Genomic DNA, 55,662 nt, shown 5'->3' with positions numbered 1-55,662 from the left:
GTCCACCATGGGAACCGAGATCTGCGGTTCCTCTTCGCGCGGGAGCGAGGTGAGGGCGACAAGGCCCGCGGCCAGCGCGGCCAGAATGAACAGCGGTGTCAGCGCCGAGGCGATGAAGCTGCGGGTCAGGCCGCCGGCGATGCCCAGCGGGTGCGAGGGGCGGTCAGTCATGGCCGGCCCCTTCGGCGGCGGTGATCTCGGCGGCGGCGGTGGCGCCATCGGTGCGGATGCGGTCGCCGGGCTGCAGGCCGCTAAGAACCTCGACACTTTCGACACCGCCGATCACCTGCGGTTCCCCGGGCAGGACGGTGCGCAGGGCAAGGCCGGCAGCGGTTTCGACGGCGACGAAATCAACCCCGGCGCGGGTGATCAGCGCGTCGCGCGGCACCGCCAGCGCGGGGCGGGCGGCCATGGGCAGGCGCACCAGCACCCGGGCATCGACAAAGCGGCCCGACAGGCCCTGCACGGCGACATCGGCCAGGACGCGGCCGTTCTCGATCAGCGGGTAGATGCGTTCCAGGGTGCCCTGCACCTCGCCCTCGGGGGTTTCGATGGGCAGGGTGGCGCCTTCACGCAGCGCGGCGGCGTGGCGTTCGGGGATGGCCAGCCGCAGGAAGATGCCGCCGCCGCCCAGAAGCACGACCTCTTCGCCTGCCATGACCACGGCGCCCTTGGCCACCGGCACATCCAGAACGCGGCCATCGGCGGGGGCCAGAACGTCGCCTTCGGCGGCCTGCTGTTCGACAACCTGACGCTGGGCGGCGACCGCCTCGATCTGGCCTTTCAGCACATCGACCTGCGTGCGCAGCGCATCCAGCCGCTGGGCGGTGGTCACGCCGCGGGCCAGCAGGTCTTCGCCGCGCTTCAGCTCGGCCTCGGCATTGGCAAGCTGCGCGTCCAGCGAGGTGCGTTGCGCATCAAAGGCGGAAATCTGGAAGGCCAGCTTTTCATCCACGATGCGGCCCAGCAGGGCCCCCGCCTTGACCTCATCGCCTTCCTTGACGGTCAGCTCGACCAGCGTGCCGCCCAGCCGGGCGCGGGCGGGCAGACGGTCGCGCGCTTCGACCTGACCGAAGACGGACTTCCAGTCGGTCAGGTCAACGGGGGCAAGGGTGACGGTTTCGGCCATGGCCGACAGCGGTAGCCAAAGGGCCAGCATCACGGAAATCACGCGGTTCATGGGCGGGCCCTCGGGGTCAGGGGGACGATTCACACTCCTATATATTCATAATTTTGCATTTGTAAATGCCAGAGCGTCCACACCCGTTGCGGAAAGCGGGATCAGGGCTGGATCAGGATCGCGCGGAAGTCGTTGACGTTGGTCAGCGTGGGGCCGGTGACGACCTGCCGGTCGATGGCGGCAAAGAAGCTGTGCGCATCATTGGCCGCCAGCGCGGCGGCCGGGTCCAGCCCGGTGGCACGGGCGCGCGACAGGGTGTCGGGGCCGATCAGGGCGCCCGCCACCTCGGCCGCGCCATCGACGCCATCGGTATCGCAAGCCAGCGCATGAATACCCCCTGCCCCGTTCAGCGCCAGCGCCAGCGCAAGGCAGAATTCGGCGTTGGGGCCGCCGATGCCGGTGCCGCGCCGGGTCACGGTCAGTTCTCCCCCGGACAGCAGCAGGACCGGCCTGTCGCCAGGGCGCAGACTGGCCTGCACCTGAAGCGCCTGAGCCGCCTGTGCGGCGGCCACTTCGCGCGCCTCGCCTTCCAGCGCATCGCCCAGGAACCGGACCTCGCACCCCGCGCTTCGGGCCATGTCAGCGGCAGCGGCCAGGCTTTGCGAAGGGGCGGCGCAGATGATGTTTTCCACCCGCGACAGGCGCGGATCATCGGGGCGGACAACGCCGGTCGGGCGCGACAGCACGGCGGCGACGGCGGCGGGCACCGGCACCTGCCAGCGGGCCAGAAGGGCACTGGCCTCGGCGGGGGTCGTGGCATCGCCCACCGTGGGGCCCGAGCCGATGAAGGCCGGATCGTCGCCGGGCACGTCGGAGATCATCAGCGCCAGCATCCGGGCGGGGAAGGCGGCGGCGGCAAGCTGGCCGCCCTTGACCCGGCTGAGGTGCTTGCGGACGGTGTTCATCGCCGAAATGGGCGCCCCCGAAGCAAGAAGGGCCGCATTGACCGCCTGCTTGTCGGCAAGGGTCAGGCCCGCCGCCGGGGCGCAGAGCAGCGCCGAGGCACCGCCCGAGATCAGCGCCAGCACGAAATCATCGGGCGTCAGGCCGTGCAGCAGGGCCAGCATCCGGTCTGTCGCGGCCAGACCGGCGGCATCGGGCACCGGATGGGCGGCTTCGACGATCGTGATCCCGCGACAGGGGCGGCCATAGCCGTAACGGGTGAGAACCAGCCCCTCGCAGCGGCCCCAGACGGATTCGACCGCCTCGGCCATGCGGGCGCTGGCCTTGCCCGCGCCGATGACCAGCACGCGGCCCTGTGGCCGGGCCGGCAGGTGGCGGGCCAGCGAGCGCATGGGATCGGCCACCTCGACGGCGCGGTCGAACAGGGCACGCAGCAGGGGGGCGGGGTCGTCCATGGCGGGGATCACCGGGAAAGCGTGGAGCCGCGGGCGATCAGTTCGACCGGGGTCAGGGTTTCGGGCGGGGGCGCGCAGCCGTCGCGCAGCCAGCGCAGCATGGTTTCGGCCATGCGCTGGCCGAAACAGGCAATGTCGCAGCGCACCGAGGTGAGGCCCGGAAAGACCTGCGCGCAATCCTGGATGTCGTCGAAGCCGACGATCTTCAGGTCGGGGCCGACGCGGCGGCCGATTTCGGCGCAGCCGGACAAAAGGCCAAGCGCCACCAGATCGTTGAAACAGATCACCGCATCGACATCGGGGTGGCTGCGGGCCAGAAGGCGGGCCGCCTCGCGCCCGAAGGCGCGGCCGGGGCGGCCGGGCAGCACCAGCGGCGGCAGGCCGGCGGCGGCCAGAACGGCCAGATAGCCCGACATGCGCTGATAGGTGACCTCGCGCCCTTCCAGCCCGCCCAGAAAGGCGATGCGGCGGGCGCCAAGGTCCAGCAGGTGGCGGGCGGCAAGGCGACCGCCGGCAAGGTAATCGGGGGCGGCAAAGGGGAAGCGGTCCACCTCGGGCACCACCTTGCGCAGCACCTGCAAGGCCGGGATGCCGGCGCGGGAAATGGCGCCGAAGGTGGCGTCTTCCTGCCCGTAGGTGGGGGCGATGATCAGCGCCGAAACCCCGTGTTCCAGCATGGCCGAGACGACCTGAGCCTGAAGATCGGGGTCTTCGTCGGTGTTGGCCAGCACGGTGGCATAGCCCGCCGCCGACAGGGCCATTTGCAGCGAGGTGGCGAATTCGGTGAAGAAAGGATTGCGCAGGTCATTGATGACAAGGCCGATCAGCCCGGCATTGGCGCTGCGCAGGGTGGCGGCGGCGCGGTTGTAGACATAGCCGATGTCGGCCATGGCCTGCCGGACCTGCTGGCGGGTTTCCTCTTTCACCAGCGCGGAATTCTGCAGGACAAGGCTGACCGTCGATTTCGACACGCCCGCCTGTCGGGCGACATCCACGATGGTCGGTCGGCGGTCCATTCCCTGCCCCATTGCCCTGCCCCGCCGTCAACCGAAGCCGTGCAATTGCAGCAGCAGGCGCATCCGCTCGGTGGCAAGATCCGGATCGGACAGCAAACCGGCCTGATCCGCAAGGCGGAACACCTGCGCGTAATGGGTGATGTCGCGGCTGGACTGGAATCCGGCGGGCATGATGAAATGGCGCTGGCTGCCGTTCAGCCAGGCAAGGAAGGCGATGCCGGCCTTGTAGAACCGCGTCGGCGCGCGGAAGATTTCGCGCGACAGGGGCACCGTGGGGGCCAGAAGCCGGTCATAGGTGGCGCGGTCGCCCTGCGCCAGCGCCTCAAGCGCCTGCGAGGCGGCGGGGGCGATGGCGGCGAAGATGCCCAGAAGCGCGTGCGAATGGCGGGTGCCATCCCCGGCGATCAGCGGCGCATAGTTGAAATCGTCGCCGGTATAAAGGCGGACGCCTGCGGGCAGGCGGGCGCGGAACGCCTCTTCATGCGACTGATCGAGAAGGGAAATCTTGATGCCGTCCACCTTGGCGAGGTTTTCCGCGATCAGCGACAGCACGAAATCGGAGGCCTGGTCCACGGTGGCGCAGCCCCAGTAGCCGGCAAGGGCGGGATCGAACATGTCGCCCAGCCAGTGCAGGATGACCGGGTCTTTCGCGCCGTCGATCAGGCGGCGATAGACGGCGCGATACGCATCGGGGCCGGCAGAGAGGGCCGGCAGGGCGCGGGTGGCCATCAGGATAAGCTGGCCGCCGGCGGCTTCGATCGCCTCGGCCTGATGTTCATAGGCGGCGGCAATAGCATCGGGCGTGGTCAGGCTGCCCGGCGCGGCGTGATCGGTGCCGCAGCCGCAGGCGACACGAGGACGCAGGGGGTGCGCGCGGGCGGCGGCCATGGTGCGGTTGATCAGTTCCTGCGCGGTCAGCCAGTCAACGCCCATGCCGCGCTGCGCGGTATCCATCGCTTCGGCCAGACCAAGGCCCTGATCCCAGAGCCCCTGCCGGAAGGCCAGGGTCGCGCCCCAGTCAACGGCGGGGCGGGTGTCCCAGGGGCTGCGTTCGCGCAGCGGATCAGACACGACATGCGCGGCGGCAAAGGCGGTGCGGGTCAGGGCGACGCGGGGCGCGCGCGGCACCAGCGGCGTGCCGGTCAGGGCATGGGGGACCAGGCGGCCGTCTTCGGTGGGCAGGGTCAGCATGGGGCACCTGTGAAGGGAAGGTCGAAGACAAGGATGCCGTCGATGCCGCCGGCGGCATGGGCCACAAGGCCGGCGCCGAAAGCCCGGTGTTCGGCATCGGCCTGATAGGTGGCCAGCGCGTCCCAATCGGCGAAGTCTATGGTGAAGCCGTGCAGATAGCCGCGTTCGATCTGTTCGGGGCTTTCGGACCGGCCGGCGGCAAAGCCCGCCACCCCCGGCAGCCTGGCGGCAAGGCGGGGGATAGGGGCGAACAGGTCGGCGGCCTGCGCATCAGTCACGTCGGGGCGGAAGCGGACAAGGACGATGTGGCGGATCATGGCGTTACATCCGGTGGGCGGCACGGATCAGATCGGCGGCCTTTTCTCCGATCATGATCGCGGTGGCGTTGGTGTTCGAGGACACGACGGTCGGCATGATCGAGGCATCGGCGACGCGCAACCCGGCAATGCCGTTGAAGCGAAGCTGCGGGTCCAGCACGGCCTGCGGGTCCACGCCCATGCGGCAGGTGCCGGCGGGGTGGTGGTCGGTCTTGGCATGGGCGCAGGCATAGGCGAAGTAGTCGGCCTCGGTCTGCACCTCGGGGCCGGGCAGGCGTTCGGCCAGGATGAAGGGCCTGAGCGCGTCTTGCCGCAGGATTTCCCGCGCGAGTTTCAGGCCACGGATCGACATCTCGCGATCATAGGGGTCCTGCCAGTAGTTCGGGTCGATCAGCGGCGCGGCCAGCGGGTCGGCCGAGGCCAGCCGCACCGTGCCGCGCGAGCGGGGACGCAGGAAGGCGGAATTGAGGGTGACGCCGCCCTGCGGCATGGCGGCCACGCCCGCCTCGATGCCGGAGCCAAGGCCAAGGTGGAACTGGATGTCGGGCGAGCGGGCCGAAGGATCAGCATACCAGAAGCCGCCGGTTTCAAACAGCGACGAGGCCACGGGGCCGCTGCGGGACAGCAGGTATTGCAGACCCGCCAGCACCGACAGATGCGGCTTGGCGAAGCGGTCATAGGTGTGCGGGCCGCTACATTCGGCAATGGCGAACAGGTCAAGGTGATCTTGCAGGTTGGCGCCGACCTGCGGCTGGTCCAGCACCACGGGCAGGCCCAGGCTGCGCAGATGATCCGCCGGACCGATGCCCGAAAGCTGCAGCAGGCGGGGCGAGCCGATGGCGCCCGAGGACAGGATCACCTCGCCCTCGGCGCGGACGATGCCCTGCCCGGCCAGTTCCACCCCGGTGGCGCGGCCGTTTTCCACCACGATCCGCAAGACCTGCGCGCCGGTGCGGACGGTCAGGTTCGGGCGGCGGCGGGCCGGGCCAAGATAGGCAACCGAGGTCGAGGACCGGCGGACGTTGCGTTGGGTCAGTTGATAATAGCCGACGCCATCCTGTTTCTCGCCGGCCATGTCCTGGTTCCGGGGGATTCCGATCTGGGCCGCGGCGGCGAAATAGGCTTCGCAGATGGGCAGCGGCGCGGCGGGTTTCGACACGCCCAGCGGGCCGCCCTGGCCGTGATAGCGGTTCGACCAGGTGTCATTGTCTTCCGCCTTGCGGAAATAGGGCAGCACGTCTTCGTAGCCCCAGCCGGTGCAGCCCATCTGGCGCCAGTCGTCATAATCCTGCGCGGCGCCGCGGGTGTAGATCTGGGCGTTGATCGACGATCCGCCGCCAATGACGCGGGCCTGGGTGTAGCGGATCTGCATCCCGTTCATGTGGCGCTGCGGCACGGTGGACCAGCCCCAGGAGCCGATGCCCTTGGTCATCTTGGCAAAGCCGGCGGGCAGGTGGAAGAACGGGTGGCGGTCGGTGCCGCCCGCTTCCAGCAAGAGCACGCGGGCGGCGGCGTTTTCCGACAGCCGGGCGGCCAGAACGCAGCCGGCCGAGCCGCCGCCGATGATGATGAAATCGTAAGACGCGGTCATGTCAGAGCCTTGGAATGGAAAGCCCGCCGTCGACGGGAAGGATGGCGCCGGTGGCAAAGGCGAACTGGCCGGTGGCCAGCGGCACGCTGACAGCGGCAATGTCTTGCGGGTGGCCCCAGCGGGCGGCGGGGACGAGGCCCCCTTCGATGCGGGCGGTGTATCTGTCCTGCACGGCGGCGGTCATCGGGGTGGCGATGATGCCGGGGCGCAGGTCGAAGACGCCGATGCCATGCGGGGCAAGGCGCAGCGCCAGCGCCTGCGCGGCCATGGCGATGCCGGCCTTGGAGATGCAGTAATCGGCCCGTTCGACCGAGGCGAGCGCGGCCGAGACCGAGGTGACGAACAGGATGGACCGATAATGGTCGGCCGGGGCGGCCAGCATGTGCCGCGCCACCGCCTGCGCCATGAAAAACGCGCCGCGGGTGTTGATGCCGGTGACAAAATCGAAGGCTTCGGGCGTGATGTCCAGCATGTCGCCCCGAACGCGGGCGGGAACGCCGGCGTTCTGCACCAGCGTGGCGATCGGCCCCAGTTCGGCGGTGATCCGGGCGATCAGGGCCGGTGTGGCGGCGACATCGGACAGATCGTGGCGGAAGTAGCGGGCCTGCGGGCCAAGGCTGTGCAGGGCCTGCCCCACCTCGGGCGCATCGGGGGCGGGCAGCGAGACAAGGGCGATGCGGAAGCCCGCGCCGGCAAGGGCCGTGGCAATGCCAAGGCCGATGCCCTGCTGGCCGCCGGTGATCAGGGCAAGGGGTGCGGTCATGCGGCAAGCCTCTGGCGGATATGATCCCCGGCCCGCAGCGCCAGCGCGGCAACGGTCAGTGACGGGTTCACCGCGGCCGAGGTGGGCAGGACCGAGGCATCGACGATATAGAGGTTGTCCAGATCATGCGCGCGCAGGTCGGGGGTGACCACGGACCGGGTGGGGTCATCGCCCATGCGGGCGGTGCCGCATTGGTGGCTGGGCTTCGACTTGGGAAAACCGCGCGACAGCACGATGGGCCAGCCGGCGCGGCGCATCGCCTGCTTCAGCCGTTTGACCAGCAGGTCATGCGCGGCCACATTGGTGCGCCGCCAGTCCAGCACGACGCCGCCGCTCTTGCGCCAGAGCACGCGGCTTTCGGGATCGGGCAGGTCTTCCGACATGGCCATGATATGGATGGAATGATCGGCAATGTGGCGGGCCAGCCAGGGGGGAAGGTTGCCTTCGGCGGCCAGGATGGGGCCGGTGACGCGGCCCAGCATCTGCACATTGCCCAGCGGTTCGCCGTTCGGACCGCCGGTCAGATACCAGTCGTTGAACTGGATGGTCTTTTCATAGACCGTCCGGTTGCGACGGAACGGATGCCAGGCAACCAGCCCGGTCAGGTTGTGGTTCATGAAGTTGCGGCCAACCTGATCAGAGCTGTTGGCCAGCCCGTGCGGATGGTCGTCACTGGCCGAGGCCAGCAGCAGCGCGGCCGACATGACGGCCCCGGCGGCCAGGCAGACCACGGGGGCGGTCAGCACCTCGCGCCGGCCGTCGCGCTCCACCTCGACCCCGGTCACGCGGCGGCCTTCTGACAGCAGGCGCGTGGCGCGGGTGCCGGTCAGCAGGGTGACGTTGGGGTGTTTCAGCGCCTCGGCCAGACCGCAGGATTCGGCATCGGACTTGGCGCCGGTGGTATCGGGGAAAGCATCCCAGGTGGTGGGGGCGCGGGCCAGCCAGCGGTCAAGATCAACCCCCAGCGGCAAGGACGAGACATGCAGACCCTGCGCGGCGAAGGCGCGGCGAAGGGCGGAAATGTCGGGTTCGTCCGGCACGGGGGGGAAGGGATAGGGCGCGGAATGGGGCGGTTCGGTCGGGTCATCGCCCAGGGCGCCGCGCACGCGATACAGGGTTTCGGCCTGCGAATAATAGGGTTCGAGATCGGCGTAGGAGATCGGCCAGCCGGGGGTGGTGCCCTGCATGTGGCGCAGCGGGCGGAAATCCTTTTCGCGATAGCGCAGCAGGACCGCGCCATAGAACTTGGTATTGCCGCCGACGCAGGCGTAATTGCCGGGGTTGAAGGCAGCGCCCCGGGCATCGCGCCAGGTTTCGCGCGGCTTGAAGTGACCGCGCCCGAAGATCGCCACCGGATCGCGCGCCTCGGGGCTGTCAACCAGCCGCTCGCCCCGTTCGACAATCAGGATGCGGCGGCCGGTGGGGGCAAGGGCGGCGGCCAGCGTGGCCCCGCCCATGCCGGAGCCGAGGATGATCACATCGGGCGACATCAGGGGGCGATCCGTTCTTCCGTCTTCGGATCGAAGGCCACGGCCTTTTCCATGTTCACGGCAAAATCGAACATCTGGCCGGGCTGCACGTTCACATCGGCCCGCATCCGGGAAATGATGTCGCGGCCCGACAGCGACATGGTGACGAAGGTGTCTGACCCCGCCGGTTCGGTGACGCCGACGCGGTTCGGCAGCGCCTGGATATTGCCCGACTTGCGGTCGGCGCCTTCGGGATCGGTGATCGCCTCGGGGCGGATGCCCAGCAGGATGTCCCGCCCGTCCCAAGCGGCAAGGCCGGGCTGCGAGAAGCGGAGGTGACGGGTCTGGCCTTCGGAATCGGTCAACTCGGCATGGGGCACGCCTTCGCGCAGCCGCACGGTGGCCGGCACGATGTTCATGGCGGGGCTGCCCATGAAGGTGGCCACAAAGACATTGGCCGGGGTGTCGTAGATTTCCTTCGGCGTGCCCAGTTGCTGGACATAGCCCTTGTTCATCACCGCGATGCGGGTGGACAGCGTCATCGCCTCGATCTGGTCGTGGGTGACATAGACGATGGTCGTGCGCAGCTTCTGGTGCAGCTTCTTGATCTCGGTCCGCATGTCGACGCGCAGTTTCGCATCAAGGTTCGACAGCGGTTCATCGAACAGGAACACGTCGGGGTCGCGCACCAGCGCCCGGCCCATGGCGACGCGCTGGCGCTGCCCACCCGACAACTGCCCCGGCTTGCGGTCCAGCAGGTGGTCGATCTGGAGAAGTTTCGACACCTCGGCCAGCGCCTTGTCCCGCTCAGGCTTGGGAACGCCGTGCATTTCAAGGCCGAAGGTCATGTTCTGGCCAACGGTCATGTTGGGGTAAAGCGCGTAGCTTTGGAACACCATGGCGATGTTGCGCTTGGACGGGTGCACCCCGTTGATGACGCGGCCCTTGATGGCGATTTCGCCGCCCGAGATGTTTTCCAACCCGGCGATCATGTTCAGGAGCGTGGACTTGCCACAGCCCGAGGGGCCGACAAGCACGAGGAACTCGCCCTCATCGACGGCGATGTCGACGCGGTGAAGGACTTCGACGGCGCCGTAGGATTTGGTGACGTTGCGGATGTCGAGAAAGCCCATGGGTCAGCTCCGGACGATCAGGGTGGGGCCAGGAATTTTCGAAAATTCCTGGCAAAATTCTTCGAAGAATTTTGCGATTGCGCGGGTCATCCCTTCACGCTCCCCGCCATCAGGCCGCGCACGAAGTAGCGGCCGGCAACGATGTAGACGAGCAGCGTGGGCAGGGCGGCAAGGATCGCGCCGGCGAAGTGGACGTTGTATTCCTTTACCCCGGTCGAGGACTGGACAAGGTTGTTCAGCGCCACCGTCATGGGCTGCGAGGTGCCCCCGAAGCTGGCGCCGAACAGGAAATCGTTCCAGATGTTGGTGAACTGCCAGATCACCGACACCACGGCGATGGGGCCGCTGACCGGCAGGAGGATGCGCCAGAAGATGCGGAAGAACCCGGCCCCGTCGATCTGGGCCGCACGCACCAGCTCGGTCGGGAAGGCGGCATAGTAGTTGCGGAAATACAGTGTGGTGAAGCCGATGCCATAGACCACATGGACCAGGATCAGCCCCGGCACGCTGCCCGCCAGCCCCAGCTTGCCCAGAACCATGGCCATCGGGATCAGCACGATCTGGAACGGGATGAAGCAGGAAAACAGCATCAGCCCGAACACCCAGGTATCGCCGCGAAAGCGCCATTTGGTCAGGACATAGCCGTTCAGCGCGCCGACGATGGTCGAGATGCTCACGGCGGGCACGACCATCAGGATCGAGTTCAGGAAATAGGGTTTCAGGCCCGTCGGCTCGATCCCGATCTGGGCGGTGGACCAGGCCGAACGCCAGGCGTCGAAGGTCCAGACCTGCGGCAGGGCCATCATGTTGCCGCCGGTGATCTCGGCCAGCGGTTTCAGCGAGTTCACCCCCATGACGTACAGCGGCAGCAGGTAGAACAGCGTGAACAGCAGCAGCACCAGATAGATCAGCGCGCGGGTGATCCTGCCGGTGGAGACGGCGGTGTCTTGCGATTGGGCAGACATCACTTCTTCTCCTTCAGTTCGGCGTAAAGGTAGGGAACCATGATCGCCGCGATGGTCATCAGCATGATCACGGCAGAAGAGGCGCCGATGCCCATCTGGTTGCGGGTGAAGGTGTAGGAATACATGAAGGTGGCCGGCATCTCGGTTGATCGGCCGGGGCCGCCGCCGGTCAGCGCGACGACAAGATCATAGCTCTTGATCGCCAGGTGTGACAGGATCACGAAGGCCGACAGGAAGGCCGGGCGCAGCATCGGAATGACGATGCGGCGGTAAAGCTGCCAGTTCGAGGCCCCGTCGATCTGCGCGGCCTTCAGGATTTCGTTGTCGATGCCGCGCAGGCCGGCCAGGAACATGGCCATGACGAAGCCGCTGGTCTGCCAGACGGCGGCGATCACGATGCAGTAGATCGCCAGGTCATTGTCCTTGATCCAGGTGAAGCTGAAACTTTCCCAGCCCCAGAGGTGCATCACCCGTTCCAGCCCGATGCCGGGATCAAGAAACCATTTCCAGGCGGTGCCGGTCACGATGAAGGACAGCGCCATGGGATAAAGGAAGATCGGCCGCAGGAAGCCTTCGCCGCGGATCTTCTGGTCAAGGAAGATGGCCAGCATCAGGCCGATGGCCGAGCAGATCACGATGTAGAGCGAGGCGAAGACGGCGATGTTGCCGATGGCGATGTGCCAGTGTTCCAGCGCGAAAAGCCGGCGGTAGTTGTCGAGACCGACGAAATCATACTTCGGCAGCATCTTCGATCCGGTGAAGGACAGAAGCACCGTGAAGGCGATGAAGCCGTAGACGAAGAGCAGGGTCACCGCGAAGGACGGTGCAAGCACCATCTTCGGCAGCCAGTCCTGCAATCTGGTGCGGAAATCCGCTGTGGCGGGCGCTGTCATCGCATACCTCCCCGGTCACGCCGCTGGCGCGAGGCAAAAGTTTTCGAAAACTTTTGCAAATTCCTTCGAAGGAATTTGCGGCGGGAAGGGGCGGAAGCCGCCCCTTCCCTGTCGCGGGTTACTGCGCGGCGGCGACGGCGTCGGCCAACGCCTTGGCGGCGGCGGCGCCATCGGCATACTGGCCGTTCACCGCGGCGGTGATCACGTCATAGGTGGCGTTCTTGACCGAGGCGGGCGCACCGTGGCCATGGGCCATCGAGCCGAACAGCGTGCCGGCGGCGCTGGCTTCGGCCAGATCCTTCATGCCCTTCTTGCCGCAATCGTCGAAGTCGGTGTCCGGCACGTCGGTGCGGGCCGGGACCGAGCCCTTGACCACGTTGAAGGCCGACTGGAAGGTCGGGCTTTCGATGGCGGTGGCCATCGCCTTCTGCGCGGCGATCTTGGCATCGCCCTGCACGGCGAACATCGCGAACTGGTCCGAGTTGAAGGTGACGGCCCCCTGGGTGCCCGGGAAGCGGATGCAGACGAAATCGGTGCCCGGCACCTTGCCGGCCTTGAGGAATTCGCCCTTGGCCCAGTCGCCCATGAACTGCATCCCGGCTTCGCCGTTGATGACCATGCTGGAGGCAAGGTTCCAGTCGCGGCCCGAGAAGTTGTCATCCATGTAGCTGCGCAGCTTGATCAGGTGATCGAAGGCCGCGGCCATCTTTTCGCCGCCAAGCGCCGCCGGGTCGAGGTCGATGAAGGCGGCCTTGTAGAAATCGGCGCCTTCCGCCAGCACCAGCGCGTCGAAGATGGTGGCGTCCTGCCAGGGCTGGCCGCCATGGGCGACCGGGGTGATGCCCGCTTCCTTCATCTTGTCCAGCACGGCGACCAGTTCGTCCCAGGACTTCGGCTCGCCCAGGCCGGTGGCGTCAAGCGCGGCCTTGTTGATCCAGACCCAGTTGGTCGAGTGGACGTTGACCGGCGCGGCGATCCAGTGGCCGTCATATTTCGAGAAGCGCTGAAGCGCCTCGGGGATCACGGCATCCCAGCCTTCGGCAGTGGCCACGTCATCCAGATTGCCAAGCGCGCCTTCGGCGGCCCAGTCCTGGATGTCGAAGCCCAGCATCTGCACGGCGGTGGGCGGGTTGCCGGCGGTGACGCGGGCGCGCAGCGCGGTCATCGCGGCCTCGCCGCCGCCGCCGGCGACGGGCATGTCCACCCAGCCGATGCCCTTGGCAGCCAGATCTTCCTTGAGGACGTTCAGCGCCGCGGCTTCGCCGCCGCTGGTCCACCAGTGCAGCACTTCCACGTCTTCGGCCTTCGCGATGCTGGTCGTCATCGCCAGCACGGCGGCGGCCTTCATGGTCATTCCAAGGTAAGCACGCATCGTTTCCTCCCGTTTGCGTTCTGTCATCCGCCGGCGCTCAGGCCGGGCGGGTCTTCACCCAAGGGGCCCGCGTGCGACCGATGCGCAGGACGAGCGACTTGATTTCCAGGAACTCCTCCAGCCCCTGACGGCCGATCTCGCGACCCTGGCCTGACTGTTTCATGCCACCGAACGGCACTTCGGGGAAGCCATCCATCCAGGTGTTGGTCCAGATCGTGCCAGCCTGCGCGCCGCGCGCGAAGGCCAGGCAGGTGTGGACGTTCTCGCTCCAGACGCCCGCCGACAGGCCGTAGCTGGCATCGTTCACCAGCGACAGCGCCTGATCCAGCGTGCGGAAGGTCAGGACCGACAGCACGGGGCCGAACACTTCGTCGCGGGCGATGGCCATGTCGGGAGTGACATCGCAGATCACGGTGGGCTGGTAGAACTGCGCGCCAAGGCCGGGCACCGGCAGGGCCGCGCCGCCAAGGGCGACCCGGGCGCCGGCGGCGACGGCCGCCTGCACATAGCCGTGAATCCTGACATTGTGTTCGGGGGTGACGATGGCGCCGACCTGCGTGTCGGGGCTGAGCGGATCACCGAAGGCGACCTGACGCGACAGGTCCACCACACGGGCGACGAACGCCTCGGCGATGTCTTCGTGAACGATGATCCGGCTGCCCGAATTGCAGCACTGGCCGACGTTGAAATAGACGCCGAACACCACGGCATCGGCGGCGGCTTCCAGATCGGCATCGGGGAAGATGACCTGCGGGTTCTTGCCGCCCAGTTCCAGCGCCACCTTCTTGAGCGTATCCGATGCCGTGCGCGAGATCAGCTTGCCCACGGCGGTGGAGCCGGTGAAGGTGACCATGTCCACGGCGGGGTGGCTGCTCATCAGGCTGCCGACCGGGGTGCCGGTGCCCAGCACGATGTTGACCACGCCGGCGGGAAGGCCGGCCTCGACCAGCAGTTCGCCCAGCATCGCGGTGGTCGAGGGCGTGAATTCCGAGGGTTTCACCACGCAGGTGCAGCCGGCGGCCAGCGCGAAGGGCAGCTTCTGCGACAGAATCCAGAACGGGAAGTTCCAGGGCGTGATGATCGAGACCACGCCGATGGGTTCCTTGATCACGGTGGCCAGCATGTCGGGGCCAAGCGTGTTGTGGCTGTCGCCGGTGATGTCGCGGCCAAGGCCGGCGGCATAGCGCCAAAGGTCGGCGGCACCGGCAATCTCGCCGCGCGACTGGGTGATCGGCTTGCCGCTTTCCAGCGTCTCGATCAGGGCGAAGCGTTCGACATTCGCCTCGATCAGGTCGGCCACGCGGTGCAGCACGGCGGCGCGGGCCTTGGCGGAAAGCCCGCTCCAACGGCCATCGTCAAAGGCGGCGCGGGCGGCGGCGATGGCGGCTTCGGCATCGGCGGCGGTGCCGACGGCCGAGCGGCTGACCACCACCCCATGCGAGGGGGACACGCGGTCAAGCAGGTTGTCGCTGCCGGTCCAGGTGCCGCCGATCAGGTGGCGGTTCTGGCGCGGTTCGGGAAGGGAGGCGCCGGTGGCGGCGATCAGGGTGATCTGGGTCATGTCAGGTTCCGGGGAAGACGGGGGGCCGCTTTTCGCGGAAGGAGGCAACCCCTTCGGCGCGGTCGGCGCTGGCGGAAATGGCGGCCGAGCCAAGCGCCTCGATGAAGGCGGCGCTGTCTTCGCCGCAGCCGGCCAGCAGCATGGCCTTGGCGGTTTCAACGGCGCGGGGCGACAGGCGCAGGACGCCTTCGGCGATGGCTTCGGCCGCGGCGCGGGGGTCTTCGGCCACTTCGGCGGCAAAGCCCAGGGCAAGGGCGCGGTCGGCGGTGATGCGGCGCCCGAACAGCGCCATTTCGCGCACCACGGGCGCGGGCAGCAGCCGGGCAAGGCGTTGGGTGCCCGACCAGCCGGGAACGATGCCGATGCCCGCTTCGGGCAGCGCCAGCGTGGCCTTCGGTGCCATCACGCGGATGTCGCAGGCGGCGGCCAGTTCCAGCCCGCCGCCAAAGGCATGGGCGTGCAGCACGGCGATGGTGGGGCGGGCCAGACGGGCCAGACGGTCGAACAGGCGGTGGCCCGAGCGGACCCAGTGGCGGGCGAATTCGGCGGGGGACAGATCGCCCCAGCCGTTGATGTCGGCGCCCGAGCAGAAGGCGCGGGCGGGTTCGGCGGTGACCAGAACGCAGGCGATGTCGTCCGAGCGTTCGATGGTGTCGAGATGGGCCGCCAGATGGCCCAGCATTTCCACCGAAAAGGCGTTCAGCCGGGCGGGATTGTCGAGCCGCAGTTCGGCGATGCGGCCACGGATGTCGAGGTGAACCGCGCTCATGGCTGCCAGCCCATCGGGCCTTCGGCCAGCAGCGACAGCGGCATCGTCACCGCATCGGGCGCCAGCGCCACGCGGCCATGGCTGGCATCTACGATGTCGCGCTGCGGATTGATGCCGGGCATGATCTCGGTTGCGACAAGGCCGCCGGGGGCAAGCCGCATCACGCAGCGTTCGGTGATATACAGCACCTCTTGCCCCTGCGCGCGGGCCCGGTTGCCCGAGAAGGTGACGTGTTCGACGCGATCCACCATCTTGGTGAACTTGCCGGGCTTTTCCACCCGCAGCCCGGCGGGCGAGACGGCGATTTCGGCCCCTGCCTCGAACCAGCCGGAGAAGACGATCTTTTTCGCATGGGCGGTGATGTCGACAAAGCCGCCGCAGCCGGCGGTGAGGTAGGGCTTCTTGCCCAGTTTCGAGACGTTGACGTTGCCTTCCACGTCAACCTCAAGGAACGACAGGAAGGACATGTCGAAGCCCGCGCCCTGAAAGTAGATGAACTGCTGGGGCGACGGGATATAGGCATCGGCGTTCGAGGCGCAGCCGAAGGCAAAGCCGGTCAGCGGCATCCCCCCCACGGCGCCCTGTTCGATGGCCCAGGTCACCGCCTCGGGGTGGCCTTCCTCCAGCAGGATGCGGGGCACCATGGCGCTGATGCCGAAGCCAAGGTTCGCGGTCATGCCGCCGCGCAGTTCCATCGCGGCGCGGCGGGCGATGGCTTTTTCCACGCCCGGTTCGGCCAGATCGAAGCTGGACCACGGGCGCATGATCTGGCCGGAAATGGCCGGGTCATAGGGGGTTTCGGTGGTCTGGCGCTGATCGGGGTCGATCACCACCAGATCAACCAGATGGCCCGGCACCCGCACGTCATGCGGGCGGAGCGAGCCGTTGGTGGTGACGCGCTTGACCTGCGCGATGACCAACCCGCCGTTGTTGCGGGTGCAGATCGCCTGTTCCAGCCCGCCCAGATAGGCGCCTTCGTGTTCGTAGGTCAGGTTGCCGTGCTCATCGGCGGTGGTGGCGCGGAGGATGCAGACATCGGGCTGGATGTTGGGGAAATGCAGCCAAGTCTGCCCCGCGAATTCGACGCGCGCCACGATGGGCCGCGCAGCACCACTGGCGTTCATCGCGCAGCCTTCGCGGACGGGATCGACAAAGGTTTCAAGCCCGACCCTGGTCAGCACGCCGGGGCGGCGGGCGGCGGCTTCGCGGTGCATGTCGAACAGGATGCCCGAGGGCACGTTGTAGGCGGCGACGCGATCCTCGACGATCATCCTCCATATCTCGGGCATCGGCAGGTTCGACGGGCCGGACGGGTAAGACCCGGCCAGGACGCGGGTCAGCAGACCGTCCTGCGCGATATGGTCGATGCCCTTGACGCCATACATGTCACCGGCGGCGATGGGGTGCAGCGTGGTCAGCCCGCGCGGGTGGCCTTCGGCGCGGAAGCGGTCGCCCAGGGCGCGCAGCACCAGATCGGGGCAGCCCAGGCCCGAGGAGGAGGAGACGGTGACGGTGGCGCCGTCGGCGATGCGGGAAACGGCCTCGGCCGGGGTGACGATCTTGGTCATGCGGTGGCCCCGTATTGGACGGTCTGGCGGGTGCCGGTGCGGGCGGCCTGACGCACGGCCAGCGCCACCGCCAGCGAGGCGATGCCGTCATGGCCGGTGGCGGCGGGCTGACCCTGGCCGGCAACGGCGCGGGCGAACTGGCGGACGGCGACGGTGTACAGGTCATCACTCGCGAAGGGCACGGAGGTGCGGCCGCCGGCGGTGACAAGCTCGACCTCGCCCAGCGGGCGTTGGGTCATCACGCCGCGCGCGAAGATCGACCCTTCGGTGCCATGCACCTCAAGCCCCGATCCGGCGAAGGGGTGGGTGAAACTTTCATGGGCAAAGACCATGGCACCCGAGGGCATGGTCCAGACCGACATGGCGCTGTCTTCCACCCCCTGCCCCATGCCCGATGTGGCGCTTTGCGCGACCACGGTCTGCGGGTCTTCGCCCAGCAGGAAGCGGGCGACATCGGCGTTGTGGACTGTGATATCGGGAATGACGCCGCCGCCGGCGCCGGGATCGTTGATGCGCCAGCCCTGCAGGGGCACCGGCAGGTGGACGGCGTGGAAGATGCGCAGCGACAGCACCCGCCCGATGCGGCCCGAGGCGACCAGATCGCGCACGGCGCGGTGGCTGCCCGAACAGCGCAGGTGGTGGTTGGTGGCAAAGACCACGCCGGCGGCATCGGCGGCGGCAACCATCTGCTGCGCTTCGGCCAGGGTCAGGCCCAGCGGCTTTTCGCACAGCACATGCTTGCCGGCGGCGATGGCGGCCAGCGCCTGCGCGTGGTGCTTTTCGTTGGTGGACGAGATGTAGACCGCATCGACGCCCGGATCGGCCAGGGCGGCGGCCAGATCGGTGGTGAAGGCCGGGATGGCGTTGGCTTCGGCAAAGCGGGCGGCAAGGTCGGCAGAGCCGCTGACGACGGTGACGATCTGATGCCCTGCCGCGCGGAAGGCCGCACACATGAATTGCGAAGCAATGGTGCTTGCCCCGATCAAGGCCCAGCGCATCCTCTTCCCCTCCCCGGATTTGGATCGTTCCAAAATTTGTATATGGAACGATCCAAATCCGGTCAAGACGATTCGCGGGTCGGGCATCAAGGGGCCGGGGCCGCAGGTTTCGCGGCCCCGGCAGGCGCGGGTCAGAACTTGGCCGAAAGCGCCAGATGGAAAGTGCGGCCCGGTTCGTAAACCTGCACCAGCGCAGGATCGACCGCGTTGGACCGGGCCAGATGCGTGGCGTAGGCCCGGTCGAACAGATTGTCGACGCCGGCAGTCAGCGTGACCGTTTCGCTGATGTCATAGCTGCCGAACAGGTTGAACACCGCATAGCCGGGCGTTGCGGCCGGGTCGCGGGCGGGGTCGATGCGGTCCTGCCCGTCGGCCCAGACCATCTGGGTGCCCAGCCGCCAGGCGCCTTGGCCATAAGACACCGCCAGCTTGCCCATCAGCGGCGGGATCTGCGCCAGCGGCGCGTCGTCATCGCGGTTCTGGCCACGGGTATAGGTCAGATCCCCGGTCAGTTGCAGGCCGCCGCTTTGCCATGACCCCGACAGCTCCACCCCGGCAAGCTGGGCCGAGACGTTGCGGTAAGTGGTCACCCCGGCATAGGTGCTGGCGTCGCGCAGGATGAAATCATCCACCCGGTCGACATAGGCGGTGGCGGTCAGGCCCCAGTCATCGCGCTTGACCTCGACCCCCAGGTCGAATTGCAGGTGCTTTTCCGGCGCGATGTCGGGATTGCCGACCCAGTTGTTGCGGCCCATGGCGCGTTCGGTGGCATCTGCCGTGCGGACCGAACGGGACAGGCCGACAAAGCCGGTCAGCCCGTCGCCGAAATCATGTTCGAACCGGATCAGCCCGCCCCAGTTGTCTTCGCGGCGGGCATCGTTGAAGGTGGTGCCGTAGTAGGTGGTGTAGAACCCGTTGGGCGCGGCCGCGGCATAGCCGGGCAGACCCGCCGCCGCCCCCGCGCTGGCCTTCACATGGTCATAGCGCAGACCCAGTTTCAGCGTGTTTGCGGCATCCAGTTCGGTTTCGGTTTCGGCATAAAGCCCGGTCTGTTCGATGGTGACATCGGGCCACATCAGGAAACGCGCATTGGCGGGGTTCGCGGCCTCGATCGCGGGGCGGGCGGCGGCCATACCGCCATAGAGGATGGCCATGCGGTTGTTCGACTGGTGGTCGATGCCGACCCTGGCGGTGGTGCTGCCAAAGGCAAGCTGCGCCTCGACCTTGCCGCCGCGCGTGTCGGAAGTGGTGGGAACGCGCATGAACATGCCCGTGGCGGGACGCAGCGAATAGTTGTCCATGACGTGATCGACTTCGGACAGGAAGACCTCGGCTTCGATCCGGCGCAGGGCGCCGGCGTCCAGATCCACCCCGCCGCGCAGGCGCCAGACCGAGGTATCGGTGGAGGGGCTGTCCATCCCGGCGCCGGCGAACAGCACGTCGCGCGCGGCGTCACGGTCATGGTCCAGCGCGATGTCGAAGCCCTGCCCCGCATAGCCGAAGGTCAGGCCGCCGCTGGTCTGTTCATAGGCGCTGCGCACGGTGCGGCCTGCGCCATCGGCGTAATCATCGGCATCCTTCGCCTCGACCGCGCCCTTGACGTAGAAGCCGTTGCCCAGCGTCCAGGTGAACCTGCCGCCCGCGCCCAGAGCATTGGCGTTTGATCCGGCGCTGGCGTGAGCCTCGCCGGTAAAGCCGCTGGCCGCGCTGGCGGGGGGCGCCTCGCGCTCCAGCCGGACGGTGCCGCCGGTGCCGCCGGGGCCGTTTGTCACGCTGGCATAGCCACGGGTTACCGTCACCCTGTCGGCGCGGGCAAAGGCCGCGGTCGAGGCGGGCGGATCCATGTGGTTGGGGCACCCGCCATAGGTGACGGCCCCGGCGTCGATGACGTTGATCTGGTTCGAGTTCAGCCCGCGGATCACGATATCAAGCCCGTGGCCGCCCATGCGGCTGCTGGCGATGCCGGGCAGCGTGGTCAGCACGGCGCCGCCGTCCAGATAGGACGGGGTGCCCAGGGTGGCGGGGTCGAAGACGGTGCCCGAGGCGGTGCTTTGCGGCCCCTTGATCGCGCTGCCGGCAATGTAGATCGGCGGCAGCAGGGTGGCGGGGTCTTCGGCCGTGCCCTGCGCAAGCGCGAGGCCCGAGATCGAGCAAAGCAGGATGGCGGTCGCGCCAAGGCGCGCCGGATTGGCGATGATCATGGTTTCTTTGTCCCTTGTTTCCGGGCGCGCGGTCAGCTTGCGCCGCGCGGCTTCCGTTGGTCTGGCTGAAGTGTGGTCAGGCAGTGATCCGGGTCGGGGGGCCGCGGATCAGGCGGGACAGGTCAAGCGGCTGCGGCACCCCGCGGGGCGCCGGCACGGGCAGCGACAGGCTGGCGACAAGACGCCCCGCCAGAACCGGCAGCGGGGGCGGATCGCCAAGCAGGGCGATGCCGGTCAGGCAGAAGGGGCAGCTTTGCGCGGGGTTGGCATCGGGCTTTTCGGTATCGCTGATCTCGCCGGTTTCAAGGTTCAGCAGGACCGTGCGCATACTGCCCTGCGAACAGAGCACGATTTCCAGCATCCCGTCGGCCAGACGGCCCGGCTGCAACGGGCGCAGCCCCAGCGACAGTTGCAGCGCAAGCAGCAGAACAAGGGCCGCCGTCAGCAGCCCCCGAAGGCGGGAGAAAAAACCCTTCACGACATTCATCAATACGAATGTTCGCACATCTGATGCCGGTGGACAATTTCCAGAATGTCGCAGGCGGTGGCCTTCAGCGGCCCCTTCGCCCGACAAGGCTTGCCGGGGACAGGGCGGCGGGGTCTTCGGTCAGGATGCGGCCGTGCTGAAGGCGGATCACCCGGTCAACCGCATCGGGAACCGGGGCGGTTTCGGGCAGCGCGCAGACGGCCGCCAGACCAAGGCGGCGCAGATGGTGCAGCAGCGCGGGCAGATGGCGGGCCTCGTCCGGGTCGGCGGGGCGATCCAGCACCACAAGCGCGGGGTCTTGCGCCAGGGCGCAGGCCAGGCGGGCAAGCTGCCGGTCGCCGGGGCGCAGCGTGCCGAAGCGGCGGCGGGCCAGCGGGGCAAGGTTCAGCCGCTCCAGCACCTCGGCCACGGCTTCGGCGTCGCGCCAGCCGGGGCGGCCGGTGGCGCGGCAGGCCTGCCGGCCAAGGGCGACAAGCTGGCGCAGGGTCAGGCCCGGATCGACCGGCGCTTGCAGCACGGCAGCCACGCTGCGCGCCGCCTCATGCGGCGGGATCAGCCAGAGGTCGCGCCCGTGCAGCAGGACGGCACCACGGGTTGGCGGCAGGGCGCGGCACAACAGCCGCAGCAGCACCGAGGTGCCCGCGCCGGGCGGCCCGGCCAGCCCCAGCACCTGCCCCGCCTGAACGGTGAAGCTGATGTCGGCAAGGGTCGGGCAGCCGCTGCGGGCAGCCCAGCCCACGCCGCGAAGCTGCAACAGGGCAGGCCGCGAAACGGGGCAGACAGGGGCCGCCGGGGGGCGGTGTCTTGGGTCGTCCATCGCAAGCTCCTTTCCGGGGCACCCCGCCCGGTGTGGTTGATCTGACGATGGCAGGTCTCCTGACTCGCGGGTCGTGGCTTCCCCCGCCTTCCCGGGCCCGCAATCGGGGGGCCCAGTGGCGATGGGGGTCGCTCGCCGCTTACAGTTGCGGGGGCAGTCACGGAATTGGCGCCGCCGGCACCGCACCGTGTTCCCTTTTCATCCGGTCAGCCCTTGCAGGCCGTCGGAACCATCCCGGACAGGGTGCCCCGGCAGGCCGTGGCGGGGCAAGCCCGGCTGCGACGCCTGTGGCGCCGCGCCCGACATGAGGCTGCGATGGCGTGACAGGATGCGGCGGTGCCCGGACCGGCGGTCAGGACAGCATCCGCGCCAGTTCGGCAATGTTGCGGGCGCCCATCTTGGCCAGCACGCGCGACCGATGCGCCTCGACCGTGCGCATCGAGATGCCAAGGTCATCGGCGATCTGCTTGTTCAGCCGGCCTTGCAGCATGAGGACCATCACCTCGACCTCGCGCGCCGACAGGCTGGCGCGGCGCTGTTCAAGGTTCAGCCGGTCGCGGGCGGCGGCCACGCGGTCGCGGCGCAGGGCGATGGCGCTGAGGGCAAGATCGACGATCTGGTTGTCGTTGAACGGCTTTTCCACGAAGTCGAAGGCGCCGGCCTTCAGGCTTTGCACCGCCAGCGGTACATCGGCGTGGCCGGTCAGGAAGATGACGGGCGGCAGCGCATCGACGCCGCCTTCCTGCGCCGACAGGGCATCCAGCACCTGCGGCCCCGACATCCCGTCCATCCGCACATCCAGGATCAGGCAGCCGCAACCGGGCTGCGGCCAGCCGGCCAGCAGCGCCTCGCCCGAGGGCCAGAGCCGGGTGGCGATGCCGCGCGATGCGAAGAGGAAGGCCAGCGCGTCACGCAGGGCTTCCTCGTCATCGACGATATGCACGGCAAGATCGGTGTCGGCGGTCATGGCGGCGGTCATGGCGTGGCCTCCTTTGCGGCTTCGGCACGATCCCCGGTGGCGGGGGGCGGGCCGGCCGGCAGCGTTACCGCGAAGACCGTGCCACCCGGGGGGTTGGGCGCGTGCTCAAGCGTTCCGTGATGCAGTTCGACGATGGAGCGGCAGATGTTCAGCCCCATGCCCATGCCATGGCTCTTGGTTGAGGTGAAGGGATCGAACAGCTTGCCGGACAGCGCCTCGGGAATACCGGGGCCGCGGTCGATGACTTCAAGCCGCACGGTTTCGCCCTGCGCCGTCAGCCGCACTGCCAGCACATCGCCGCTGCGCGGGCCTTCGGCCATGGCTTCCATGCCGTTGCGGATCAGGTTGACCAGCACCTGTTCCAGCAGGATACGGTCCGCCGCCACCTGCGGCAGGTCTGGGGGCGCCTCAAGCCGCAGCCGCACCCGCATTTCGCGGGCATCGGCGCCCAGAAGGCCGATGGCATCGGCGGCCACCTCGGCCAGATCCAGCGCCACGAACTGCGGTTCGCGCTTCTTCACGAAATCCTGGATGCGGCGGATGATCAGCCCGGCCCGCCGCGCCTGCGTGGCCATCTTTTCCAGCGCGCCACGGATCAGCCCGGGGTCATTGCGGCCCTGATCAAGCAGGTTCAGCCCGCCCGCCGCGTAAGAGGCGATGGCCCCCAGCGGCTGGTTCAGCTCATGCGCCAGGGTCGAGGCCATTTCGCCCAGCGTCACCAGCCGGCCGGTGCGGGCCATGGTTTCATCCTGCTCGCGCGCCAGCCGGGCGGCGCGGCGGGCTTCGGTGATGTCGATGATCGAACCCATCCAGCCGCGATGCCGTCCGGCGGCGTCGATCAGCGGCGCCTCGAACACCTGCACGTCGATCTCGGAACCGTCGGCGCGGCGGAAGCGGCTTTCAAAGGCCTGCGGCACCGCCTGCCCTTCGCGAAGCTGGCGCTGGCGGTCCAGCGTTTCGGCCAGCGTCTCGGGCGCCCAGTAGGGCATGGGCGGATCGCGCCCGATCAGGGTTTCGGCGGGCAGGCCGACCAGCTTGCAGAAGGCGGCGTTGACGTAAAGAATCCGGCCGTTGTGATCCTTGGCGCGCAGGCCGACGGTCAGGCTTTCCTCCATCGAGCGGCGGAAGGCCATTTCGGCGCGCAGCCGTTCTTCGGCGCGGCGGCGGTGCACCGCGTTGCGCTGCACCACCACCAGGGCCAGCACGGCAAAGGACGCTAGCGCCACGATGGCCCCCAGCAATGCGCTGTTGCCGAAGGCGGGCGGGCGGTCATAGGCCGAAATCTGCAGCGTGGTGCCGCGCAGGGGCGGGTCGAAGCTGATGCCATGTTGCGGCGCGCCTTCGGCCACCGGACGGCGGGCCCGTTCGGCCAGCGTGCCCGACACATCGAAGATCCGCACGCCGTATTGTTCGGCGATCCACCATGGAATGTGACGGTCGAGGATCAGCGGCAGCGCCAGCGTGGCGGTCACCACGCCTTCGCTGGACGAGATGCGCTACGCCATGGTCACGACGCCATCGGTGACGGGGCCGTAAACCGGCCGCGACGACACCGCGGGAGAGCGCAGCATCAGATCGGCCATGGCCTGTTCGCCGGGCGATACCCCTTCGGGCACACCGGCCACCAGCCGGCCCTGCGCATCGAACCAGCGCACCGCCAGCATTTCGGGATTGGCCGCGATATGCAGCCTTGCGCGGCTGGTCAGCACATCCTGCGGGGTGTCGGCCGCGCCATCCAGCGCCAGCCGCACCAGCATGTCCTCATCCACCGACATCTGGAACCGCAGGGTCTGTTCGACCCACAGCGCATCGGTCGCCAGCTTGGTGCGGGCGCGCTGGTCATCGGTCTGTGCCCCGATGCGGATCAGCACCGCCACCAGCGCGATCAGCGCCACGATGGCCACCAGCGGCACCAGCGAAAGCATGTCCCACCGGCGAGAACCCATCAGGCTCTCGGCCGCCCAGGGCTCGGGGCGTGCCTTCCCCGAAACGGGGGCGGCTTCGGGAACGTCGCGGTCGGTCGTGTTGTTTCCCCCTCACACCGGATCGGTGTGCCACGGGCTGCGGCAGATTGTCTATTGGGGAAAGCCACAATAGCGACCGCGCGCCCCTCTGACGCATGACTGTCACATTCCCGCCGGGGAGACGGCGGGCCCGGAGGAGAATCACATGGCTACCCATACCCCGATCACCCGTCGGCAGCTTGCTGCCATGGCCGGCGCCACCGCGCTTGTCCTGTCCTTCGCCGCGCCGGCGCTGGCAGAGCCGATCGTCATCAAGTTCAGCCACGTCGTGGCGCCCGACACGCCCAAGGGCAAGGGTGCCGCCAAGTTCGAGGAACTGGCCGAAGCCTATACCAACGGCGCGGTGGACGTGCAGGTCTACCCCAACAGCCAGCTTTACAAGGACAAGGAAGAGCTTGAGGCGCTGCAACTGGGCGCGGTCCAGATGCTGGCCCCGTCGCTGGCAAAGTTTGGCCCGCTGGGCGTGCAGGATTTCGAGGTTTTCGACCTGCCCTACATCTTCAAGGACTATGACGCGCTGCACGCCGTGACCAAGGGCGAAGTCGGCAAGATGCTGCTGGGCAAACTTGAGGACAAGGGCATCACCGGCCTGGCCTATTGGGACAACGGCTTCAAGATCATGTCGGCCAATTCGCCCGTGATCACGCCGGACGATTTCCTGGGTCTGAAGATGCGCATCCAGTCGTCCAAGGTGCTGGAAGCCGAGATGAACGCGCTTGGCGCCGTGCCGCAGGTGATGGCGTTCAGCGAAGTGTATCAGGCGCTGCAGACCGGCGTTGTGGACGGCACCGAAAATCCGCCGTCGAACATGTACACCCAGAAGATGAACGAGGTGCAGAAGCACGCCACGATCTCGAACCATGGCTATCTGGGCTATGCGGTGATCGTGAACAAGCAGTTCTGGGATGGCCTGCCCGAAGACGTGCGCGCCGGTCTGGACAAGGCCATGGCCGAGGCGACCGACTATGCCAACGGCATTGCCAAGGCCGAGAACGAAGCCGCGCTGGAAGCCATGAAGGCGGCCGGCACGACCGAGTTCCACGAGATGACCGAGGAAGAGCGCGCGACCTGGGTCGAGGTGCTGACCCCGGTGCATGACGAAATGGCCGACCGTATTGGTGCCGAGACCATCGCCGCCGTCAAGGCCGCGACCGGCGGCTGACCGGCCCGGGGCGGCCCCGGCCGGGCCGCCCCACCCCTTCCCTTTTCCCATGTGATGAGGTCAAGCCATGCTTCGCTTGCTTGACCGTGCCGAAGAGATCCTGATCGTCTGGCTGATTGCGCTGGCGACCGTGATCATCTTCGTCTCGGTCGTACACCGCTATTCGCTTGGCCTTTCGGCAGATGCCGTGGCCTTTTTCCGCACCCATGAAATGCCGGCGCTGTCGGCGGCCGCCAAGACGTTCTACTTCGGCCTGCGGTCGATCAATCTGGTCTGGGCGCAGGAGCTGTGCATCATCCTGTTCGTCTGGATGGCCAAGTTCGGCGCGGCCTACGGGGTGCGCACCGGCATCCACGTCGGGATTGACGTGCTGATCAACCGGCTGGCCGCCCCCAAGCGGCGGTTCTTCATCCTGTTCGGTCTTTGCGCGGGCGCGCTGTTCACCGGCATCATCGCGACGCTGGGCACCAATTTCGTCTGGCACATGGCCCATGCCTCGGCCCGGTCTCCCGATCTGGAACTGCCGATGTGGCTGATCTACCTGGCCATTCCGCTGGGGTCGTCGCTGATGTGCTTCCGCTTCCTGCAGGTGGCCTGGGGTTTTGCCCGCACCGGGGAACTGCCGCACCACGACCACGGCCATGTTGACGGGATCGAGGAAGAGGCCGGCATCGACGATCTGGGCGAAGCCTTCCTGTCCAGCCCGCTGACGCCGCGCGACCTGGTCGAAAAGCCGAAGGACGAATGACATGAGCGCCCTTATCATCTTCGGGCTTCTCATCGCCCTCATGCTGACCGGAATGCCGATCTCGATCTCGCTCGGCCTGACCGTTCTGACCTTCCTGTTCACCATGACCGAAGTGCCGATCGACACGGTGGCACTGAAGCTGTTTACCGGCATCGAGAAGTTCGAGATCATGGCGATCCCGTTCTTCATTCTGGCCGGCAACTTCCTGACCCATGGCGGGGTTGCCAAGCGGATGATCAACTTCGCCACGGCGATGGTCGGGCACTGGCACGGCGGGCTGGGTCTGGCGGGCGTGATCGCCTGCGCCCTGTTCGCCGCGGTGTCCGGTTCCTCGCCGGCGACGGTGGTCGCCATCGGCTCGGTCATCCTGCCGGCCATGGTGGCGCAGGGCTTCCCCAAGCAGTTCGGCGCGGGTGTCATCACCACGTCCGGCGCACTGGGCATCCTGATCCCGCCGTCGATCGTGATGGTGATGTATGCGGTGGCCACCAGCGGGATGCAGGTGCCGGGCCCCGATGGCCAGATCGTCGACTCGGCCTCGGTGGGCGAGCTGTTCATGGCCGGTGTCGTTCCGGGCCTGATGCTGGCGGGGTTCCTTGCCTTCACCACCTGGTACCGCGCCCGCAAGTTCGGCTATCCGCGGCTGGCCAAGGCCAATTTCGGCGCCCGCTGGACCGCCTTCCGCGAGGCGATCTGGGGTCTGCTGCTGATTGTGGTGGTGATCGGCGGGATCTACACCGGCATCTTCACCCCGACCGAAGCCGCGGCCATGTCGGCGGTCTATGCCTTCATCGTGGCGGTCTTCGTCTACAAGGACATGAAGCTGAAGGACGTGCCGCGGGTGCTGCTGTCTTCGGCCAACATGTCGGCGATGCTGCTGTACATCATCACCAACGCCGTGCTGTTCAGCTTCCTGATGGCGCATGAGGGCATTCCGCAGGCGCTTGGCGAATGGATGGTGAATGCCGGTCTGAGCTGGTGGGTGTTCCTGATCATCGTCAACATCCTTCTGCTTGCCGCGGGCAACTTCATGGAGCCGTCGTCCATCGTGCTGATCATGGCGCCGATCCTGTTCCCGGTCGCGGTGCGGCTGGGCATCGACCCGGTGCATTTCGGCATCATGATCGTGGTCAACATGGAGGTGGGGATGTGTCACCCGCCGGTGGGGCTGAACCTCTATGTCGCCAGCGGCATCACGCGGATGGGCATTACCGAACTGACGGTCGCCGTCTGGCCCTGGCTGCTGACGATGCTGGTGTTCCTGCTGCTTGTGACCTACGTCCCGGCGATCAGCCTGTTCCTGCCGCATCTTCTGGGCATGTAACGGGCAGACCTTTTGCCCTGCAGCGACAATCGCCCGTCCCGAAAGGGGCGGGCGATCCGCGTTTCAGGGCGGCCCGGGCTTGCGCGCCACGATGAAATGGCTTTGCGGGCTGCGACCAAAGCTGCGCTGCGTCTCGATTTCAAACCCAGCGGCAAGGATTGCCTGCCGCAACTGCGGTTCGCTGAGGGCGGTCGCGGGCGGAAACAGCCCGAAGACCCGCAGCAGCGGGAACAGAAGGCGCAGGGTCCGGCGCAGGTCGGCAAAGCACCAGGTCTTGCTGATCAGCCGCCCGCCCGGACGGAGCGCCGCGTGAACCTGCGCCAGCGTGGCGGGCATGTCGGGCACCAGATGCAGCAGGTTGAAGGCGCAGATCGCGTCGAAAGGCGCGCCGTCAAAGGCTGTTCCGGCCTCTGTCAGCACGAAGCGCACGTTCGGAGGCACGGCCTTGGCCCGCGCGATCTGCAACATCCGGTCCGAGAAATCGGTGGCGATCCATTCGGCCACCTGCGGGCCCAGCCGGATGGCCGTGCCGCCGGTGCCGCAGCCCAGTTCCAGCACCCGGTCACGGGGGCGCAGCCGCGCGCCCACCTCGGCCAGCATCTCTTCATAGGCGGCCACGTCCTTGATCGGCCGCGCGGCATAGCGGTCGGCGATCCGGTTCCAGAAGGCCTGTCCGGGGGTGGTCATGGCGCCCCTTCCTGTTGCAGATGCGGTGTGATCAGGCGGCGCAGGTCAACCTGCGCCTTCATCCGGCTGGCCAGCAGGTAGATGCCGCCGAACTTGCGTTGCAGATAGAAGGTATCCATCGGCGGCAGGCGAACGTGGTCGCGCTGGTCCGACAGGGACATCGCCGCCTCGCGCATCCGCATCACCAGATCCGAGGCGCCAAAGTCGAACGGGCCATCATGGCGCAGCGGTTCCAGCGACATCTCGAACATTTCCAGCATGGCCAGCTCCAGCCGTTCGGGCGTGTCTTCGCCCAGAAAGCCGATCTGCCGCGCCGCCGCCCGGATGCCGGGCCGGTCGCCGTGCAGCCCGGCCTGCAACAGCCCGCGATACTGATCGGCCAGCGCGGCGGGAAATTCGCGCGTCGCGCCGAAATCGAGCAGGATCACCCGGCCGGTGTCCGGGGCGTGGCGGTAGTTGGCGAAGTTCGGGTCGGTCTGCATCAGCCGGAATTCGAACAGTTCGCGGAACAGCAGGTCGATCAGCAGCGTCATCACGCGGTTACGCTCGGCCTGCGGGGCGGGGGCCAGGTCATCAATGGGGATGCCCTGCACGAAGTCCATGGCCAGCACATCGGGCGTGGTCAGGTCGGCGTGCAGGCCGGGCACAAGGAAGGCCGCCTCGCCGGCCAGCAGTTCGCCAAAGCGCGCAAGACAGCGCCCTTCGCGTTCATAATCCGCCTCTTCGTGCAACTGGCGCTTTGCCTCGACCAGCATCGGCGCCACATCCACGCCCCGGGGCACCAGCCCGGCCATGCGCAACAGCGCGGCGACGTTGTCCACGTCAGAATCAATACTGCGGCGCACCCCGGGGTATTGCACCTTGATCGCCAGATCGCGGCCGTCGCGGGTTTGCGCCCGATGCACCTGCCCGATCGAGGCGGCGGCGATCGGATGCACGTCGAACCTCTGGAACCGGCGCAGCCAGTCGGTGCCCCAGGCATCGGCCAGCACCTTCTTCAACTGCGGCCCCGGCATGTGATGTGCCTCGGCCCGCAGCCGGCCCAGAATCTGCGCCAGTTCGGGCGGCAGCATGTCGCCCGCATCCATGGAAATCAGTTGGCCCACCTTCATTGCCGCGCCGCGCATCTGCGCCAACTGGTCGGCCACCTTGCGCGCATTGGCCGGAGTCAGGATCAGATCGCCCATGCGGGGCCGCTGTCCGCGCGCCAATTGCAGCGCGCCCTCGGCCGCGACATTCCCCGCAATGCGCGAAGCAAGGCCGCCCAGTTGCGCCAGCCGCGCAAGGCGTGAACTGGGAACGGCGACGGCTTTCATCTCGGGCTTGCGATGCGGCATCTGGGGCTTTCCGGGCAAAGGGGCGGCAGGGGACAGGCGTGGAGGTGTCAGCAGGTACACCTGTGCCTTGCGGACCCGTCCGGCAAGGCCGCCTGCGTCGGCCGTTCCGTCCTGTCGCGGTCAGCGTTCATTGGCGGCCACTGCCTGCAGCAGCAGAACCTGATCAGCGGTCACCCGCAACGGGCAGGCCGAGGCCTTCGCCATGCGGTTCAGCTTGCCGCGAGAACGCATCGCTTCAAGGATGCAGCGCTTTTCGGACCAGTCCTTCCAGGCGGTCTGCATCAGCGCCAGATCGTCGGTCATCCGTGGCGAGCCCTGCTTGATGGCCTTGGCAAAGATCCGGTCCAGCTTCACCGCCCGTTCCTGGGCCGCGGCATAGGCGGGCTCCATCTGCGCCGCCCACCATTCCGCTTCGGTGTTCAGGCAGATCGCGGCATCAAGATCGGTCGCCCCCTTCACCGCGGCAAGGCAGGCGTCGGCGGCCCGCCCGACGCAGGCGACGCGGTCGGCGCCGGTTTTCGCGGCGGCGACGCAGGTCGCGGTCGGTTCGGCAGAGGGGGCAAGGGGCGCAGGGGTCTGGGCAAGGCCCGCCCCTGCCCCGGCGATGGACAAAAGCAGCATAAGAACATTCGGTTGCATGAACCCGGCCTTTCGGGGCTGGGAGGTCTGGCCGAAACAGGGGCCGGGGCCTCCGACAAGTGAGGACTGGCACATGACCCGGGCCGCGGATCGCGCCGCCGGGCATGGCGCGCATGAAGCATCCGGCCCGCGGGGTGGTCTGTGATCAGGTCACACAGCCGGGGGACAAACACGCGCCCTGCCACGTTTCGCCGCACCGGCAAAGGCGCGGCGCCCGGCGGGCGGGGGCCGGAAAGGCACCTGTAGATCCGCCTTCATCTTGCGCGGTTGCCCTGCGGTTGTTAAACACGTAGAAATGGCAATCCTGCCTTGCCGGACCATGATCCGGTATAGGAAGTTATTGCGTTTCTTCAATAAGACAACATGTCAGGTTGACCACTGTCAGCTTTTATTGACAGTTTGGGTGACAACCGACGAAAGGCCGCACACGCGATGTCCGAAATTCTGGGAACGCTTGATCCGCGGGCCGCGCTGGTGCTTCACCTTGGCGTCGTGGCCTTCGTGATGGTGGCGATCCTTGTGGTCGCCGGCACCTTGCGCGAACCGGGGCGGCCGGGCTTTGGCATCTATGAAAGCGGCGCGCCGCCCGGCCCGGCCCTGCTGGGCCGCACCGCGACGCAGTATTTCCTGATCGCCGTCATCTTCATGATCTTCGATGTCGAGGTGGCGCTGCTGTTTTCCTGGGCGGTCGCGGCCAAGCTGCTTGGCCCTTCGGGCCTGATCGCGGCGACCGTCTTCATCGTCGTGCTGCTGGCGGCGCTGGCCTGGCTGTGGCTGGACGGTGCGCTGGAAACCGCCCCGCCGCCCCGCGAAGCGGAGGATGCGTCGTGACCGATACCGCGCCCGAAACCGGCCTTGCGCAAAGCGCGCTGTTCACCAAGCTGGACGATCTGGTTGCCTGGTCGCGCAAGCACAGCCTGTGGCCGTTCAACTTCGGCCTGTCGTGCTGCTATGTCGAAATGGCCAGCGCCCTGACGCCGGTTTACGATCAGGCCCGTTTCGGCGCCGAGGTGATCCGGTCCACCCCGCGGCAGGCCGATCTCCTGATCGTGTCGGGCACGGTGTTCCGCAAGATGGCGGTGCCGCTGTACCGGCTGTATCAGCAGATGCGCGAACCCCGCTGGGTGATCTCGATGGGGGCCTGCGCCAATTCCGGCGGCATGTATGACGTGTATTCGGTGGTGCAGGGCGTCGACAGTTTCCTGCCGGTCGATGTCTATGTTCCCGGCTGTCCGCCCCGGCCCGAACAGTTGATGGACGCGCTGGTCCTGCTGCAGCAGAAGATCGCGGCCGAGCGGCGGCCGCTGTCCATCCGCATGGGCGAAATGCCGGCGGCCCGCCCCTTTGCCCCGGTTCCCCGGCGCGATGCGCTGCGCGAGACCCGCGCGCAGATGACCCGCCTGACCGGCCCCGAGGAGGCGTCATGAGCCTTGACGCCACCCCTCTTGCCCCGGTGGTCGAGGCGCTGCGCGCGCAGTTCGGCCCGGCGATCCTGTCGCAGCAGGAGACCGGCGAAGGCTTTCCGGTGCTGTGGATCACACCCGAGGCCAGCCCCGGCGTGCATCACTTCCTGCGCGAACGGGTGCCGCAGCCCTTTACCCTGCTGGCCGATCTGTGGGCGGTGGACGAAACCCGCCGGCAGCATCGCCCCGGCCCCGCCCGCGGGGTGACGGTGCAAAGCCACCTGATCAGCCTGGAACGCAATGCCGACATCCGGCTGAAGGTGGCCTGCGACGCGGATGCCCCGCGCGCGCGATCCATTGCGCAGGTGTTTCCGGCCGCCGACTGGTACGAACGCGAAGCCTTCGACATGTTCGGCGTCACCTTCGACGGCCGCGCCAGCCACCGGCGTATCCTGATGCCCGCTACCTGGCAGGGCCACCCGCTGCGCAAGGACCATTACGCCCGCGCCACCGAACAGCCGCCCTTCCGCATGACGGAAGAGTTCTTCGCGGCGGAAGAGGCTGCGAATACCATCGACCCCGCCGCCCTGGGCCTGCCGGTGCTGAAGGACGGGGAAGAGCTGATGCAGCTCAACTTTGGACCGCACCACCCTTCGACCCATGGCGTGTTCCGCATCGTGCTGGGCCTGCACGGGGAAGAGGTGATCTGGGCCGTTCCCGACATTGGCTATCACCATCGCGGCGCGGAAAAGATGGCCGAACGCCAGACCTGGCACGGCTTCATCCCCTATACCGACCGGATCGACTATCTGGGCGGCGTGATGAGCGAGCTGCCCTATCTGATGGCGGTGGAGCGGATGTGCGGCATCACCGTGCCGGCGCGCGCGCAGGTGATCCGGGTCATGCTGTGCGAATTCTACCGCATCATGAACCACCTGCTGTTCTATGGCACCATGGCGCAGGACGTGGGCCAGATGTCGCCCGTCTTCTACATGTTCACCGACCGCGAACGCGGCTACCGCGTGCTGGAGGCCATCACCGGGGCGCGGATGCACCCGGCCTTTTTCCGCATCGGCGGCGTGGCGATGGACCTGCCGAACGGCTGGGACGGGCTGGTCCGCGATTTTCTGGACTGGATGCCGCCCCGGCTGGACGATTACCGCCGCATGGTGATGAATTCGGACCTGTTCCGCATCCGCACCGTGGGCGTCGGGGCCTATGACACGGAAACCGCGCTGAAATGGGGCACTACCGGGCCGGGCCTGCGCGCCACCGGCATGGCCTGCGACTGGCGCAAGCTGCGGCCCTATTCCGGCTATGACCAGTTCGAGTTCGACGTTCCCACCGGCAGCCGGGGCGACATCTATGACCGCACCGATGTGCGCGAACAGGAAATGCGCCAGTCGCTGCGCATCATCCGCCAGTGCCTGGACAACATGCCCGGCGGCCCCGTCAAGGCCGACCACCCGCTGACCACCCCGCCCGACCGCGCGGCGATGCAGCATGACATCGACACGCTGATCCCGCATTTCCTGACCATGGCGCAGGGCACCGTGGTGCCGCGGGGCGAGGCGACGGGCCAGATCGAAACCCACCGCGGGCTGGCGCAATATGCGCTGATCTCGGACGGCGGCACCTCAAGCTATCGCACCCGCATCCGCACGCCTTCTTTCGCGCATCTGCAGATGCTGCCGCACATCCTGCCCGGCATGACCGTGGCCGATGTGGTGGCCCATATCGCCAGCCTTGATTTCGTCATGTCGGATGTTGACCGATGACCCTGCCCGCAGACCTGGAAACCCGCATCCGGCATCTGGTCGCCCATGAAGGCGGCCCGCGCGCGGCCATGCTGGAATCGCTGCGCAGCGTGCAGGCGGCGGAAGGCTGGGTTTCCGACGAACGGCTGGTGCAGGTGGCCGCCGTTCTGGGCGTCACCCCGGCCGAGCTGGACGGGGTTGCCAGCTTCTACAGCCTGATCTTCCGCCGCCCGGTCGGGCGCACCGTCATTCTCTTGTGCGACGGGGCAAGCTGCGGGCTGAACGGGGCGGATGCGATCCGCGATGCGATCAGGGCCCGGCTTGGCATCGGCTATGGCCAGACCACGCCCGATGGCCGCTTCACCCTGATCAACAGCGCCTGCGTCGGCGGTTGCGACCGCGCGCCCGCCGCCGTGGTTGGCCCGGACCGCACGCTGGTTGGCCCGCTGACGCCCGCGCTGCTGGAAGAGCTGATCGGGGGCGCGCCATGACGACCGACCTTCCCCTGACCGGCCGCGCCCGGCCTGACCGCGCGCCGCACAGCCTGGCCGAATGGCGCGCGCTTGGCGGCTATCAGGCGGTGGAACGCGCGCTTGCGCTGACGCCGTTGCAGGTGCTGGACACCGTGGATGCCGCCGCCCTGAACGGGCGCGGCGGGGCGGGGTTCCCGGCGGCGCGCAAATGGCGCTTCATGCCGGCCGCGGCCGATGCCGTCAGCCCCGGCCCGAACTACCTGATCGTCAACGGCGACGAGATGGAGCCCGGCGCCTTCAAGGACCGCTTCCTTCTGGAGGCCCTGCCGCACCAGTTGATCGAAGGCACGATCATCGCCGGTTTCGCCACCCATGCGACCGAAGCGATCGTGCTGATCCGTGACGATTACCGCGCCGCGATCACCGGCCTGACCCGCGCCATCGCCGAGGCCGAGGCCGCCGGTCTGCTGGGCGACAACATCCTGAACACCGGCTACAGCCTGCACATGCGGGTGCACCCCAGCGCCGGCCGCTATATCGTGGGCGAGGAAACCGCCCTGATCGCCGCGCTGGAAGGCGGTCGCGCCATGCCGCGCAAGCGCCCGCCCTTCCCGGCGCAATCCGGCCTGTGGGGCCGCCCGACCACGGTGAACAACGTCGAGACCATCTCGCATGTGCCGCATATTCTGGCGCATGGCGCGCAATGGTTCCGCGCCCTGTCGCGCACCGAGGAAGGCGGGACCAAACTGTACGGCCTGTCGGGAAGGGTGAACCGCCCCGGCCTGATCGAGGCGCCGATGGGCACCACCGCGCGCGAACTGATCGACCGCGCCGGTGGCGTGTCGGGCAACGGTCGGTTGCTGTGTTTCCAGCCCGGCGGCGGCGCCACCGGCTTTCTTGGCCCCGAGGCGCTGGATGTGCCGATGGACTTTGGCCATGTCGCCAAGGCCGGGTCGATGCTGGGCACCGGCACGCTGATCGTGCTGGACGAAACCGCCTGCCCGGTTGAGGTGACGGCCCGGCACATGGCCTATTACGCCCGCGAAAGCTGTGGCTGGTGCGTGCCCTGCCGCGAGGGGTTGCCCTGGGCTGCCCGCATCCTGCACGCGCTGGAAGAGGGCACCGCCCGGCGCGAAGACCTGCAAGCCCTGCACGACATCGCCCGCGAGGCCAGCCCGCGCGGCCGCAGCTTCTGCGACCTGATGGGCGGGGCCATGGGGCCGCTGGCCTCGCTGTTGTCGCGCTTTGGCGATCTGGTGGACGACCACCTGCACGGCGGCTGCCCGCGGCGGAGGGCGCCATGACCATCAAGCTGAAGATCGACGGGCGCGAGGTGACGGTCGAGGATGGCCGCGATCTCTTGTCCATCGCGCTGGAACAGGGCGTGGATGTGCCGCATTTCTGCTGGCACGCGGCGCTTGGTTCGGTCGGGGCGTGCCGGATGTGCGCGGTGAAGGTCGCGCCGGGCGAAGGCACGCCGGGCAAGCTGGAAATGGCCTGCATGACCCCCGTCACCGACGGCATGGTGGTGGACACGACCGATGCCGAAGCGGCGCGGTTCCGGGCGCAGGTCATTGAATGGCTGATGCTGAACCACCCGCATGATTGCGCGGTGTGCGAGGAAGGCGGCGCCTGCCATTTGCAGGACATGGTGGTTGCCACCGGCCACCATGACCGCCGCGCCACGGGGCCGAAGCGCACGCATCGCAACCAGAACCTTGGCCCGCTGCTGACGCATGAGATGAACCGCTGCATCGGCTGCTGGCGCTGCCTGCGATTCTATCGCGACCATGCGGGCGGGCGCGATTTCAACGCCTTCGGCGCGCATGACCGGCTGTATTTCGGCCGCACCGAGGACGGGCCGCTGGACAGCCCCTTTGCCGGCAACCTGTCCGAGGTCTGCCCGACCGGCGTCTTCACCGACAAGGCCTGGTCCGGCGTCTATGCCCGGCCCTGGGATCTGTCGGCCACGCCCGCCATCTGCACCGGATGCAGTGCGGGCTGCAACGTGACGCTGAACGAACGGGGCGGAACGCTGCGCCGGGTGCTGAACCGCTATCACGGCGCGATCAACGGCTTCTTCCTGTGTGACCGGGGCCGCTGGTCGCCCTGGTCGGTGGATGGGCAGGGGCGGCTGACCGGCGCCGTCACGCTGCCCCGCGTTGCGGGGGCGGTCGGGCTGGGGTCGCCCCGTGCTTCGCTGGAATCGAACTGGGCGCTGCGGCGGCTGGTCGGGCCGGGCCGGTTCTTTGCCGGCGTGACAGACCGGGAAACCGCGCTGACCGCGCGCATGGCGGCGCTGCTGAAGGCAAGCCCTGCCCCCAGCCTGACCGAGATGGCCGCCGCCGATGCCATTCTGGTGCTGGGCGAAGACCTGACCGCCACCGCGCCGCGCGCCGCGCTGGCGCTGCGGCAGGCCGTGCGCGGGGCGGAACGCGATCTGGCCTGCAAGAAGGGCGTTGCGCTGTGGCTGGACGATGCCGTCCGCGTGGCCGGTGAAGGCCGGCGGTCGCCGCTGGCGCTTGTCACCGCGCTGCCCGATGCGCTGGACGATATTGCCAGTTTCGCGATCCGCCGCGCGCCGCATGACATGGCGGCCTTTGCCGCGGCCATTCTGGCCGCCCTGCAAGGCCGGCCGGCAGACGCCGAGGCCAGTGCCATCGCGCAGGCCCTGTCGGCGGCGCGGGCGCCGCTGATCATCGCGGGCGCAGGCCTTGGCCTTGCCGGCCCGGTGGAAGCCGCCGCCAGCCTGGCCGCCGCCCTTGGCCCGAAGGCGCAGCTTGCGCTGTTCCCGGCCGAAGCCGGCAGCTTCGGCCTGTCGCTGCTGGCGCCCGCAGGCGGGATCGAGGCGGCGCTGGCCGAGCTGGAGCGGAACCCCGGCCCGCTGGTCGTGCTGGAAAACGACCTGTTCCGCCGGGCCGATCCGGCGCTTGTCGAACGCCTGTTCGCAAAGGCAACGCAGGTGATCGCGCTGGACCATCTGGCGACCGAAACCACCACCGCCGCCGCGCTGGCCGTTCCGGTGGCGGCCCCTGCGGAAGCAGCCGGAACCTGGGTCAATCACGAAGGGCGTGCCCAGCGCAGCTTTGCCTTCCGACCTGCCGATCCGCAGGCCCCCGCCGCCTGGCGCGTTCTGGCCGCGCTGGCGGACGACACGCCCGAACCCGGGCTTGAGGCGCTGCTTGAGGCGCTGGTTGCCGACCTGCCCGCGCTGGCCGCCGTTCGGGACGCCGCGCCCGGCGCGGACCACGGGCCGGTGCCGCGCGCCCATCCGCGCCAATCGGCGCGCACCGCCGGAAACCACCCTGACCGCGCGACGCGGACCGACCCGGATTCGCCGCTGAGCTGGACGATGGAAGGCGACCGCGCGCCCGAACCCACGCTGGCCACCTGGACCGACCGGCCCGGCCTTCATTCCGTTTCGGCCGAATATGCGGCGCAGCAATGGATCGGCGGGCCGCTGAAAGGTGGCGATCCGGGGGTGAACGTCCTGCACGCCGCCGCCGATGCCCCGGCGCTGGCCGACCCGCCCCCCGGCGCGGGGCTGCTGGGCCTGCCGCTGCACAGCCCCTTTGCCGCGCATGAGGCCGATGCCGCCAGCCCGCCGCTGACCGCGCGCGCACCTGCCGCGCGGGTGACGCTGCACCCCGCCGATGCCGCCCGCCTTGGGCTGACCGCCGGCGCGCTGCTGGTGATCGACGGCCGCCCTGCCCCCGCACCGCTGACGCTGGACCCGGACCTTCCGGCCGGCCACATCGGCCTGTCGGGCCTGCGCGCCCTGCGCCCCGTCATCCTTGGGGGGGCGCCATGACCATCCTTGGCACGATCCTGACGCTGATCTTCTCGGCCCTACTGATTGCCACGCTGCTGGTTGCCGCGGGCGTGTTCACCTGGGTTGAACGCCGGGTGCTGGGGTTCTTTCAGGAACGGCTTGGCCCCAACCGGGTTGGTCCCTTCGGCTTTCTGCAATGGGTGGCCGATACGGTGAAGCTGATCACCAAGGAAGACGCGGCCCCGTCCGGCGCCGATCTGTTTGCCTACCGTCTGGCGCCGGTGCTGGCCTCGGCCCCGGTGCTGGCAGGGTTCGGCGTGATCGCTTTCGCGCCGCAGATGTCGGTGGCGGCGCTGGACATGGGGCTGATCTTCGCGATGGGGATGCTGGCGCTGACCGTTTACGGCATGGTGCTGGGCGCCTGGGCCAGCCGAAACCGCTATGCCATGCTGGGCGGGTTGCGCGCGGGGGCGCAGCTTCTGGCCTATGAAAGTTTCCTTGGCCTGTCGCTGATGGGCGTGGTGCTGCTGACCGGATCGTTCAACCTGGGCCAGATCGTTGCCGCGCAGGGCGACCTGTGGTTCGTGGTGCAGCAACCGCTGGGCTGCCTGCTGTTCCTGATCGCCGGCACCGCCGCCGCGCACCGCCTGCCCTTTGACCTGCAGGAATCCGAACAGGATCTGGTGGCAGGGTTCATGACCGAATATTCGGGAATGAGTTTCGCATTGTTCTTCCTGGGCGAATACCTTGCCATCCTGCTGGTCGCGGCCCTGGCGACCACGCTGTTCTTCGGCGGCTGGCATGGGCCGTGGCTGCCCGGTCCGGTGTGGTTCGGGGTCAAGATGGGCGTCATCGCCTTCGCCTTCATCTGGGTTCGCGCCGCGCTGCCGCGTCCGCGCTATGACCAGTTGATCACCTTTGCCTGGAAGGCGGCGCTGCCGCTGGCGCTGCTGAACCTGCTGCTGACCGGGGCCATTGTCGTGCTGGGGGGCCAGCCATGACCGGCATCCTTGACCAGCTCTGGCGCATCGGGCGCATGTTGTTCCTGCCCAAGCAGACGCGCGGCTACCCTGAGGTCAAGCCGGTGCTGCCGCCGCGCTATCGCGCGCGCATCGTGCTGACCCGTGATCCCGACGGCCAGGAACGCTGCGTCGCCTGCAACCTGTGCGCCGCCGCCTGCCCGCCCGATTGCATCGAGGTGGTGAAGGCCGAAACCGAGGATGGCCGCTGGTATCCGGAAACCTTCCGCATCAATTTTTCCCGCTGCATCTTCTGCGGCTTCTGCGAAGAGGCCTGCCCGACCAGCGCCATCCAGTTGACGCCCGATTTCGAACTGGCCGACTACGACCGCGACTCGCTTTTGTATGACAAGCAGGATCTTCTGATCGCCGGCCCCGGCAAGCGGCCCGACTACAGCTATTGGCAGGTGGCGGGCAAGGCCATCGCCGGCAAGGACAAGGGCGCAGGCGAAAACGAGGCGCCGCCGGTTGACCTGAAGGATCTGACGCCATGAACGCAACCTTCGCCCTGTGGGCCGGGTCGCTGGCCCTGATCTCGGCGCTGCTGGTGGTGACGCGCGCCAGCGTGGTGCACGCGCTGATCTGGCTGCTGGTCACGCTGCTGTCTCTGTCGGCCAGCTTCTTCGCGCTTGGTGCCTCCTTCGCGGGGGCGGCGCAGATCCTGATCTATGCCGGGGCCATTCTGGCGGTCTTCGTCTTCGTGGTGATGACGGTCGATGCCTCACCCAAGGCGCTGGAGCAGGAACGCGCCCGGCTGGGCCGCGCCTGGGTGCCGCCCGCGCTGGTGGCGGCACTGGTGCTGGTGCCGCTGTTTGCCTGGCGCGGCGCGCCGGGGGCAGAGGCGGCCGCGCCGATGGGGGCCGCGGTCTCTGCCACCGATCTTGGGATGCTGCTGTTCGGCCCCTGGGCGGCGGTGGTGGAAATCGCCTCGGGCCTGCTGCTGGCCGCGCTGATGGGCGCGCGCCACCTGGGCCGGCGCGGCAAGCCGGAGGGACGGGGATGACCGAAGACAGTTTCACCGCCTTGATGCTGCTGTCCACCGCACTGTTCGTGGTGGGGCTGTTCGGCGTTCTGGCCCGCCGGTCGATCCTGATCCAGCTTCTGTCGCTTGAGGTCGCGCTGGCCGGGCCGTCGCTGGCCTTCATCACCGCCGGAGCGCGCCATGCCGATGCCGGGGGGCAGGCGATGTTCGTGATGATCCTGATCCTTGCCGCGGCCGAGGTGGCGCTGGGGCTGGCGCTGTATCTGCGCCTGCGTCGCACCGCTGACGGCACCGACAGCGACAGCCTCAGCAGCCTGAGGCACTGAGATGGAAGTTTTCGGCCTTGTCCTGACCTATAACCACCTGCTGCTCACGATCCCGTCGATCGCGCTGGCCGGTTTCGTGATGCTGGGGCTTGACCCCTTCCGCCTGCGCGATTTCGAGGTGCGGGCGCTGGCGCTGATCGGCGGGGTTGGTCCGCTGATCCCGATGCTGGTGTTCGCCAATGCCTGTTTCCACGGCCAATGCACCGGCATGGTGCCGATCTTTACCCTGAAGGTGGGCGAATCCACCGTGGCGCTGGCGCTGCAGATGGACCCGCTGGCCGCGCTGGTGGGGCTGACGGTCTGCGTGATCGGCGCAGCGGTGATCCTGTTCTCGGTCGCCTATATGCAGGGCACGGCGCTGCCCGACCTGCGGCGGTTCTTCGCGCTGATGCACCTGTTCCTGGCCGGGATGCTGACCATGGTGCTGGCCGGCGATTCCATCGTGCTGTTCCTGGGGTGGGAACTGATGGGGCTCTGCTCCTATCTGCTGATCGCCTACAACACCACCTCGGCCGAGGCGATCCGCGCCGGGCGCAAGGCCTTCATCATGACGCGGGTGGCCGACGCCTTCCTGCTGGCCGCGCTGCTGCTGCTGTTCCTTGAGGCGAATTCGGTGCGGCTGGACCACCTGATCCCGGCCGGGGTGGCCGCGCAGGACGGGATGCGCCCGATCATCGCCGCGCTGCTGCTGGGCGGGGCCATCGGCAAATCGGCGCAGGTGCCGATGCACACCTGGCTGCCCTCGGCCATGGCCGGCCCGACGCCGGTGTCGGCGCTGCTGCATTCGGCCACCATGGTTGCCGCCGGGGCCGTGCTGTTGATGCGTTTTTCGCCCATCATCCAGGCCGAGCCGGTGGTGATGGCCGTCGGTGCGGGGCTTGGCGCGCTGACCGCGATCTTCGGCGCCGCCGCGGCGCTGTTCCAGCAGGACATCAAGCGCCTGCTGGCCTATTCCTCGATCAGCCAGATCGGCTACATGATGCTGGCCATCGGCGTGGGCGCGCCCGAGGCGGCGGCGGCGCATTTCGTGGTGCATGCGATCTTCAAATCGCTGCTGTTCCTGTCGGCCGGGCACATCACCCACCATTCGCCGCGCGGCACCGACATCATGGCGATGCGTGGCGCCAGCCAGCGCAATCCGCTGGCCTTCCTGGCCTTCAGTGCCGGTGCGGCTTCGCTGGCGGGGCTGCCGGTCATCACTGCCGGCTGGTGGTCGAAAGAGGCGATATTGGGCGCCGTCTGGGGCGCCGAAGGCGCGCTCTGGACCGTTGCCGTTCTGGCCGCCGTGCTGACCGCCGCCTATGCCACCCGCGCCGTGCTGATCGCCGCCATGCCAGACCGTGACAAGGCCGACGCCCACGACGACAGCCACGACACCGGCTATACGCTTGTGCCGCTGGCCTTCCTTGGCTTTGGCGCGCTGCTGGCGGGCGGGCTGGTCGAACCGATCATGCACCTCTTGGGCGCCGAAGTGCCGCATGCGCCTATGTTCACAATTCTCGTGGCCTCGGCCGCGCCGCTTGTGGGCGTCGCCATCGCCTTTGCGCTGGCCTATGTGCCGGCGCTGGCCAACGGGCTGCAACGCGCCCGTGACATTGCCCGAAGCACCCGCCGCCGCCCGCGCAAGCAGGAAAAACCCGCCAGTTTCTGGGTCCGTATCGCGCTGGCCTTCAGCCGCGGCTTGCGGATCGACACGCTGTACCAGATCATCTTTGTCTGGCCCTTCGTGAAACTGGTACGCTGGCTGAACGGCTATGGCCGCGGCGTTGCCGATCCGGTCGGCAGCCTGCCCGCCATGGCGGCGCTGCGCCTGCAACGCGCCATCACCGCACCCTTTGCCCCGGACTGGATCGACCGCACCTGGACCGCGTTTGGCGGCCGCATCCTGGCCCTGTGGGCGGCGCTGCGCCGCCTGCAAACCGGCCGCGCCCGCGACCACGGGCTTTACATGGCCGCGGGCACCGCGGGGCTTCTGCTACTTGCCTGGGGACTGACATGGCATTGATCGCACTTATCCTTCTGCCCTTCCTCGGGGGGATCTTCGCCCTGATCGCCGGCAAGGCCGAACCCACCGCCGCCCGCATCGTGGCCGTGGTGTTCCTGTTCTGCGGCGTGCTGGCGCTGGCCTGGACCTATCAACATGCCGAGGCCGGCCGCTGGATGATGATGACCCGCGAACCCTGGGCGCCGGCCATGGGCATGTCGATCATCCTGGCCATCGACGGGCTGTCGTTCATCATGGTGGCGCTGTCGCTGGCGCTGGGGCTGCTGACCGTGGTCCTTTCGTGGAACGCCACCGACCGCGCGCCGCTGCTGCATGCCACGCTGTGCTGGACCGTTGCCGCCTCGAACGGCGTGTTCCTGGCCTTTGACCTGGTGCTGTTCGCCTTCTTCTGGGAACTGATGCTGGTACCTTCGTTCCTGCTGATCGCCATCTGGGGCCATGGCGACCGCGAAGCGGCGGCGATCAAGTTCCTGATCTACAATGCCATCGCCGGGCTTGGGCTGCTGGCGGCGGTGTTCTGGATCGGCGCCTCCGGCCCCACCGTCAGCTTCGATGCCTTCGAGGTGGCCGAACGCGGCCTTCCCGCCACGGCGCAGATCTGGCTGCTGCTGGGCTTTGCGCTGGCCTTCATGGTCAAGCTGCCGGTGCCGCCCTTCCATGCCTGGCTGCCCGATGCCCATACCCAGGCGCCTACCGTCGGTTCGATCCTGCTGGCGGGGCTGCTGTTGAAGACCGGGGCCTATGGCCTGTTCCGCTTTCCCACCCTGCTGTTCCCGCAGGGGATGGAGGTGCTGGCCCCCTATGGCCTGATCCTTGGCGCCTTCGGCACGATCTATGGCGCGCTGGTCGCCTGCGGCCAGACCGACGCCAAGCGGCTGGTCGCCTATACCTCGGTCGCGCATATGAGCGTGGTGCTGATGGGCATCTGCGGCGGCGTCCACTTCTCGCTCATGGGGGCGGGGATCATCATGGTGGCCCATGCCTTCTCGGCCTCGGCGCTGTTCCTGCTGATCGGGGCGGTCTATGACCGGGTTCACACCCGCGACCTTCGTGAACTGGGCGGGCTGCAACGCAGCGCCCCGCGCTTTGCCGCCGCCTTCGCGCTGTTCTTCTCGGCCACGCTGGCCATGCCTGGCACCGCCAACTTCCTGGGCGAGGCGCTGGTGATCACCGGCATGTTCCAGGTGAACTGGCTTTACGCCTCGATCACGCTGGTATCGCTGGTGGTGTCGGTGGTCTATGGCACCCGGCTGTTCCAGCGCATCGTCTTTGGCACCCCGCGCAAGGCGCAGGTCACGGTTGACCTGTCGTTCCGCGAACTGGGGCCGGTGGTCGTGCTGGCGATCGGAACGCTGCTGTTCGGCGTGCTGCCGCAGTTCCTGATGACCGGGCTTGATCCGGCCGTGAACTCGGCGGTCGAGGCCTTGCGGGCGGCGACTCCGTGATGGCGACCATGGGCCTTGAACCGCTGGCCGTGCTGGGCCTTGCCGCCGTGATCGCCATGGCGATCTCGCCGCGCGCGTCCGACGGCACCACCCGCAGCATCGCAGCACTTGGCCTGCTGGCGGCGCTGATCCTTGCCGCCGGATCGCAGGGGGCGCTGACCTCGGCCCTGCTGACGGGCGATACCGCCGCCCGCTTCGGCACCGGCCTGTGCTGTCTGTCAGGGCTGGCGGCGCTGGCGATCCTGCGCCCCGCCTCGGCCCCGCGCGAGGCGCCGGCGCTGATCCTGCTGGCAACGCTGGGCGCATCGGTGCTGTCGGGGGCGTCCCATGCGGCAACGCTGTTCGTGGGGCTGGAACTGGTGACACTGGCGCTGATTGCGCTGACCGTGCTGCCCCGCAGCGCCCCCGCGCTGGAGGCAGGTTACAAGCTGCTGATCCTGGGCGGCATCGGCGCGGCAACGCTGCTGATGGGCTTGGCCTTCGCCTTTGCCGTGACCGGCGAGCTGACCTTTGCCGCCTGGTCGTCGACCGACCGGCTGGTGGCACTGGGGGCGGCGCTGTTGCTGGCGGGGCTGGCGTTCAAGTTCTCGCTTGTGCCGTTCCACATGTGGACGCCCGACATCTTTTCCGGCGCGCCTGCGGCAGCGGCCATCGTGGCGGGCGTCGCCTCGAAGGTGGGGGTCGCCATCGTGCTGTTGCGCCTGCAACCGCAGATGCCCGCCACCGGCATCTGGCAAACCGGGCTGGCCGCGCTTGGCATCGCCTCGGTGGTGCTGGGCAATCTGCAGGCGCTGCGCCAGCCGTCGCTGCCGCGGATGCTGGGCTTTTCGTCCATCGCCCATTCCGGCTATCTGGCGCTGATCCTGGCCTCGGGCGCGGCAGACACGTCGCAGGCGGTGCTGTTCTACATTGCCACCTATGCGCCGGCGCTGTTTGCCGCCCTTGCCGCCGCGGCCATTCTGGACCGCGACGCCAACCTGACTGGCCTGCGCGGCCTTGTCTGGGCGCAGCCGATGACCGGGGCGGTGCTGACGCTGGCGCTGCTGTCGCTGGCGGGCCTGCCGCTGGCGGTGGGCTTCTGGGCCAAGTTCCAGTTGTTCTCGGCGCTGGCGCAGGCGGGCACCTACGGGCTTCTGGCCGTGGCGATCCTTGGCTCGGCGGCGGGGCTTTACTTCTATCTCCGCTTCACCGTCACCCTGTTCCGGCGCGACGGGGTGGATTTTCCCCGCCCCCCGCATTGGCAAGAAGCCGCCGTGCTGCTTGCCGCGGCGGCCACCATCGTGGGGCTTGGCGTCTATCCGGTGCCGCTGGACGCGCTGGTCACAGCCAGCCTGCCCTGACCGGCAGAGGCCGGTCAGTTCAGAACCTTGAAGCCCTGATCGGCGAAATGCCTGTCCGCCGCTTCGGTGGACAGCGCCTCGAAAAACGCCTTGTCGGCGGCATCGGCTGCGCCGGTCAGCAGCGCCGCGGGGTAAAGAATGGTCTTGTGGCTGTCGTCCGGAAAGGTGCCAACCACCGTCACATTGTCATCGGCCACCGCGTCCGAGGCATAGACGATGCCATAGGGAGCCTCGCCCGCGGAAACCAGCGCCAGCGTCGCCCGCACGTTTTCCGCCTGCGCGACCATGGGTTCGACCGCCGGCCAGATTCCCAGGCTTTCCAGCGAAGCCTTGCCATATTGCCCGGCGGGCACCGAATCGACCATGGCCATGGCCAGCTTGCCATCGCCCAGCAAGGCCTTCAGATCGAAGCCGGGCTTGATCTCGACCGGGGCCGCGTCCTTGCCATGGGCGATCAGCACCAGCGTATTGCCCAGCAGGTCTTCGCGGGTGCCGGGCACCACCAGACCGGCCTTCTCGACCTCATCCATCCAGTTGACGGCGGCCGAGATGAAGATGTCGGCCGGGGCGCCTTCGAGGATCTGCTTGGCCAGCGCGTTCGACCCGGCATAGCTGATGGTCACAGTATTGCCGGTGGCGGTCTGGAAATCGGCGGCCACCGCGTCCAGCGCGTTCTTCAGCGAGGCGGCGGCGAATACCACCACCTCTTCGGCGGCGACAACCTGCGGCAGCACCAGCGTGGCGGCAATGAGCGAGGCAAACAGGGGACGGCGGGGAAAGGACATGGGGGCTCCTTGGCGTTATGTCTGAAGAAACATAACAATCCACGGGCCGGCCCCGCGCAAGCGATATTTCCGGCAAAACACAACCCCGGGACATTCCCCGCCTGATCCCGCTTGATCCCCGCCGCCGTTGCCCGCAAAACTGGCAGCATGACCGACCTGCCCGATGATGCGCGCCTGTTCCTTCGCCTGTTCTTCGTCGATTTCCGGTTTGGTCCGGGCAAGGCCGCCATGCTGGAAGGCATCCGCGACACCGGCTCGATCTCGGCCGCCGGCCGCCGGATGGAGATGAGCTACAAGCGCGCCTGGATGCTGGTGGAGGAGATGAACGCCGCCTTCGCCACTCCGCTGGTCGAAAGCAGCCGCGGCGGCAGCGGCGGCGGCGGCGCGCGTCTGTCAGAGACCGGCCATCAGGTTCTGGCCCATTTCCGCGCCATCGAGGCCGCGGCCACCAAGGCCGCCGCCCCCGACATGCAGGCCCTTGAAGCCCTGATGCGCCCACGGGACCGCTGACGAAGGCCGGCCGCACACGGGATACGGCTCCAGCCACCATGGGCCAAGGGCACAGGAGCAGCGGCCTTTCACGCCGATCTGACATGCCGTGCATCGTTGCCGGAGTCTGCCGCCCCCAGCCCCAACAGCTTTCGCAGCGTGCCCGAGGCGATGGCGGACTGCGCGTCGGGGGACAGACCGGCGCCATTCAGTGCGGCCTGCAGGCGCGGGCGGATCGGGCCCTGGCTGACGATGGGCCAGTCGCTGCCCGCAAGCACGCGGTCCGGCCCCAGCGCCGCCGCCAGCGCGGCAATTACCACCGGGTCAAACCCCATGGTGTCGGCAAAGACCTGGCGGCGCAGCACCTTGGCCGCCGGGCTGCGCCTGTCTTCGGGCTGGTCATAAGCCGCGCCCAGCAGGATGCCGGCAATCGCCAGATTGGTGACAACCACCTGCAACCCGGGAAGGCGGTCGAAGACCCCTTCGGCGATCAGGCTGGCCAGCGCCGCGCTGTTCACCGTGCCGCGGGCCAGCAGTGTGCCGAGCCGCCCGAAAGGGGCAAGCTGTTCGGTCAGACCGGGCGGATTGACCGGGTGCAGGAAGACCGGAACGCCCAGCCCGGCGGCGGCTTCCAGCACAGGGCGGGCTTCGGGCGCGTTGATCAGGCGGTCGCCGCGCCCGCTGTCAAGGAATACCCCGTGCAGGCCCAGCTCCTGCACGGCGCGGGTCAGTTCGCGCGCCGACGCCTCGCCACCGAAGGTGTCAACCGCGGCCAGCCCGAAAAGCTGCCCCGGCCGTTCGGCCACCAGCGCGGCCAGGGCATCGTTCAGCCGGGCCGGCAGGTCGGCGGGAAACCCGGCCGGATGCGGGGCGATCAGGGCCAGCGGCACATTCACCACCCGCCCGGCCAGATCACCGCTGTCGATGTCTTCCACCAGTGCGCGGGGGTCGGTGATCTTGCCGATGACGGATTGCCAATGCGCCCGGTTCGCGGCGCTGCCCGTGACCAGATGGCCCAGATCGAACCCCGGCGGGATGTAGTGGCTGTGAAAGTCGATGATCGACAGGGGCGCAGGCATTGAGAGGGGTTCCTTCTGATGGGCCGGCCGTTCAGGCGGCGTGGGCACCGGGGCCGAACAGCAGATCAAGGATGCGGGCCTTTTCGGCCTGAAAGGCGGCCGAGGTGCGGGCGCGGGGCTGCGGCAGGTCGATCTTCAGATCGGCCCGGATCTCTCCGGGCGGGCCCGCCAGAACCAGAATCCGGTCAGACAGGGCCAGCGCCTCGTCGATGTCATGGGTGATGATGACGACATTCGGCACCTCCTGTCCGACCATCTCAAGCAGGTGGTCCTGCATCCGCAGCCGGGTCAGCGGGTCCAGCGCGGCAAAGGGTTCGTCCATCAGCAGAAGCCGGGGCCGGCGCACCAGCGCGCGGGCGATGCCCACCCGCTGCGCCATGCCGCCAGACAACTGGCGCGGCAGGGCATTGCCGAAGGCGGGCAACTGCACCTGCGCCAGCGCCGCCTGAACCGCGGCGGCACGGTCGCGGGCGGGCTGATCCCAGATGCCAAGTTCGATATTGGCGCGCACGGTGGCCCAGGGCAGCAGGCGGGGTTCCTGGAACACCACGGCCACATCCGGCCGCGCGCCGGTGATCGGCGTGCCGTCCAGCCGCACCGTGCCGCCGGTCAGCGGATCAAGCCCGGCCAGAACCCGCAGCAGCGTGGATTTGCCGCAGCCCGAGGGGCCGACGACACCCAGCACCCGGTCTTCGCGCCCCAGCGAAAAGGTCACGGGACCAAGCGCGCGGAAGGCGCCGTAGGTCTTGACCAGTGACTGCACCTCAAGCATCAGCTTGCCCTTTCCAGCGTGTCCTGCCAGCGCAGCGCCCAACCGGCGATGGCGGCAAGGATCATGTCGGTGACCTTGCCGCAGGCGGCAAAGATCAACATGCAGGCCATGACCAGCGCCGGACGCCCGGTCATCTGCCCGTCCAGCAACAGAAAGCCGATCCCGCGCGAGGCACCCATCAGTTCGGCTGCGACGACCACGATCCAGGCCACGCCCATGGATTGCCGCAGCCCCACGAAATATGACGGCAGGCTGGCCGGCAGCAGGATGCGCCCCATCAGCCGCAGCCCGGTCAGCCGGTTCACCCGGCCCACCTCGATCAGCTTGCGGTCCACGCCGGCAACGCCGGCCATGGTGTTCAGATAGACCGGAAAGAAGGTGACCAGTGCGATCAGCGCCACTTTCGACGCTTCACCGATGCCGAACCACAGGATGAACATCGGAATCCACGCCAGCCCCGGAATGGTGCGCAGCGCATGGATGGTGGGGTCAATCAGGGTGCGGAAGGTCAGCACATAGCCGGCCAGAACCCCCAGCACGGTTGCGGTGCCGGCCCCGATGGCAAAGCCCGCCATCACCCGGCCCAGCGAAGGCGCAAGCTGGTGGCGCAATTCGCCGCTGCGCAGCAGATCCACCAGCCAGGCCACCACCTCGGCGGGGTGGGGCAGCAGATAGGCGGGAACCCGGCCGGAAATGCTGACCAGATACCAGACCAGCAGGATCGCGGCGGGAAAGACCAGCGCAAGCGCAAGCCGGCGCAGCCGCGCGGCCCAGGCCGGCCAGGGCTTGCCTGTCCGGGCATGGGCATCGGGCTGGGGGCGACGGGCAACGGCGGGGCGGTCGGGCAGGCTGGCGTCGGTCATGTCATTCCGCCGCCGCGATGGCCGGCACCGGCGTTTCGGCCAGCAGCGGCTGCGCGCGGGCCAGCGGCCCGAAGTCGATGAACCGGGTGAAATCGACCGGCCGCTCGATGAAGCCGTGGTCCACCAGCAGCCGGTTCTGGCTTTCCAGCCGCGCGATCAGCGTGTCGTCCAGCGAAAGGCCAAGCTGTTCATGCACGCGGGGCGAGAAGGCCCGGTCAACCAGATCTTCGGGCAGGCCGGCTTCGATGGCGATCAGCCGCTTGGCCTGCCGCTCTTGCGCCCTTGCCCAGGTGGCGGCGCGCAGGGTCTGGGCGACCACACGGTCCACCAGATCGGGGCGGCGGTCCAGCAGATCGCCGGTGACCGTCAGTGTCAGAGGCGCGTCGTTGTTCACCCAGCGGGCGGTGTCCTGACTGTCGAAGATCGCCCGCGCGCCGGTGAAGCCTTGGGTGATGGCGGCGATGGCGCCTTGCGAAAAGATCGCGTCCACCTCGCCGCGGATCAGCGCCTCGGCCTCTTCGCGCTGATGGCCCAACATGAAATCGGCACGCCAGAGGCTGTCTTCCGCGCGCCGGGCATCCTGCGCGCTGTCCACATAGGCGCGGGCGATGCGGACCTCGGTTGGAACGGTGTCCTGCAAGCGCAGGCCATTGGCGGCCAGCACATCAGAGAAGCCGCGCAAGACGGTGGTGCGCCAGAAATCCACCGGGTCCGACAGCCGCCGCGGGATCGAGATCCGCTTGCCGCGAAGGTCTGCCACGCTGCGAATGTCGCTGTCGGGGCGGACAAGGATCACCCGCAGGCTTTCGTTGAAGGACAGCCCGATCAGCCGCACATCCCGCCCGGCGGCGCGGGAAAACAGCGGTGGGGTATTGCCGCCCTGCCGGAAGAAATTCGGCTGGGTCTGCTGGAAATGCGATTGCCGGGCGCTGCGGTCGGGTGTGGTGGCCAGCGACCGGAAGGCGATGCCTTCGGTCTGCAGATCCTGCGCGATCCAGCCATTCAGCACGGCCAGGCTGAAGGCGGTGGGCACCGGGCAGCGGGTGTACCAGAAAGTGTTGGTCATCGGGGGCTATCCTGTTCGGGCAAGACTGCGAGGGGGGTGCGCGCGCCCCGGACCTGAAGGCCCGGGGGCGCATGGGGCGGCGGATCAGCCCGCCGCCAGAACCTGCGTGATGTAGCTGCCCGCCAGCAGGCTGTTCGTGGCGGCTGCAAGGTCGGTTCCGACCGGGATCGACCCGGTGTCGCGCAGCGCCTCGCCCGCGGCGATCAGGTTGGCCACGTCGGCATCGGTGATGGCGAACTGATCCAGTACATTGCGGTTGAACGACCGTTCGGCCACCGGCTGTTCCAGTTTGCCCGCCGCCGCATAAAGCGCCAGCGCCTCGGCCGGGTTGGCCTTGATGTAATCGACCGCGCGGACATTGGCCTTCAGGACGGCCGTCACCAGATCGGGGTTTTCGGTGGCAAAGTCCTTGTGGACGTTCAGCACGCCGCCGGTGATCAGCGACAGGTCGCGGTAGATCGGCACCGAGCCGCGGGTGATCTCGGTGATGGCGAAATCGGGGTCCAGTGCCGCCCAGGCATCGACCTGCCCGCTTTCCAGCGCCAGCCGCCCTTCGGGGTGTTGCAGGGGCACCACCTCGACCTCGGTGGCGGGGATGCCTTCCTTCGCCAATGCGCGCAGCAGGAAAAGATAGGGTTCGGTGGCGCGGGTGGCGGCCACCTTCTTGCCGCGCAGATCCTGCAGTGTCTTGATGCCCGAGTCAGGCAGCGCCAGAAGCGTGGTGCTTTCCCCGCGCGACAGCCACGAGATCACCTGGTTCGGCGCGCCATTGGCATGGCCCAGCAGGGCCGCCGATCCGGCAGAGGCGCCAAAGTCGATGGCACCGCTGCGCAGGAATTCCAGCGTCTGGTTCGACCCGCGCGACAGGGTCCATTCCACGGCAATGCCCTTGGCGCCGAACTCTTCCTCAAGCCAGCCCTTTTCCTTGATCACCAGCGTTGACGGCGTGGCGTAGGAAAAGCCCAGCCGAACGGCACTTGCGGCCGCCCGCGCCTGTCTGACAAGCGCCGGTGCCGTCAGGGCCCCGATGCCGGCCAGCGTGGCCAGGGTGAAATTGCGTCGTGTGATCGTGGTCATGCTGCGCACCTGCTGGTTGATTTTCGGGCCACCCGGCCCTGAAATGTTGCCCGGCCTTCGGCGGCCGCGCGGAACAGGCCCCAAGGGTTGCACCGCGCAGACATGACGTAAATATCTACCAGATAAGTCGAGTAATTTTGGAAAACCCGCCCTGCCAGCCCCACTTCCGGCGAAGCGGCGCTTCCCCGGAACGGCCTGTCCGCGACAAGACCGTTCCTCGCCCTGTGATTGTTGCCGGGGGCGGCAGGCGCGCGGATGATTCGCGCCGCCTGCCGGTGGGTCAGGCCTTGCCGCGCCAGGGAACCAGCCGCCGTTCGGCGAACCGCATCAGGATGTCGATGCCATAGCCGATGATCCCGATCAGCAGGATGCCCATCACCACGATGTCGGTAAGCTGGAACTTCGAGGCCACCAGGATCATCATCCCGGCCCCCTTTTCCGCCGCCACCAGTTCGGCCGCCACCACGGTGCCCCAGCAGACGCCCAGCGCAACGCGCAGGCCGGTAAAGATGTCGGGCAGCGAGTTCGGCACGATGACATGCCACAGAACCTGCCGCGGCGAGGCGCCAAGACTGTAGGCGGCATGAACCTTGGACAGGCGGATGCCGGTCACGCCGGTGCGCGCGGCGATCACCATGATCCACAGCGCAGCCAGGAAGAGCAGCACGATCTTGCCGCTTTCCCAGATGCCGAACCAGATGATGATCAGCGGAATCAGCGCAAGCGGCGGCACGGGCCGCATGAATTCGACGATCGGGTCGAACCAGCCGCGGAACCAGCCCGACAGGCCCATGGCATAGCCCAGCGGCACGCCGACCAGCGTGCCCAGCACCAGCCCCGCCAGCACCCGCCACAGCGAGAAGCCGACATGTTCCCACAGCGAATGGTTCTGGTAGCCGTTCCGCGCAATCTCGACAAAGCGCGCGGCCACGGCTTCGGGCGGGGGCAGCCAGATCGGCTCCATCTGCCAGCCGGCATCAGGGGTGAAGCTGATTGACCCTTTCGAGGTCAGGACCGCGCGGCCATGCGCCACGCGCACCGCCTGGTCTGCGGTCACGGGCTGGCCGTCGATGGCGGTGATGCGCGCGCCTTCCCCGTCATTGGCGGCGGGGCGGACCAAGGCGCTGCGCCAGGCCGGGGTGATTTCGGCATCGTCCACCGCAATGCCGCTGCCGCCCGTGGCAGCCGGCGCCGGGGGCTTTTCGCCCGGGCGGTGGACACGCACGGTCACGGTGCCCTGCCCGGTGCCGCCCTTGCCATCCTCGACCGTGTAGGTGAAGGCGGTGTCGCCCAAGAACGACCCCGGCACATGCAACGGCACCAGCCGCGACCCGGTGAAGGCGCCCCAGATCAGGAACAGCACCCCCACCGACAGGACCGAGGCCACCCGGCTGGGCCGGATCGCGCTGGTGTCGCCAAAGGCGGCGCGGGGTGTCTTGCGCCAAAGCAGCCGGGTCAGCGCCCAGGCCACCAAGAACAGCGCCACATAGGCCAGAAGGACGGTCATGCCGCCACCTCGGACCGGCCCATGATCTCTTCCTCCATGCCCCAGATCAGCGACAGGATCTCATCCCGGCGGGCATGAAAATCGGGGCGCGACTTCACGGCGCGCAGATCGGCACCGACCCCGGCTTCGGCAAAGGGCAGGTGATATTCGCGGAAGATGCGGCCCGGACGCGGCGCCATGACGATCAGCCGTTCGCCCAGAAGCAGCGCCTCTTCGACGGAATGGGTGATCAGGATCACCGTCTTGCCGGTTTCCTTCCACAGCTTCAGCACAAGGCCCTGCATCTTTTCCCGCGTCAGCGCATCCAGCGCGCCCAGCGGTTCATCCATCAGCACCACCTGCGGATCGCCCGCCAAGCACCGGGCCAACGCCACCCGCTGCTGCATACCGCCCGACAGCGCATAGACCGGCTTTTCGGCAAAGCCCTGCAACCCGGTCTGCACCAGCAGCCGGTCGGTCTGCCGGTCCCGCTCGGCCCGTGCCACGCCGCGCATCCTTGGGCCGAAATCCACGTTGCGCCGCACGCTCATCCATTCGAACAGGGCGCCTTGCTGGAACACCATGCCCCGGTCCGGCCCCGGTCCGGCAATCGGGCGGTCGCCCAGCAAGACCTTGCCCGAGGTGGGGCGCAGGAAGCCGGCCAGAATGTTCAGAAGCGTGGTCTTGCCACAGCCCGAAGGCCCGAGGATCGACACAAGCTGCCCCGTGGGGATGGTCAGGGAAATATCGGACAGGGCCTGCGTGGGCGTCTGCCCCGCGGTGCCGAACTGCATCGACACGGCATCAAGGGTCAGGGTCGTCATACGGGGGAATCCTTCAAAACAGGTCAGGCGGCGCAGGGAGGAGGGCCCGCGCCGCCTGTTTCGCCGGTTGAAACGCCTTACAGCTTCGACGCGGCCTCAAGGTAAGAGGCATCGACGACGCCGTCATAGCTGTCCAGCGCCGACGGAATGTTGCCCGAGGCGACGAAGAAATCGGCCACGCCCTTCAGATAGGTCTGCACGCCGCCGCCCAGCCATTTGTCCGACAGCTTTTCTTCCAGCGTGGGCAGCGTGAAGCCGGCCAGTTGGTCCTTGGTCACCGCTTCATCCAGCCCAGAATCCTTGGACAGCATCGGAACGAATTTTTCCGGGTCTGCGGCATAGGCGGCGTTCTGGTCGTTCACCACCTTCAGGAACTTCGCCACCAGATCAGGGTTCTCGGCGGCAAATCCGCCCGGGGTCGAGATCACGTCGAAGACACGGATGCCGGCGGCCTCTTTCTCTTCGGCGCTCAGCAGCACATTGCCATATTCCTTGGCCCGCGCCAGCGAACCGCCCCAGCCGCAGAACACGTCGATGTTGCCCTGTGCGATGGCGGCGGCGGCATCGGGCGGGGTCAGGTCAACGACCTGCAACTTGGACACGTCGATCTTGAAATGCTCAAGCTGCTTGAGGAAACCGTAATGCGCCGCGGTGCCCAGCGGCACGCCGACCTTCTTGCCCTCCAGTTCCTGCACGTTGTCCTTGGTGATCTCCAGATCCTTGCGCACGACGCAGTTGTCGTTTTCCGAATAGCTGACGGCGACATCCACTGCCTTCAGATCCTGCCCTGCCGAGGTGGCGGTGATGAAGGGCGGCACACCCTGGCTGATCAGGAACTGCACGTCGCCCGCGGCGGCGGCGGCCGACATGGCAACGCCGGTGTCGAAGGCGCGCCAGTTCACCTTGAGACCCAGTTCCTTTTCGAAGGTGCCATCCAGCTTGGCCGCCTCGAACGGAAGGGGCCATTCCAGGAAGTAGGCAACGGTAATCTCTTTCGGCTGGGCCAGCACGGGGGAAGCCAGCAGCGCGGCAAAGGCAGCGGCCAGGCCGGTGATACGGGGCATTTCAGTCTCCATCGGACAGGTGCGGGCAGCGCCCGGTTTAGACGACTCATTTTGTCGTTGATCTACAGTCTGCGATGCCGGCCGGGCGGGGGCCATTCCAAAGCCGGGGCGCCCGGCAGCAGGGCAAGGGTGGCAGAAGCAGAGAAAAGGGAAGGAAATTCCCCGGTCTGCCGCAGATCAGGCCTGCCGCAGCGCCACCACCGAAAGTTGCGGCTTGGCCTGGGTGACGGCGGTGCCGGGCGGAACGCCCTCGGTCAGCCAGACGCCGCCGCCGATGACCGAGCCGCGGCCGATGGTGATGCGGCCCAGGATGGCCGCGCCGGCATAGATCACCACATCATCCTCGATCACCGGATGGCGCGGCTGGCCCTTGACCAGCGCGCCGCTCTCATCGGCCTCGAAGCGTTTGGCGCCCAGGGTCACCTGTTGATAGATGCGCACATTGCGCCCGATCACCGAGGTTTCCCCGATCACCACGCCGGTGCCATGGTCGGCAAAGAAGGCCGGCCCGATGCGGGCGCCGGGGTGGATGTCGATGCCGGTCACGCTGTGGGAATATTCCGCCATGATCCGCGCCGTCATGGGCGCGCCCAGCCGATACAGCTCATGCGCGATGCGGTGGTGCAGGATGGCCGACACGCCGGGAAAGCAGAACACGATCTCGTCCAGGCTTTTCGCGGACGGGTCGCCGGCATAGGCGGCGGCGATGTCGGTATCGTGCAGGTCGCGGATGCGGACCAGGCTGTCAACGAAGCCCGCCGCCACCACCGCGGCATGGGAACTGCCGGCCTGGCCGGGGTGGGATTCGGACAGATGCCATTCCCGTTCGACCTGCTGGCGCAGGCGTTGGCGCACCGACCCCAGCATCCGCAGGACATGGGCATCGGTTTCGTCCGGCGTCAGGCCGGGCGGGCCGAAGTGGCGGGGATACAGCAGCCCGACCACATCCGTCAGCACCGAAATGATCTCGGGCTTCGAGGGCAGAAGCGGGGTTGGCCGGCCGTGATAGCGGCGCTGCTGCGACACGATGCGGATCAGCCGCAACCGTTCCGCGACCGACTCGATTCCGGTCAGTGGCACGGTTTG

General features: G+C 68.0%; 53 protein-coding genes and 1 riboswitch (1 of these 54 running past the window's edge). Of the genes, 17 read left to right on the top strand and 36 right to left on the bottom strand.

The genetic code is table 11. The features are described 5' to 3' along the window. From B6K69_RS13685 to B6K69_RS18415, 23 genes are all read right to left on the bottom strand, one after another. Positions 1–171 carry the 5' end (the start) of an efflux RND transporter permease subunit gene (locus B6K69_RS13685; RefSeq protein WP_108644937.1) on the bottom strand. 3,045 nt of this gene lie to the left of the window's left edge, so 171 of the gene's 3,216 nt are visible here — the first part of the coding sequence; the start codon lies at positions 169–171; the stop codon falls past the left edge of the window. Further along, positions 164–1,180 (bottom strand): efflux RND transporter periplasmic adaptor subunit, encoded by a 1,017-nt coding sequence (locus B6K69_RS13680; RefSeq protein WP_108644176.1) that lies wholly within the window; start codon positions 1,178–1,180, stop codon positions 164–166. The genes B6K69_RS13685 and B6K69_RS13680 overlap by 8 nt, the downstream gene beginning before the upstream one ends. A gap of 101 nt (positions 1,181–1,281) precedes the next feature. Continuing rightward, positions 1,282–2,538, bottom strand: coding sequence for a glycerate kinase type-2 family protein (locus B6K69_RS13675; RefSeq protein WP_108644175.1), 1,257 nt, complete (start codon positions 2,536–2,538; stop codon positions 1,282–1,284). Between the two features lie 8 nt (positions 2,539–2,546). Continuing rightward, positions 2,547–3,554: a LacI family DNA-binding transcriptional regulator gene (locus B6K69_RS13670; protein WP_108644936.1), complete on the bottom strand. Its 1,008-nt coding sequence runs from the start codon at positions 3,552–3,554 to the stop codon at positions 2,547–2,549. A 27-nt stretch (positions 3,555–3,581) separates the two neighbouring features. Continuing rightward, positions 3,582–4,745: a dihydrodipicolinate synthase family protein gene (locus tag B6K69_RS13665; protein WP_108644174.1), complete on the bottom strand. Its 1,164-nt coding sequence runs from the start codon at positions 4,743–4,745 to the stop codon at positions 3,582–3,584. Beyond that, on the bottom strand, positions 4,739–5,062 hold the full coding sequence (locus B6K69_RS13660; RefSeq protein WP_107673493.1) for a Dabb family protein: 324 nt from the start codon (positions 5,060–5,062) through the stop codon (positions 4,739–4,741). Before B6K69_RS13660 ends, B6K69_RS13665 begins: the two co-directional genes overlap by 7 nt. A 4-nt stretch (positions 5,063–5,066) precedes the next feature. Next, the gene (locus B6K69_RS13655; protein WP_108644173.1) at positions 5,067–6,653 is read right to left on the bottom strand and encodes a GMC family oxidoreductase; all 1,587 of its coding nucleotides are present in this window, start codon (positions 6,651–6,653) and stop codon (positions 5,067–5,069) included. A 1-nt stretch (position 6,654) separates the two neighbouring features. Beyond that, entirely contained in the window at positions 6,655–7,416 is a 762-nt protein-coding gene (locus B6K69_RS13650) for a 3-ketoacyl-ACP reductase (RefSeq protein ID WP_108644172.1), read from the bottom strand. Next, complete coding sequence (locus B6K69_RS13645) at positions 7,413–8,906, bottom strand: GMC oxidoreductase (RefSeq protein ID WP_108644171.1); 1,494 nt, start codon at positions 8,904–8,906, stop codon at positions 7,413–7,415. Before B6K69_RS13645 ends, B6K69_RS13650 begins: the two co-directional genes overlap by 4 nt. After that, positions 8,906–10,018 carry an ABC transporter ATP-binding protein gene (locus B6K69_RS13640; protein WP_108644170.1) on the bottom strand — a complete coding sequence of 371 codons (1,113 nt, stop codon included), beginning with the start codon at positions 10,016–10,018 and terminating at the stop codon, positions 8,906–8,908. Before B6K69_RS13640 ends, B6K69_RS13645 begins: the two co-directional genes overlap by 1 nt. A gap of 86 nt (positions 10,019–10,104) precedes the next feature. Continuing rightward, positions 10,105–10,983 (bottom strand): carbohydrate ABC transporter permease, encoded by an 879-nt coding sequence (locus B6K69_RS13635; RefSeq protein ID WP_108644169.1) that lies wholly within the window; start codon positions 10,981–10,983, stop codon positions 10,105–10,107. Continuing rightward, positions 10,983–11,876: a carbohydrate ABC transporter permease gene (locus tag B6K69_RS13630; protein ID WP_108644168.1), complete on the bottom strand. Its 894-nt coding sequence runs from the start codon at positions 11,874–11,876 to the stop codon at positions 10,983–10,985. Before B6K69_RS13630 ends, B6K69_RS13635 begins: the two co-directional genes overlap by 1 nt. Before the next feature lie 118 nt (positions 11,877–11,994). Then, positions 11,995–13,248, bottom strand: coding sequence for an ABC transporter substrate-binding protein (locus B6K69_RS13625; protein ID WP_108644935.1), 1,254 nt, complete (start codon positions 13,246–13,248; stop codon positions 11,995–11,997). A 37-nt stretch (positions 13,249–13,285) separates the two neighbouring features. Continuing rightward, the gene (locus tag B6K69_RS13620) at positions 13,286–14,809 is read right to left on the bottom strand and encodes an aldehyde dehydrogenase family protein (RefSeq protein ID WP_108644167.1); all 1,524 of its coding nucleotides are present in this window, start codon (positions 14,807–14,809) and stop codon (positions 13,286–13,288) included. Between the two features lies 1 nt (position 14,810). Further along, positions 14,811–15,578: an enoyl-CoA hydratase/isomerase family protein gene (locus tag B6K69_RS13615; protein WP_108644166.1), complete on the bottom strand. Its 768-nt coding sequence runs from the start codon at positions 15,576–15,578 to the stop codon at positions 14,811–14,813. Next, entirely contained in the window at positions 15,575–17,146 is a 1,572-nt protein-coding gene (locus B6K69_RS13610) for an acyl CoA:acetate/3-ketoacid CoA transferase (protein ID WP_108644165.1), read from the bottom strand. Before B6K69_RS13610 ends, B6K69_RS13615 begins: the two co-directional genes overlap by 4 nt. Then, positions 17,143–18,144 carry a Gfo/Idh/MocA family protein gene (locus B6K69_RS13605; RefSeq protein WP_108644164.1) on the bottom strand — a complete coding sequence of 334 codons (1,002 nt, stop codon included), beginning with the start codon at positions 18,142–18,144 and terminating at the stop codon, positions 17,143–17,145. Before B6K69_RS13605 ends, B6K69_RS13610 begins: the two co-directional genes overlap by 4 nt. Positions 18,145–18,275: 131 nt before the next feature. After that, positions 18,276–20,345, bottom strand: a complete 2,070-nt coding sequence (locus tag B6K69_RS13600; RefSeq protein WP_108644163.1) for a TonB-dependent receptor domain-containing protein — start codon at positions 20,343–20,345, stop codon at positions 18,276–18,278. Positions 20,346–20,421: 76 nt separating this feature from the next. Then, positions 20,422–20,823, bottom strand: coding sequence for a DUF2946 family protein (locus tag B6K69_RS13595; protein ID WP_123876571.1), 402 nt, complete (start codon positions 20,821–20,823; stop codon positions 20,422–20,424). A 73-nt stretch (positions 20,824–20,896) separates the two neighbouring features. Beyond that, positions 20,897–21,649 carry an ATP-binding cassette domain-containing protein gene (locus B6K69_RS13590; RefSeq protein ID WP_108644161.1) on the bottom strand — a complete coding sequence of 251 codons (753 nt, stop codon included), beginning with the start codon at positions 21,647–21,649 and terminating at the stop codon, positions 20,897–20,899. Between the two features lie 32 nt (positions 21,650–21,681). Next, positions 21,682–21,897, bottom strand: a riboswitch (cobalamin riboswitch). Between the two features lie 104 nt (positions 21,898–22,001). Further along, a complete protein-coding gene (locus B6K69_RS13585) occupies positions 22,002–22,628 on the bottom strand; it encodes a response regulator transcription factor (protein WP_228156741.1) in 627 nt (208 codons plus the stop codon). Next, on the bottom strand, positions 22,625–24,100 hold the full coding sequence (locus B6K69_RS13580; RefSeq protein ID WP_228156740.1) for a two-component system sensor histidine kinase NtrB: 1,476 nt from the start codon (positions 24,098–24,100) through the stop codon (positions 22,625–22,627). The genes B6K69_RS13585 and B6K69_RS13580 overlap by 4 nt, the downstream gene beginning before the upstream one ends. A gap of 24 nt (positions 24,101–24,124) precedes the next feature. After that, positions 24,125–24,574, bottom strand: a complete 450-nt coding sequence (locus tag B6K69_RS18415; RefSeq protein WP_228156739.1) for a hypothetical protein — start codon at positions 24,572–24,574, stop codon at positions 24,125–24,127. Between the two features lie 223 nt (positions 24,575–24,797). On the opposite strand from B6K69_RS18415, the gene B6K69_RS13575 reads away from it, so the two are divergent. The 3 genes from B6K69_RS13575 to B6K69_RS13565 all read left to right on the top strand — a co-directional run bounded on the left by B6K69_RS13575 (position 24,798) and on the right by B6K69_RS13565 (position 27,886). Continuing rightward, positions 24,798–25,814 (top strand): TRAP transporter substrate-binding protein, encoded by a 1,017-nt coding sequence (locus tag B6K69_RS13575; protein ID WP_107673508.1) that lies wholly within the window; start codon positions 24,798–24,800, stop codon positions 25,812–25,814. Between the two features lie 67 nt (positions 25,815–25,881). After that, complete coding sequence (locus B6K69_RS13570; RefSeq protein ID WP_107673509.1) at positions 25,882–26,562, top strand: TRAP transporter small permease; 681 nt, start codon at positions 25,882–25,884, stop codon at positions 26,560–26,562. A gap of 1 nt (position 26,563) precedes the next feature. After that, positions 26,564–27,886, top strand: coding sequence for a TRAP transporter large permease (locus B6K69_RS13565; protein WP_107673510.1), 1,323 nt, complete (start codon positions 26,564–26,566; stop codon positions 27,884–27,886). Between the two features lie 63 nt (positions 27,887–27,949). On the opposite strand, the gene B6K69_RS13560 is transcribed toward B6K69_RS13565, so the two are convergent. The 3 genes from B6K69_RS13560 to B6K69_RS13550 form a co-directional block, all read right to left on the bottom strand. Further along, a complete protein-coding gene (locus tag B6K69_RS13560) occupies positions 27,950–28,573 on the bottom strand; it encodes a class I SAM-dependent methyltransferase (protein ID WP_108644160.1) in 624 nt (207 codons plus the stop codon). Continuing rightward, positions 28,570–29,910 carry an ABC1 kinase family protein gene (locus tag B6K69_RS13555; protein ID WP_108644159.1) on the bottom strand — a complete coding sequence of 447 codons (1,341 nt, stop codon included), beginning with the start codon at positions 29,908–29,910 and terminating at the stop codon, positions 28,570–28,572. Before B6K69_RS13555 ends, B6K69_RS13560 begins: the two co-directional genes overlap by 4 nt. A gap of 120 nt (positions 29,911–30,030) precedes the next feature. Next, complete coding sequence (locus B6K69_RS13550; protein ID WP_228156738.1) at positions 30,031–30,531, bottom strand: lysozyme inhibitor LprI family protein; 501 nt, start codon at positions 30,529–30,531, stop codon at positions 30,031–30,033. A gap of 450 nt (positions 30,532–30,981) precedes the next feature. On the opposite strand from B6K69_RS13550, the gene B6K69_RS13545 reads away from it, so the two are divergent. Genes B6K69_RS13545 through B6K69_RS13485 form a run of 13 tightly spaced genes read left to right on the top strand, consistent with a single transcriptional unit; the run spans position 30,982 to position 45,071 of the window. Further along, positions 30,982–31,380, top strand: a complete 399-nt coding sequence (locus B6K69_RS13545; RefSeq protein ID WP_107673514.1) for an NADH-quinone oxidoreductase subunit A — start codon at positions 30,982–30,984, stop codon at positions 31,378–31,380. Then, positions 31,377–31,976, top strand: a complete 600-nt coding sequence (locus B6K69_RS13540; RefSeq protein ID WP_108644157.1) for an NADH-quinone oxidoreductase subunit B — start codon at positions 31,377–31,379, stop codon at positions 31,974–31,976. Before B6K69_RS13545 ends, B6K69_RS13540 begins: the two co-directional genes overlap by 4 nt. Beyond that, positions 31,973–33,730 carry an NADH-quinone oxidoreductase subunit C/D gene (gene nuoC, locus B6K69_RS13535; protein ID WP_108644156.1) on the top strand — a complete coding sequence of 586 codons (1,758 nt, stop codon included), beginning with the start codon at positions 31,973–31,975 and terminating at the stop codon, positions 33,728–33,730. The genes B6K69_RS13540 and nuoC overlap by 4 nt, the downstream gene beginning before the upstream one ends. Continuing rightward, positions 33,727–34,200 carry an NADH-quinone oxidoreductase subunit NuoE gene (gene nuoE, locus B6K69_RS13530; protein ID WP_108644155.1) on the top strand — a complete coding sequence of 158 codons (474 nt, stop codon included), beginning with the start codon at positions 33,727–33,729 and terminating at the stop codon, positions 34,198–34,200. The genes nuoC and nuoE overlap by 4 nt, the downstream gene beginning before the upstream one ends. Beyond that, entirely contained in the window at positions 34,197–35,486 is a 1,290-nt protein-coding gene (locus B6K69_RS13525) for a complex I 51 kDa subunit family protein (protein ID WP_108644154.1), read from the top strand. The genes nuoE and B6K69_RS13525 overlap by 4 nt, the downstream gene beginning before the upstream one ends. After that, positions 35,483–37,993: a 2Fe-2S iron-sulfur cluster-binding protein gene (locus tag B6K69_RS13520; protein WP_228156737.1), complete on the top strand. Its 2,511-nt coding sequence runs from the start codon at positions 35,483–35,485 to the stop codon at positions 37,991–37,993. The genes B6K69_RS13525 and B6K69_RS13520 overlap by 4 nt, the downstream gene beginning before the upstream one ends. Further along, positions 37,990–38,955, top strand: coding sequence for an NADH-quinone oxidoreductase subunit NuoH (gene nuoH / locus B6K69_RS13515; RefSeq protein ID WP_108644153.1), 966 nt, complete (start codon positions 37,990–37,992; stop codon positions 38,953–38,955). The genes B6K69_RS13520 and nuoH overlap by 4 nt, the downstream gene beginning before the upstream one ends. Then, positions 38,952–39,467 carry an NADH-quinone oxidoreductase subunit NuoI gene (gene nuoI / locus B6K69_RS13510; protein WP_108644152.1) on the top strand — a complete coding sequence of 172 codons (516 nt, stop codon included), beginning with the start codon at positions 38,952–38,954 and terminating at the stop codon, positions 39,465–39,467. The genes nuoH and nuoI overlap by 4 nt, the downstream gene beginning before the upstream one ends. Next, a complete protein-coding gene (locus tag B6K69_RS13505) occupies positions 39,464–39,976 on the top strand; it encodes an NADH-quinone oxidoreductase subunit J family protein (protein ID WP_108644151.1) in 513 nt (170 codons plus the stop codon). The genes nuoI and B6K69_RS13505 overlap by 4 nt, the downstream gene beginning before the upstream one ends. After that, complete coding sequence (nuoK, locus tag B6K69_RS13500) at positions 39,973–40,281, top strand: NADH-quinone oxidoreductase subunit NuoK (RefSeq protein WP_107673522.1); 309 nt, start codon at positions 39,973–39,975, stop codon at positions 40,279–40,281. Before B6K69_RS13505 ends, nuoK begins: the two co-directional genes overlap by 4 nt. Before the next feature lies 1 nt (position 40,282). Continuing rightward, a complete protein-coding gene (locus tag B6K69_RS13495) occupies positions 40,283–42,286 on the top strand; it encodes an NADH-quinone oxidoreductase subunit 5 family protein (protein WP_108644150.1) in 2,004 nt (667 codons plus the stop codon). Beyond that, positions 42,277–43,731 (top strand): complex I subunit 4 family protein, encoded by a 1,455-nt coding sequence (locus B6K69_RS13490; RefSeq protein WP_108644149.1) that lies wholly within the window; start codon positions 42,277–42,279, stop codon positions 43,729–43,731. The genes B6K69_RS13495 and B6K69_RS13490 overlap by 10 nt, the downstream gene beginning before the upstream one ends. Further along, positions 43,731–45,071: an NADH-quinone oxidoreductase subunit N gene (locus B6K69_RS13485; RefSeq protein WP_108644148.1), complete on the top strand. Its 1,341-nt coding sequence runs from the start codon at positions 43,731–43,733 to the stop codon at positions 45,069–45,071. The genes B6K69_RS13490 and B6K69_RS13485 overlap by 1 nt, the downstream gene beginning before the upstream one ends. A gap of 14 nt (positions 45,072–45,085) precedes the next feature. Here the strand turns inward: B6K69_RS13485 and modA are convergent, their stop codons facing one another. Beyond that, positions 45,086–45,856: a molybdate ABC transporter substrate-binding protein gene (modA, locus tag B6K69_RS13480; RefSeq protein WP_108644147.1), complete on the bottom strand. Its 771-nt coding sequence runs from the start codon at positions 45,854–45,856 to the stop codon at positions 45,086–45,088. 147 nt (positions 45,857–46,003) lie between these two features. Between modA and B6K69_RS13475 the strand changes: the two genes are divergently transcribed. Then, positions 46,004–46,366, top strand: coding sequence for a winged helix-turn-helix domain-containing protein (locus tag B6K69_RS13475; RefSeq protein ID WP_108644933.1), 363 nt, complete (start codon positions 46,004–46,006; stop codon positions 46,364–46,366). Between the two features lie 68 nt (positions 46,367–46,434). On the opposite strand, the gene B6K69_RS13470 is transcribed toward B6K69_RS13475, so the two are convergent. From B6K69_RS13470 to B6K69_RS13430, 9 genes are all read right to left on the bottom strand, one after another. Beyond that, the gene (locus tag B6K69_RS13470; RefSeq protein ID WP_108644146.1) at positions 46,435–47,424 is read right to left on the bottom strand and encodes an amidohydrolase family protein; all 990 of its coding nucleotides are present in this window, start codon (positions 47,422–47,424) and stop codon (positions 46,435–46,437) included. A 31-nt stretch (positions 47,425–47,455) separates the two neighbouring features. Further along, entirely contained in the window at positions 47,456–48,196 is a 741-nt protein-coding gene (locus B6K69_RS13465; protein ID WP_108644145.1) for an ABC transporter ATP-binding protein, read from the bottom strand. Then, on the bottom strand, positions 48,196–49,059 hold the full coding sequence (locus B6K69_RS13460) for an ABC transporter permease (protein ID WP_108644144.1): 864 nt from the start codon (positions 49,057–49,059) through the stop codon (positions 48,196–48,198). Before B6K69_RS13460 ends, B6K69_RS13465 begins: the two co-directional genes overlap by 1 nt. 1 nt (position 49,060) lies before the next feature. Next, positions 49,061–50,125 (bottom strand): ABC transporter substrate-binding protein, encoded by a 1,065-nt coding sequence (locus B6K69_RS13455; protein WP_108644143.1) that lies wholly within the window; start codon positions 50,123–50,125, stop codon positions 49,061–49,063. An 84-nt stretch (positions 50,126–50,209) separates the two neighbouring features. Beyond that, entirely contained in the window at positions 50,210–51,202 is a 993-nt protein-coding gene (locus tag B6K69_RS13450) for an aliphatic sulfonate ABC transporter substrate-binding protein (protein ID WP_123876570.1), read from the bottom strand. A 280-nt stretch (positions 51,203–51,482) separates the two neighbouring features. Continuing rightward, complete coding sequence (locus tag B6K69_RS13445) at positions 51,483–52,709, bottom strand: ABC transporter permease subunit (protein ID WP_108644141.1); 1,227 nt, start codon at positions 52,707–52,709, stop codon at positions 51,483–51,485. Next, complete coding sequence (locus B6K69_RS13440) at positions 52,706–53,512, bottom strand: taurine ABC transporter ATP-binding protein (RefSeq protein ID WP_108644140.1); 807 nt, start codon at positions 53,510–53,512, stop codon at positions 52,706–52,708. Before B6K69_RS13440 ends, B6K69_RS13445 begins: the two co-directional genes overlap by 4 nt. 77 nt (positions 53,513–53,589) lie before the next feature. After that, on the bottom strand, positions 53,590–54,576 hold the full coding sequence (locus B6K69_RS13435) for a taurine ABC transporter substrate-binding protein (protein WP_108644932.1): 987 nt from the start codon (positions 54,574–54,576) through the stop codon (positions 53,590–53,592). Between the two features lie 177 nt (positions 54,577–54,753). Then, positions 54,754–55,656, bottom strand: a complete 903-nt coding sequence (locus B6K69_RS13430) for a serine O-acetyltransferase (RefSeq protein ID WP_228156736.1) — start codon at positions 55,654–55,656, stop codon at positions 54,754–54,756. Positions 55,657–55,662: the final 6 nt, after the last annotated feature.

The organism is Pseudogemmobacter blasticus (genome assembly GCF_003071405.1).
Lineage (GTDB): Bacteria > Pseudomonadota > Alphaproteobacteria > Rhodobacterales > Rhodobacteraceae > Pseudogemmobacter > Pseudogemmobacter blasticus.
This window is presented reverse-complemented; position numbering and strand designations above follow the sequence as displayed.

Bases quoted from the DNA above. Each gene is read 5' to 3' on its own strand.
- B6K69_RS13680 (WP_108644176.1), bottom strand. From the start codon at position 1,180: ATGAACCGCGTGATTTCCGTGATGCTGGCCCTTTGGCTACCGCTGTCG.
- B6K69_RS13675 (WP_108644175.1), bottom strand. From the start codon at position 2,538: ATGGACGACCCCGCCCCCCTGCTGCGTGCCCTGTTCGACCGCGCCGTC.
- B6K69_RS13670 (WP_108644936.1), bottom strand. From the start codon at position 3,554: ATGGACCGCCGACCGACCATCGTGGATGTCGCCCGACAGGCGGGCGTG.
- B6K69_RS13665 (WP_108644174.1), bottom strand. From the start codon at position 4,745: ATGCTGACCCTGCCCACCGAAGACGGCCGCCTGGTCCCCCATGCCCTG.
- B6K69_RS13660 (WP_107673493.1), bottom strand. From the start codon at position 5,062: ATGATCCGCCACATCGTCCTTGTCCGCTTCCGCCCCGACGTGACTGAT.
- B6K69_RS13655 (WP_108644173.1), bottom strand. From the start codon at position 6,653: ATGACCGCGTCTTACGATTTCATCATCATCGGCGGCGGCTCGGCCGGC.
- B6K69_RS13650 (WP_108644172.1), bottom strand. From the start codon at position 7,416: ATGACCGCACCCCTTGCCCTGATCACCGGCGGCCAGCAGGGCATCGGC.
- B6K69_RS13645 (WP_108644171.1), bottom strand. From the start codon at position 8,906: ATGTCGCCCGATGTGATCATCCTCGGCTCCGGCATGGGCGGGGCCACG.
- B6K69_RS13640 (WP_108644170.1), bottom strand. From the start codon at position 10,018: ATGGGCTTTCTCGACATCCGCAACGTCACCAAATCCTACGGCGCCGTC.
- B6K69_RS13635 (WP_108644169.1), bottom strand. From the start codon at position 10,983: ATGTCTGCCCAATCGCAAGACACCGCCGTCTCCACCGGCAGGATCACC.
- B6K69_RS13630 (WP_108644168.1), bottom strand. From the start codon at position 11,876: ATGACAGCGCCCGCCACAGCGGATTTCCGCACCAGATTGCAGGACTGG.
- B6K69_RS13625 (WP_108644935.1), bottom strand. From the start codon at position 13,248: ATGCGTGCTTACCTTGGAATGACCATGAAGGCCGCCGCCGTGCTGGCG.
- B6K69_RS13620 (WP_108644167.1), bottom strand. From the start codon at position 14,809: ATGACCCAGATCACCCTGATCGCCGCCACCGGCGCCTCCCTTCCCGAA.
- B6K69_RS13615 (WP_108644166.1), bottom strand. From the start codon at position 15,578: ATGAGCGCGGTTCACCTCGACATCCGTGGCCGCATCGCCGAACTGCGG.
- B6K69_RS13610 (WP_108644165.1), bottom strand. From the start codon at position 17,146: ATGACCAAGATCGTCACCCCGGCCGAGGCCGTTTCCCGCATCGCCGAC.
- B6K69_RS13605 (WP_108644164.1), bottom strand. From the start codon at position 18,144: ATGCGCTGGGCCTTGATCGGGGCAAGCACCATTGCTTCGCAATTCATG.
- B6K69_RS13600 (WP_108644163.1), bottom strand. From the start codon at position 20,345: ATGATCATCGCCAATCCGGCGCGCCTTGGCGCGACCGCCATCCTGCTT.
- B6K69_RS13590 (WP_108644161.1), bottom strand. From the start codon at position 21,649: ATGGACGACCCAAGACACCGCCCCCCGGCGGCCCCTGTCTGCCCCGTT.
- B6K69_RS13585 (WP_228156741.1), bottom strand. From the start codon at position 22,628: ATGACCGCCGCCATGACCGCCGACACCGATCTTGCCGTGCATATCGTC.
- B6K69_RS18415 (WP_228156739.1), bottom strand. From the start codon at position 24,574: ATGGGTTCTCGCCGGTGGGACATGCTTTCGCTGGTGCCGCTGGTGGCC.
- B6K69_RS13575 (WP_107673508.1), top strand. From the start codon at position 24,798: ATGGCTACCCATACCCCGATCACCCGTCGGCAGCTTGCTGCCATGGCC.
- B6K69_RS13570 (WP_107673509.1), top strand. From the start codon at position 25,882: ATGCTTCGCTTGCTTGACCGTGCCGAAGAGATCCTGATCGTCTGGCTG.
- B6K69_RS13565 (WP_107673510.1), top strand. From the start codon at position 26,564: ATGAGCGCCCTTATCATCTTCGGGCTTCTCATCGCCCTCATGCTGACC.
- B6K69_RS13560 (WP_108644160.1), bottom strand. From the start codon at position 28,573: ATGACCACCCCCGGACAGGCCTTCTGGAACCGGATCGCCGACCGCTAT.
- B6K69_RS13555 (WP_108644159.1), bottom strand. From the start codon at position 29,910: ATGCCGCATCGCAAGCCCGAGATGAAAGCCGTCGCCGTTCCCAGTTCA.
- B6K69_RS13550 (WP_228156738.1), bottom strand. From the start codon at position 30,531: ATGCTGCTTTTGTCCATCGCCGGGGCAGGGGCGGGCCTTGCCCAGACC.
- B6K69_RS13545 (WP_107673514.1), top strand. From the start codon at position 30,982: ATGTCCGAAATTCTGGGAACGCTTGATCCGCGGGCCGCGCTGGTGCTT.
- nuoC (WP_108644156.1), top strand. From the start codon at position 31,973: ATGAGCCTTGACGCCACCCCTCTTGCCCCGGTGGTCGAGGCGCTGCGC.
- nuoE (WP_108644155.1), top strand. From the start codon at position 33,727: ATGACCCTGCCCGCAGACCTGGAAACCCGCATCCGGCATCTGGTCGCC.
- B6K69_RS13525 (WP_108644154.1), top strand. From the start codon at position 34,197: ATGACGACCGACCTTCCCCTGACCGGCCGCGCCCGGCCTGACCGCGCG.
- B6K69_RS13520 (WP_228156737.1), top strand. From the start codon at position 35,483: ATGACCATCAAGCTGAAGATCGACGGGCGCGAGGTGACGGTCGAGGAT.
- nuoH (WP_108644153.1), top strand. From the start codon at position 37,990: ATGACCATCCTTGGCACGATCCTGACGCTGATCTTCTCGGCCCTACTG.
- nuoI (WP_108644152.1), top strand. From the start codon at position 38,952: ATGACCGGCATCCTTGACCAGCTCTGGCGCATCGGGCGCATGTTGTTC.
- B6K69_RS13505 (WP_108644151.1), top strand. From the start codon at position 39,464: ATGAACGCAACCTTCGCCCTGTGGGCCGGGTCGCTGGCCCTGATCTCG.
- nuoK (WP_107673522.1), top strand. From the start codon at position 39,973: ATGACCGAAGACAGTTTCACCGCCTTGATGCTGCTGTCCACCGCACTG.
- B6K69_RS13495 (WP_108644150.1), top strand. From the start codon at position 40,283: ATGGAAGTTTTCGGCCTTGTCCTGACCTATAACCACCTGCTGCTCACG.
- B6K69_RS13490 (WP_108644149.1), top strand. From the start codon at position 42,277: ATGGCATTGATCGCACTTATCCTTCTGCCCTTCCTCGGGGGGATCTTC.
- B6K69_RS13485 (WP_108644148.1), top strand. From the start codon at position 43,731: ATGGCGACCATGGGCCTTGAACCGCTGGCCGTGCTGGGCCTTGCCGCC.
- modA (WP_108644147.1), bottom strand. From the start codon at position 45,856: ATGTCCTTTCCCCGCCGTCCCCTGTTTGCCTCGCTCATTGCCGCCACG.
- B6K69_RS13475 (WP_108644933.1), top strand. From the start codon at position 46,004: ATGACCGACCTGCCCGATGATGCGCGCCTGTTCCTTCGCCTGTTCTTC.
- B6K69_RS13470 (WP_108644146.1), bottom strand. From the start codon at position 47,424: ATGCCTGCGCCCCTGTCGATCATCGACTTTCACAGCCACTACATCCCG.
- B6K69_RS13465 (WP_108644145.1), bottom strand. From the start codon at position 48,196: ATGCTTGAGGTGCAGTCACTGGTCAAGACCTACGGCGCCTTCCGCGCG.
- B6K69_RS13460 (WP_108644144.1), bottom strand. From the start codon at position 49,059: ATGACCGACGCCAGCCTGCCCGACCGCCCCGCCGTTGCCCGTCGCCCC.
- B6K69_RS13455 (WP_108644143.1), bottom strand. From the start codon at position 50,125: ATGACCAACACTTTCTGGTACACCCGCTGCCCGGTGCCCACCGCCTTC.
- B6K69_RS13450 (WP_123876570.1), bottom strand. From the start codon at position 51,202: ATGACCACGATCACACGACGCAATTTCACCCTGGCCACGCTGGCCGGC.
- B6K69_RS13445 (WP_108644141.1), bottom strand. From the start codon at position 52,709: ATGACCGTCCTTCTGGCCTATGTGGCGCTGTTCTTGGTGGCCTGGGCG.
- B6K69_RS13440 (WP_108644140.1), bottom strand. From the start codon at position 53,512: ATGACGACCCTGACCCTTGATGCCGTGTCGATGCAGTTCGGCACCGCG.
- B6K69_RS13435 (WP_108644932.1), bottom strand. From the start codon at position 54,576: ATGCCCCGTATCACCGGCCTGGCCGCTGCCTTTGCCGCGCTGCTGGCT.